The sequence below is a fragment of the Ruminococcus sp. AM42-11 genome, assembly GCF_003480145.1.
GTDB lineage: Bacteria > Bacillota > Clostridia > Lachnospirales > Lachnospiraceae > Blautia_A > Blautia_A faecis.
Genome location: NZ_QUIO01000014.1, coordinates 1 through 57,671, shown reverse-complemented (window position 1 = coordinate 57,671; position 57,671 = coordinate 1). Strand labels below are relative to the sequence as shown.

Annotated in this window: 56 protein-coding genes, 1 tRNA gene and 2 riboswitches (1 of these 59 running past the window's edge); of the genes, 10 read left to right on the top strand and 47 right to left on the bottom strand. The window is 43.6% G+C overall.

Going from position 1 to position 57,671, the window contains the following annotated elements:
- From polA to ftsH, 3 genes are all read right to left on the bottom strand, one after another.
- Positions 1-152, bottom strand: the start of a protein-coding gene (gene polA / locus DW904_RS09995; RefSeq protein WP_118580024.1) for a DNA polymerase I. 2,488 nt of this gene lie to the left of the window's left edge; only the first 152 of its 2,640 coding nucleotides appear in the window; it begins with the start codon at positions 150-152; the stop codon falls past the left edge of the window.
- A gap of 23 nt (positions 153-175) precedes the next feature.
- Positions 176-514 (bottom strand): zf-HC2 domain-containing protein, encoded by a 339-nt coding sequence (locus tag DW904_RS09990; protein WP_118580021.1) that lies wholly within the window; start codon positions 512-514, stop codon positions 176-178.
- A gap of 230 nt (positions 515-744) precedes the next feature.
- On the bottom strand, positions 745-2,604 hold the full coding sequence (gene ftsH / locus DW904_RS09985; RefSeq protein ID WP_118580018.1) for an ATP-dependent zinc metalloprotease FtsH: 1,860 nt from the start codon (positions 2,602-2,604) through the stop codon (positions 745-747).
- Between the two features lie 148 nt (positions 2,605-2,752).
- On the opposite strand from ftsH, the gene DW904_RS09980 reads away from it, so the two are divergent.
- A tRNA-Leu gene (locus DW904_RS09980) sits at positions 2,753-2,835 on the top strand.
- 286 nt (positions 2,836-3,121) lie between these two features.
- Here the strand turns inward: DW904_RS09980 and DW904_RS09975 are convergent.
- The 4 genes from DW904_RS09975 to DW904_RS09960 form a co-directional block, all read right to left on the bottom strand.
- Complete coding sequence (locus tag DW904_RS09975; RefSeq protein ID WP_118580015.1) at positions 3,122-4,408, bottom strand: diaminopimelate decarboxylase; 1,287 nt, start codon at positions 4,406-4,408, stop codon at positions 3,122-3,124.
- An 88-nt stretch (positions 4,409-4,496) separates the two neighbouring features.
- Positions 4,497-5,930, bottom strand: a complete 1,434-nt coding sequence (pyk, locus tag DW904_RS09970; RefSeq protein WP_118580012.1) for a pyruvate kinase — start codon at positions 5,928-5,930, stop codon at positions 4,497-4,499.
- 98 nt (positions 5,931-6,028) lie between these two features.
- Positions 6,029-6,886, bottom strand: a complete 858-nt coding sequence (locus DW904_RS09965) for a hypothetical protein (protein WP_118580009.1) — start codon at positions 6,884-6,886, stop codon at positions 6,029-6,031.
- Between the two features lie 13 nt (positions 6,887-6,899).
- Complete coding sequence (locus DW904_RS09960) at positions 6,900-7,841, bottom strand: magnesium transporter CorA family protein (protein ID WP_118580119.1); 942 nt, start codon at positions 7,839-7,841, stop codon at positions 6,900-6,902.
- A 214-nt stretch (positions 7,842-8,055) separates the two neighbouring features.
- Here DW904_RS09960 and aroC point away from each other — a divergent pair, with 214 nt between their 5' ends.
- The 3 genes from aroC (at position 8,056) to DW904_RS09945 (ending at position 12,765) form a co-directional block, all read left to right on the top strand.
- Positions 8,056-9,147 carry a chorismate synthase gene (gene aroC / locus DW904_RS09955; RefSeq protein WP_118580116.1) on the top strand — a complete coding sequence of 364 codons (1,092 nt, stop codon included), beginning with the start codon at positions 8,056-8,058 and terminating at the stop codon, positions 9,145-9,147.
- A gap of 101 nt (positions 9,148-9,248) precedes the next feature.
- Complete coding sequence (locus tag DW904_RS09950; RefSeq protein ID WP_202187705.1) at positions 9,249-11,438, top strand: nitrogenase component 1; 2,190 nt, start codon at positions 9,249-9,251, stop codon at positions 11,436-11,438.
- Positions 11,404-12,765: a nitrogenase component 1 gene (locus DW904_RS09945; RefSeq protein ID WP_118580003.1), complete on the top strand. Its 1,362-nt coding sequence runs from the start codon at positions 11,404-11,406 to the stop codon at positions 12,763-12,765. The genes DW904_RS09950 and DW904_RS09945 overlap by 35 nt, the downstream gene beginning before the upstream one ends.
- A 66-nt stretch (positions 12,766-12,831) precedes the next feature.
- Here DW904_RS09945 and DW904_RS09940 read toward each other — a convergent pair whose 3' ends face one another.
- From DW904_RS09940 to DW904_RS09860, 18 genes are all read right to left on the bottom strand, one after another.
- Positions 12,832-13,788 carry an ABC transporter ATP-binding protein gene (locus DW904_RS09940; RefSeq protein WP_118580000.1) on the bottom strand — a complete coding sequence of 319 codons (957 nt, stop codon included), beginning with the start codon at positions 13,786-13,788 and terminating at the stop codon, positions 12,832-12,834.
- Positions 13,778-14,572 (bottom strand): ABC transporter ATP-binding protein, encoded by a 795-nt coding sequence (locus DW904_RS09935; RefSeq protein ID WP_118579997.1) that lies wholly within the window; start codon positions 14,570-14,572, stop codon positions 13,778-13,780. Before DW904_RS09935 ends, DW904_RS09940 begins: the two co-directional genes overlap by 11 nt.
- Before the next feature lie 2 nt (positions 14,573-14,574).
- Complete coding sequence (locus DW904_RS09930; protein WP_243110365.1) at positions 14,575-15,909, bottom strand: ABC transporter substrate-binding protein; 1,335 nt, start codon at positions 15,907-15,909, stop codon at positions 14,575-14,577.
- 11 nt (positions 15,910-15,920) lie between these two features.
- The gene (locus DW904_RS23830; RefSeq protein WP_243110364.1) at positions 15,921-16,103 is read right to left on the bottom strand and encodes a hypothetical protein; all 183 of its coding nucleotides are present in this window, start codon (positions 16,101-16,103) and stop codon (positions 15,921-15,923) included.
- A 69-nt stretch (positions 16,104-16,172) separates the two neighbouring features.
- Positions 16,173-16,994: a nickel transporter permease gene (nikC, locus tag DW904_RS09925; protein ID WP_118579994.1), complete on the bottom strand. Its 822-nt coding sequence runs from the start codon at positions 16,992-16,994 to the stop codon at positions 16,173-16,175.
- Positions 16,984-17,931 carry a nickel ABC transporter permease gene (nikB, locus tag DW904_RS09920; protein ID WP_118579991.1) on the bottom strand — a complete coding sequence of 316 codons (948 nt, stop codon included), beginning with the start codon at positions 17,929-17,931 and terminating at the stop codon, positions 16,984-16,986. The genes nikC and nikB overlap by 11 nt, the downstream gene beginning before the upstream one ends.
- Before the next feature lie 4 nt (positions 17,932-17,935).
- Positions 17,936-18,661, bottom strand: coding sequence for a class I SAM-dependent methyltransferase (locus DW904_RS09915; RefSeq protein ID WP_118579988.1), 726 nt, complete (start codon positions 18,659-18,661; stop codon positions 17,936-17,938).
- 145 nt (positions 18,662-18,806) lie between these two features.
- Positions 18,807-19,005, bottom strand: a riboswitch (cobalamin riboswitch).
- Positions 19,006-19,067: 62 nt separating this feature from the next.
- Entirely contained in the window at positions 19,068-20,156 is a 1,089-nt protein-coding gene (locus DW904_RS09910; protein ID WP_118579985.1) for a lactonase family protein, read from the bottom strand.
- A gap of 223 nt (positions 20,157-20,379) precedes the next feature.
- Entirely contained in the window at positions 20,380-21,651 is a 1,272-nt protein-coding gene (gene hemL / locus DW904_RS09905) for a glutamate-1-semialdehyde 2,1-aminomutase (protein WP_118579982.1), read from the bottom strand.
- Entirely contained in the window at positions 21,651-22,634 is a 984-nt protein-coding gene (gene hemB, locus DW904_RS09900) for a porphobilinogen synthase (protein ID WP_118579979.1), read from the bottom strand. Before hemB ends, hemL begins: the two co-directional genes overlap by 1 nt.
- The gene (gene cobA, locus DW904_RS25435; RefSeq protein ID WP_118579976.1) at positions 22,625-25,063 is read right to left on the bottom strand and encodes a uroporphyrinogen-III C-methyltransferase; all 2,439 of its coding nucleotides are present in this window, start codon (positions 25,061-25,063) and stop codon (positions 22,625-22,627) included. The genes hemB and cobA overlap by 10 nt, the downstream gene beginning before the upstream one ends.
- Positions 25,056-25,541, bottom strand: coding sequence for a bifunctional precorrin-2 dehydrogenase/sirohydrochlorin ferrochelatase (locus tag DW904_RS09890; RefSeq protein ID WP_118579973.1), 486 nt, complete (start codon positions 25,539-25,541; stop codon positions 25,056-25,058). Before DW904_RS09890 ends, cobA begins: the two co-directional genes overlap by 8 nt.
- Positions 25,531-26,760, bottom strand: coding sequence for a glutamyl-tRNA reductase (gene hemA / locus DW904_RS09885; protein ID WP_118579970.1), 1,230 nt, complete (start codon positions 26,758-26,760; stop codon positions 25,531-25,533). The genes DW904_RS09890 and hemA overlap by 11 nt, the downstream gene beginning before the upstream one ends.
- A gap of 167 nt (positions 26,761-26,927) precedes the next feature.
- A complete protein-coding gene (locus DW904_RS09880; RefSeq protein WP_118579967.1) occupies positions 26,928-27,284 on the bottom strand; it encodes a CGGC domain-containing protein in 357 nt (118 codons plus the stop codon).
- Positions 27,281-28,069, bottom strand: coding sequence for a sirohydrochlorin cobaltochelatase (locus tag DW904_RS09875; protein ID WP_118579964.1), 789 nt, complete (start codon positions 28,067-28,069; stop codon positions 27,281-27,283). Before DW904_RS09875 ends, DW904_RS09880 begins: the two co-directional genes overlap by 4 nt.
- 22 nt (positions 28,070-28,091) lie before the next feature.
- A complete protein-coding gene (locus DW904_RS09870) occupies positions 28,092-28,865 on the bottom strand; it encodes an ABC transporter ATP-binding protein (protein ID WP_118579961.1) in 774 nt (257 codons plus the stop codon).
- Positions 28,862-29,947: an iron ABC transporter permease gene (locus DW904_RS09865; RefSeq protein WP_173716563.1), complete on the bottom strand. Its 1,086-nt coding sequence runs from the start codon at positions 29,945-29,947 to the stop codon at positions 28,862-28,864. Before DW904_RS09865 ends, DW904_RS09870 begins: the two co-directional genes overlap by 4 nt.
- Before the next feature lies 1 nt (position 29,948).
- On the bottom strand, positions 29,949-30,941 hold the full coding sequence (locus DW904_RS09860) for an ABC transporter substrate-binding protein (RefSeq protein ID WP_118579958.1): 993 nt from the start codon (positions 30,939-30,941) through the stop codon (positions 29,949-29,951).
- A 117-nt stretch (positions 30,942-31,058) separates the two neighbouring features.
- Positions 31,059-31,256, bottom strand: a riboswitch (cobalamin riboswitch).
- A gap of 218 nt (positions 31,257-31,474) precedes the next feature.
- On the opposite strand from DW904_RS09860, the gene DW904_RS09855 reads away from it, so the two are divergent.
- Complete coding sequence (locus DW904_RS09855) at positions 31,475-32,245, top strand: inositol monophosphatase family protein (RefSeq protein ID WP_118579955.1); 771 nt, start codon at positions 31,475-31,477, stop codon at positions 32,243-32,245.
- Positions 32,246-32,470: 225 nt separating this feature from the next.
- On the opposite strand, the gene DW904_RS09850 is transcribed toward DW904_RS09855, so the two are convergent.
- Genes DW904_RS09850 through DW904_RS09845 form a run of 3 tightly spaced genes read right to left on the bottom strand, consistent with a single transcriptional unit; the run spans position 32,471 to position 34,042 of the window.
- Positions 32,471-33,112, bottom strand: a complete 642-nt coding sequence (locus tag DW904_RS09850) for a TIGR04100 family radical SAM protein (protein WP_202187704.1) — start codon at positions 33,110-33,112, stop codon at positions 32,471-32,473.
- A gap of 58 nt (positions 33,113-33,170) precedes the next feature.
- Entirely contained in the window at positions 33,171-33,335 is a 165-nt protein-coding gene (locus tag DW904_RS23815) for a hypothetical protein (RefSeq protein ID WP_243110363.1), read from the bottom strand.
- Positions 33,314-34,042: a bifunctional hydroxymethylpyrimidine kinase/phosphomethylpyrimidine kinase gene (locus tag DW904_RS09845; protein ID WP_243110362.1), complete on the bottom strand. Its 729-nt coding sequence runs from the start codon at positions 34,040-34,042 to the stop codon at positions 33,314-33,316. The genes DW904_RS23815 and DW904_RS09845 overlap by 22 nt, the downstream gene beginning before the upstream one ends.
- A 109-nt stretch (positions 34,043-34,151) precedes the next feature.
- Between DW904_RS09845 and DW904_RS09840 the strand changes: the two genes are divergently transcribed.
- Positions 34,152-35,480 (top strand): PLP-dependent aminotransferase family protein, encoded by a 1,329-nt coding sequence (locus DW904_RS09840; protein ID WP_118579952.1) that lies wholly within the window; start codon positions 34,152-34,154, stop codon positions 35,478-35,480.
- A gap of 149 nt (positions 35,481-35,629) precedes the next feature.
- On the opposite strand, the gene DW904_RS09835 is transcribed toward DW904_RS09840, so the two are convergent.
- The 5 genes from DW904_RS09835 to DW904_RS25425 are packed head-to-tail and all read right to left on the bottom strand — an operon-like array spanning position 35,630 to position 39,054.
- Positions 35,630-36,271 (bottom strand): precorrin-8X methylmutase, encoded by a 642-nt coding sequence (locus DW904_RS09835; protein WP_118579949.1) that lies wholly within the window; start codon positions 36,269-36,271, stop codon positions 35,630-35,632.
- A complete protein-coding gene (locus DW904_RS09830; RefSeq protein ID WP_118579946.1) occupies positions 36,268-37,782 on the bottom strand; it encodes a cobyric acid synthase in 1,515 nt (504 codons plus the stop codon). The genes DW904_RS09835 and DW904_RS09830 overlap by 4 nt, the downstream gene beginning before the upstream one ends.
- 15 nt (positions 37,783-37,797) lie before the next feature.
- On the bottom strand, positions 37,798-38,862 hold the full coding sequence (locus tag DW904_RS09825) for a histidinol-phosphate transaminase (RefSeq protein WP_118579943.1): 1,065 nt from the start codon (positions 38,860-38,862) through the stop codon (positions 37,798-37,800).
- Between the two features lie 29 nt (positions 38,863-38,891).
- Positions 38,892-38,942 (bottom strand): hypothetical protein, encoded by a 51-nt coding sequence (locus tag DW904_RS25430; RefSeq protein WP_347562100.1) that lies wholly within the window; start codon positions 38,940-38,942, stop codon positions 38,892-38,894.
- Positions 38,920-39,054 (bottom strand): DUF6783 domain-containing protein, encoded by a 135-nt coding sequence (locus tag DW904_RS25425; RefSeq protein ID WP_347562099.1) that lies wholly within the window; start codon positions 39,052-39,054, stop codon positions 38,920-38,922. The genes DW904_RS25430 and DW904_RS25425 overlap by 23 nt, the downstream gene beginning before the upstream one ends.
- Here DW904_RS25425 and DW904_RS25420 point away from each other — a divergent pair.
- Positions 39,019-39,105 (top strand): DUF6783 domain-containing protein, encoded by an 87-nt coding sequence (locus tag DW904_RS25420; protein WP_347562098.1) that lies wholly within the window; start codon positions 39,019-39,021, stop codon positions 39,103-39,105. The two genes, DW904_RS25425 and DW904_RS25420, sit on opposite strands and share 36 nt — an antisense overlap.
- Before the next feature lie 47 nt (positions 39,106-39,152).
- Here DW904_RS25420 and cbiB read toward each other — a convergent pair whose 3' ends face one another.
- From cbiB to DW904_RS09775, 9 genes are all read right to left on the bottom strand, one after another.
- Positions 39,153-40,118, bottom strand: a complete 966-nt coding sequence (cbiB, locus tag DW904_RS09820) for an adenosylcobinamide-phosphate synthase CbiB (protein ID WP_118579940.1) — start codon at positions 40,116-40,118, stop codon at positions 39,153-39,155.
- Positions 40,115-41,617: a cobyrinate a,c-diamide synthase gene (locus DW904_RS09815; RefSeq protein ID WP_118579937.1), complete on the bottom strand. Its 1,503-nt coding sequence runs from the start codon at positions 41,615-41,617 to the stop codon at positions 40,115-40,117. The genes cbiB and DW904_RS09815 overlap by 4 nt, the downstream gene beginning before the upstream one ends.
- A gap of 64 nt (positions 41,618-41,681) precedes the next feature.
- Positions 41,682-43,727 (bottom strand): precorrin-6A reductase, encoded by a 2,046-nt coding sequence (gene cobK / locus DW904_RS09810; protein ID WP_118579934.1) that lies wholly within the window; start codon positions 43,725-43,727, stop codon positions 41,682-41,684.
- Positions 43,720-44,460 carry a precorrin-3B C(17)-methyltransferase gene (gene cobJ / locus DW904_RS09805; RefSeq protein ID WP_118579931.1) on the bottom strand — a complete coding sequence of 247 codons (741 nt, stop codon included), beginning with the start codon at positions 44,458-44,460 and terminating at the stop codon, positions 43,720-43,722. Before cobJ ends, cobK begins: the two co-directional genes overlap by 8 nt.
- Positions 44,453-45,544, bottom strand: a complete 1,092-nt coding sequence (locus DW904_RS09800; protein ID WP_118580110.1) for a cobalt-precorrin 5A hydrolase — start codon at positions 45,542-45,544, stop codon at positions 44,453-44,455. Before DW904_RS09800 ends, cobJ begins: the two co-directional genes overlap by 8 nt.
- Positions 45,545-45,605: 61 nt before the next feature.
- Positions 45,606-46,364, bottom strand: coding sequence for a precorrin-4 C(11)-methyltransferase (cobM, locus tag DW904_RS09795; protein ID WP_118579928.1), 759 nt, complete (start codon positions 46,362-46,364; stop codon positions 45,606-45,608).
- A 107-nt stretch (positions 46,365-46,471) separates the two neighbouring features.
- Positions 46,472-47,062 (bottom strand): precorrin-2 C(20)-methyltransferase, encoded by a 591-nt coding sequence (locus DW904_RS09790; protein WP_347562097.1) that lies wholly within the window; start codon positions 47,060-47,062, stop codon positions 46,472-46,474.
- A gap of 234 nt (positions 47,063-47,296) precedes the next feature.
- On the bottom strand, positions 47,297-48,472 hold the full coding sequence (gene cbiD, locus DW904_RS09785; protein WP_118579925.1) for a cobalt-precorrin-5B (C(1))-methyltransferase CbiD: 1,176 nt from the start codon (positions 48,470-48,472) through the stop codon (positions 47,297-47,299).
- A gap of 331 nt (positions 48,473-48,803) precedes the next feature.
- The gene (locus tag DW904_RS09775) at positions 48,804-50,147 is read right to left on the bottom strand and encodes an MATE family efflux transporter (RefSeq protein ID WP_202187703.1); all 1,344 of its coding nucleotides are present in this window, start codon (positions 50,145-50,147) and stop codon (positions 48,804-48,806) included.
- A gap of 193 nt (positions 50,148-50,340) precedes the next feature.
- Between DW904_RS09775 and DW904_RS09770 the strand changes: the two genes are divergently transcribed.
- Positions 50,341-51,231: an RluA family pseudouridine synthase gene (locus DW904_RS09770; RefSeq protein WP_243110361.1), complete on the top strand. Its 891-nt coding sequence runs from the start codon at positions 50,341-50,343 to the stop codon at positions 51,229-51,231.
- An 83-nt stretch (positions 51,232-51,314) separates the two neighbouring features.
- Here DW904_RS09770 and DW904_RS09765 read toward each other — a convergent pair whose 3' ends face one another.
- From DW904_RS09765 to coaBC, 3 genes are all read right to left on the bottom strand, one after another.
- The gene (locus DW904_RS09765; protein WP_118579916.1) at positions 51,315-52,088 is read right to left on the bottom strand and encodes a type III pantothenate kinase; all 774 of its coding nucleotides are present in this window, start codon (positions 52,086-52,088) and stop codon (positions 51,315-51,317) included.
- A 93-nt stretch (positions 52,089-52,181) separates the two neighbouring features.
- On the bottom strand, positions 52,182-52,832 hold the full coding sequence (locus DW904_RS09760) for an ECF transporter S component (protein WP_118579913.1): 651 nt from the start codon (positions 52,830-52,832) through the stop codon (positions 52,182-52,184).
- 227 nt (positions 52,833-53,059) lie between these two features.
- Positions 53,060-54,259, bottom strand: a complete 1,200-nt coding sequence (gene coaBC / locus DW904_RS09755; RefSeq protein ID WP_118579910.1) for a bifunctional phosphopantothenoylcysteine decarboxylase/phosphopantothenate--cysteine ligase CoaBC — start codon at positions 54,257-54,259, stop codon at positions 53,060-53,062.
- A 395-nt stretch (positions 54,260-54,654) separates the two neighbouring features.
- Between coaBC and DW904_RS09750 the strand changes: the two genes are divergently transcribed.
- Entirely contained in the window at positions 54,655-55,140 is a 486-nt protein-coding gene (locus tag DW904_RS09750) for a class I SAM-dependent methyltransferase (RefSeq protein WP_347562095.1), read from the top strand.
- 124 nt (positions 55,141-55,264) lie between these two features.
- On the opposite strand, the gene DW904_RS09745 is transcribed toward DW904_RS09750, so the two are convergent.
- Positions 55,265-56,065: a peptidylprolyl isomerase gene (locus DW904_RS09745; protein ID WP_118579907.1), complete on the bottom strand. Its 801-nt coding sequence runs from the start codon at positions 56,063-56,065 to the stop codon at positions 55,265-55,267.
- 166 nt (positions 56,066-56,231) lie between these two features.
- On the opposite strand from DW904_RS09745, the gene DW904_RS09740 reads away from it, so the two are divergent.
- Positions 56,232-56,711, top strand: a complete 480-nt coding sequence (locus DW904_RS09740) for an S-ribosylhomocysteine lyase (protein ID WP_118579904.1) — start codon at positions 56,232-56,234, stop codon at positions 56,709-56,711.
- 151 nt (positions 56,712-56,862) lie between these two features.
- Here DW904_RS09740 and DW904_RS24510 read toward each other — a convergent pair whose 3' ends face one another.
- Positions 56,863-57,360: an SH3 domain-containing protein gene (locus DW904_RS24510; RefSeq protein WP_118579901.1), complete on the bottom strand. Its 498-nt coding sequence runs from the start codon at positions 57,358-57,360 to the stop codon at positions 56,863-56,865.
- Positions 57,361-57,671 lie beyond the last annotated feature (311 nt).

The following is a 57,671-nucleotide window of genomic DNA, read 5'->3' as shown; positions in this document are numbered from 1 at the left end:
GGTTTCTCTTCTCCCAGCACTTTAAACAGGATATTTAAAAAGCCATAAACAGCACCTGTATGCAGACCTTCTGAATTAGTCAGATCCGGAAGTCCGTAAAATGCCCTGTTTAAAATACTGTGACCATCTATCAGTAAAATTTTCTCACACATATAAGCCTCCTGTACCGTGTTTCCTATAATACCTGCATAATAATATAAATCAAAAATCCACCCAGTCCGGCAATCAACGCACAGAATCCCATTCCACTCAGCGCGCGGCGGAATCTCATCTTCAGTATATAATGCTTGGATTTACGAATATCTTCTTCCAGAAGCTCCCGAAGATCCAATGAGGAATCTCTGCTCTCCTCATCCAGCTGCTGCATGGCAGCATGAACAATAAAATAAGTTTCCAACTCGTCGTAACAGGACGGACAATTCTCCACATGTTCCAGAAAATCCTCCAGTTCATCTACAGATAAATCATGCTCAATGTATCGGTTTACCATACTCTCTGCTGTCTGACAATTCATGGAAACACTCCTCCCTTTTGCAGCCCATATTTGTTATTATATCCGAATCTCCCTCAAAACACAAGAGACAGCAGATGTTTGACCGGATACTCTTTAAACAGACAAGGGAAATAACCAAAATCTGTTTAAAGAGCATCTAATCTTTTTCTGCTGTCCCTTATTTTATATATCCGGCAATGCGGTTCTCTTTATTGCCACAAAATCCAGTCAAATAATACAAAAATGCTTTTTTACTCTGCACTGGCCGTAAGAGACTTCGACGGATCATTTAAAATCTTCATAAATTCCTCGCCTGTGATTGTTTCATGCTCATACAGATATTTCGCCAGTTCATGAAGCTTCTCAATATTATCCTCAAGAATCTTATAGGCCTTCTCATGCTGTCTTCGTACCAGCTCTACTACCTTTTTGTCCAGAAGTGTCTGTGTTTCAAAGGAGCAGCTAAGACTTGAATCACCGCCCAGATACTGATTGCTCATACTTTCCATCGCAACCATATCGAACTCATCGCTCATGCCATAGCGTGAAATCATGCCTCTGGCAATCTTGGTAGCCTGCTCGATATCATTCGACGCGCCAGTTGTAACACTGTGGAAAATCAGTTCTTCAGCAGCACGTCCCCCAGTAAATGTAGCAATCTTATTCTCCAGTTCTTCCTTTGACATCAGGAAGTGCTCTTGCTCATCCACCTGCATGGTGTATCCAAGAGCGCCTGAGGTACGGGGAATAATGGTAATCTTGTGAACCGGAGCAGAATCCGTCTGTTTCGCCGCCACAAGTGCATGTCCCACCTCATGATAGGATACGATCAGTTTTTCCTTATTGGAAAGCACCCGGTTTTTCTTCTGATAACCAGCGATAACTACCTCAATACTCTCCTCAAAGTCAGCCTGGGTAGCAAACTTCCTGCCGTCACGGACAGCACGAAGAGCTGCCTCATTTACAACATTGGCAAGCTCTGCACCGGAAGCGCCGGCTGCTGCCTTGGCAATTTCATCGAAACGGACACTGTCTGCGATTTTGATCTTTCTGGCATGGACTTTCAGGATTTCCTCACGTCCTTTCAGATCCGGAAGTTCTACCGGAATACGTCTGTCAAAACGTCCCGGACGCAGGAGGGCCGGGTCCAGGGAATCCGGACGGTTGGTAGCAGCCAGGATCACAACTCCCTTGGAGCCGTCAAATCCATCCATCTCTGTAAGCAGCTGGTTTAATGTCTGCTCACGTTCATCGTTTCCACCTGTGAAGCTTCCGCTGTCACGTTTCTTACCAATGGTATCAATCTCATCAATAAATACAATACAAGGTGCCTTCTCATTTGCCTGCTTAAACAGATCACGAACCTTGGCAGCACCCATACCCACAAACATTTCCACAAATTCCGAACCGGAAATAGAGAAAAACGGTACTTCTGCTTCTCCTGCAACTGCCTTGGCGAGCAATGTCTTACCTGTACCCGGAGGTCCTACAAGAAGGGCGCCCTTGGGCATGGATGCTCCAATCTCCGTGTATTTCTGTGGATTGTGAAGATAATCTACAATTTCCGTAAGAAGCTCTTTCGCCTCGTCCTCACCTGCCACATCTGTAAATTTAATTCCTGTAGAAGACTTCACATATACTTTGGCATTGCTTTTTCCAAAGGACATTGCTCCGCCAGGGCCTCCGCCCATAGAGCTCATCATCTTTTTACTCAGCCATCTCCCAAGGAAAACAAAGATTACGATTGGAATCACATATCCGATCACCAGACTGAGAAAGATGGACTGCTTCTGAGGCTCCACTGCTTCCATACTGGTTCCGGCTTCATAAAGGCGGCTTACAAGGTCTGGATCATCCATACGTACAGTCTTGCACACCACGTCCTCGCCGTTCTTTCTGACTACATAATAGATATAATCGTCCTGCACCTCTGCCTTGGATACATTTCCACGCTCTACATTGCTGAGAAATGTACTATAGTCGGTCTTCTCCACAGAGCGTTCCTGCATGGCAGGAATGGCAAATATGTTCAGGAAAAGGATCACCCCAACCGCTATCAGTGCAAAAATGTACAATGGCCGGTTCTCTGGTTTTTTATGGTCAATATTCATTGGCATTTCCTCCATTTTCTGTCAACTGTTAAATACTTTAGCATTTCCATGTATGAATATCAATATTCTGCCTCAAAAATTTATAAACTTTTCATAATTTCATCTTTACTTTATTTTTATAATGTGCTATTATATCAATTGTTCAACCGCCGGCATGTCGGAATGGCAGACGAGGCAGACTCAAAATCTGTTGTAGGCAACTACGTGTGGGTTCAAGTCCCACTGCCGGCACTTTTTAATATTTCATAAGTTATATAAATCCCGTCAATTGCTTGATTTTACGGGATTTTTTGTTGCTCAGGATTTAAACAAATGTCAAGTGTTGTCAAAAATTTGCCCTGCATTTGCCTCGTGGGTTCATACTTTTGACCATCAATCCCCAACTGTTCCAAAGAAATTCTTTCTATATAGTAAAAATAGTAAAAGAGGATCCGCCAGCATCTCAGCGGTTCCTCTTTTCATTTACACAGTCTGCAAGCCAAACGCATCAAACTGTTTTTATCTTACTCATAAGTAATTACGCCCGGTCTTCATCCTCCAACATTTTCTCAAAAATCGGGAAGCAGTCGAAAGTTGCAAAGTAATCTCTTGAAGTCTCGGCGCGACGGATCATATCGAAGCTTCCATCTTCGTGAAGAAGGATCTCCGCAGATTTCAATTTGCCATTGTAATTATATCCCATGGAAAAACCATGTGCGCCAGTATCATGAATCACCAGATAATCTCCCATATCAATCTTCGGAAGATAACGATCAATTGCAAACTTATCATTATTCTCGCAAAGAGATCCTGTGATATCATACAGGTGATCGCAAACCTGATCCTCTTTTCCAAGAACAGTAATATGATGATAAGCACCGTACATAGCTGGCCTCATAAGGTTTACTGCGCAGGAATCCACACCGATATACTCTTTGTGAGTGTGCTTCTCATGAATCGCTTTTGTTACCAGGCAGCCATAAGGTCCCATCATGAAGCGTCCAAGTTCTGTATAAATAGCTACATCTCCCATTCCTTCCGGAACCAGAACTTCTTCATATACCTTGCGTACACCCTCTCCAATTGCACGAATATCGTTTGGAGTCTGCTCCGGGCGATAAGGAATACCAATACCACCGGAAAGATTGATGAATTTAATATGCGCCCCAGTCTCCTTCTGAAGCTTCACAGCAAGTTCAAACATAACCTTCGCAAGCATCGGGTAGTAATCATTCGTCACTGTATTGCTGGCAAGAAATGCATGAATTCCAAACTCCCTGGCGCCCTTACTCTTCAGGATACGGAATGCATCAAAAATCTGCTCCGTAGTCATGCCATATTTTGCATCCCCGGGATTATCCATAATATCGTTGCTGATTTTGAACACTCCGCCAGGATTATAACGGCAGCTGATAATCTCCGGAATCTTTCCAACAGCTTTCTCTACACTCTCAATATGAGTGATGTCATCAAGATTGATAATTCCACCAATCTCATCTGCATATTTAAACTCTTTATCCGGAGTGTCGTTGGAGGAAAACATAATGTCTCCCTTCTTACACCCGATAGCTTTGGAAAGCATCAGTTCTGTCATGGATGAGCAGTCACATCCGCAGCCATATTCCTGCAGAATCTTGATCAGGAATGGATTCGGGGTTGCCTTTACTGCAAAAAACTCCTTAAAGCCTTTGTTCCATGCAAAAGCTTCCTTCAAAGCCTGTGCATTCTCCCGGATTCCTTTCTCATCATAAAGATGAAATGGGGTAGGATATTTTCCGGCAATTTCCTGTACCTTCTCCAGTGTTACAAAAGGTGTCTTTTTCATAATAGTTTCTCCTCGTTTGTAAAATACAGCACTCGCTGCTCTTAAAAAGTAATTTTTCTGTTGTCACAAGTCAGAGCCTGTGACAGCTTTATTTGGCTTCAATCACATGCAGCATATTTGTTACAGCACCTTCCCGGGTCATATTGGTAGCAGGATCTCCAACCGTAAATACGATCAGGTCTCCTTTCTTTGCAAGCCGCTTTCTGCGGACAACGCTCATGGCCTGGGAAATAATATGCTCTGTGGAATCCTTCTCGTATCCTTTCAACGGTGTAACGCCCCATACAAGCTGAAGTCTATGCAGAATCGTATCATTGGGAGTAACAGCATAAATAGGAGCTTCCGGCCGGAAATTGGAAATCAGTCTGGCTGTTCTTCCTCCAAAGGTAGGAGTCACAATGGCCTTGGCCTTCAGATCTCTTGCAGTCTGCACTGCTGCCAGTCCCACAGCGCTGGACACTCTGCTCTCACCACACATATTGCGGTTATGGGTATAATCCTCATAATTCAGGTGAGGCTCTGTGGTCTGTGCAATCTCCACCATCATCTTCAGTGCTTCCAGCGGATATTTACCAGCTGCAGTCTCACCGGAAAGCATAATAGCATCTGTACCGTCGTAAATAGCATTGGCAACGTCTGCCACCTCTGCTCTTGTAGGACGTGGATTGCGAATCATGGAATCCAACATCTGGGTAGCAGTAATAACCGGAACATAGTTCTCATTGCACTTGCGGATGATCATTTTCTGGATATAAGGAACCTCACTAGGAGGAATCTCCACACCAAGATCACCTCTGGCAACCATAATACCATCTGCAGCCTTGATGATCTCATCAATATTTTCAACACCTTCGGCATTCTCGATTTTGGCAATGATTCCAATATCATGTCCGCCATTTTCATCCAAAAGCTGACGGATTTCTTTAATCGCTTTTGCATCACGGACAAAAGAAGCTGCAATATAGTCAAACTCCTGTGTAATTCCAAACAGAATATCATCTTTATCCTGCTCTGTAATTCCCGGAAGCTTCACATTCACATAAGGAACATTGATTCCTTTGCGCTCTCCAAGCTCGCCGCCGTTTAAGACACGGCAGACAATATCCCCATTCTTAATATTCTCAATCTCCAGTTCGATCAGACCATCATCAATCAGGATTTTACCGCCTTTTTTCACATCTTTGTAAAGATTTTCATATGTGATGGCGACTCTGGTCTCATCTCCCTCTATATCACCGGTAGTAAGTGTAAATTCGCTTCCAGCCTCCAATGTAATCTTCTTATGATCCTTAAGAAGCTTGGTACGGATCTCCGGTCCCTTTGTATCAAGAAGCAGGGCAACCGGAATATTCAGTTCTTCCCGTAGGTTTTTGACCATGTCTACTCTTCCCCTGTGTTCTTCATGAGAACCATGGGAAAAATTAAAACGTGCAATATCCATTCCGGCACGCATCATAGCTCTTAAAGTATTTTTCTTACTGGATGCTGGTCCCATAGTACAGATAATTTTTGTTCTCTTCATAAGCAGTCTTTCCCTCTGTCTTTTCAGTCATTTGCTGGCTGCTGCCCACATCGTTCACAGCAGCCATGCGATGTTACCGGTTAACAATTACATTAATTTCATTTCACATGTGTATGTGTAAAAAGATGATCCTGGCAATACTCATAATTTCCATTGCATCTGGAACAAAAACGAAATTCCAGATTAGGATCATCAAGCTCAGTACGTCCGCAAATCGCGCATTTGTGCTTGGTCACACTGCCGCTGCCTGATTTCATACGTCCCTGGGGTTCCATTGCTCTGCGGAATTCATTTCTTCTGTGGATCTCCTTCGGGTTATACCGGCTGAAATCCTTTGTTCCAAAGTAAAAAATAATGAAATTCAACAGTGAAGCCACAATCGGGATCACCAGATACCATGCACCTGCCATAACGTACTGAATCATTTCATATACAACAATCACCACATAAAAAATTGCCATCCACTTCATCTTCACCGGAATGATAAACATAAGCAGAACCTGCATATCCGGATAACACATTGCATATGCAAGGAATGTGGACAGACTGATATAATAAGTAGAAAATACGTTTCCTACCAGAACATTTCCTCCGAGAAGGAAATACAGAATAAACGCTCCCAAAATTGTAAATATCACGCCCGAAAGAATATACAACGTATATTTAAAAGTTCCAATCGTCCGCTCCAGAGAAGTTCCAATTGGATAATAAAAGAACAGAACTGCAATTGCAAACCATAATACTCCGGAAGTGCTCGGTGGATACAGTACCCAGGTTACCAGTCTCCATACCTGTCCCCGCAGAATATACGCTGGTTCCAGGCTCAGCCAGTTCAGTATGCCTGGATTCACGATCATCAGTGCATAACCGATCACATAGCATACAATCATGTAAATTGTGAGATTGGGAATACCAAATCTTCCAAATTTTCGTTCCAGCTTATCAATAAATTTCATGTAATCCTCCTACTCAGAAAAATTTCTTCTTGGACAGAATCACAGCTGCCACAATACTCACCAGTATGGACAGCAATATCACCACTAAAAATCCCCATTTGTCAGCAGAAAACGGCATTCCCGAAGGGCTCAGGTTCATTCCATATGCACTGAACACAATAGTGGGAATACTCATTACAATCGTGATAACGGACAAAACCTTCATAACCACATTCAGGTTATTGGAAATAACCGAGGCAAAAGTACCCATCATGCTGCTTAAGATACCGCTGTATATATTGGCCATCTCGATTGCCTGTTTATTCTCAATGATAACATCTTCCAGAAGATCCGTATCCTCTGGGTACTGCTTAATGCTCTCTACCTTCAGAAGCTTCTCCAGTACTACCTCGTTCGACCGAAGAGATGTAGTAAAATAAACCAGGGATTTCTCCAGTTCCAACAGTTCCATCAGTTCCTGATTACGGGTGGACATGTGGAGCTTCTCCTCCACCTGTTCACTTTTCTTATCTATAATACGCAGATAATGCAGGTACATAGTGGCATTGCGGTACAGGATCTGCAAAATGAATCTGGTTTTCATATAGGTAAAAAAGTTACGTACCCTTCCCTCCATAAATCTGGTGAGTACCTGAGTATCTTCCAGACATACCGTAAAGATCATCTTCTTGGTAACGATAATACCAAGGGGAATAGTGCCATACCAGTCTTTGTCATTGCGTTCCTCGATCATAGGAACATCTACAAGGATCAGAGTGTAATTATCTTCTACCTCGATACGGGAACGTTCCTCCTCATCCAGAGGTGCCCGAAGATCATCTACTTCTATCCCGAACCTTTCGGACATTTCAAAGATCTCAGTGGCAGTGGGATTGGTCATCGCAATCCAGCAATCCTCCTGTGGTTCCTGGATCTGATGGATCGCACCCTCTATCGTCTTAAAAATCCTTACCACAAACTGCACTCCTTCCATCTCTTGTTTCTCAAAAAATACATTTTCCATTATAATTTGTACAGGAAATTTTGTCAATTCTAATAGATTCGGTTTACAAATTTTTTGCATTTCGCTATAATGTCTTTAAAGACACATTTATACTTTAATTCGATACAGTTAAGCTGCTAAAAAACATATTGAGCACCATGATCAGCAGCAGAAAGGATTTATGCCTATGAGTCAGTCAACATTTGGAAAAAAATTCACGGTTACTACCTGGGGAGAATCCCATGGAAAAGCGCTTGGAGCTGTAGTGGATGGTGTTCCCGCAGGTCTTTTCCTTACAGAAACAGATATACAGGCTTATCTTGACCGGAGAAAACCCGGACAAAGCCGCTATACTACTGCCCGTAATGAAGGTGACGAAGTAGAAATCCTCTCCGGAGTGTTTGAAGGACAGACCACCGGAACCCCGATCTCCATGATCGTACGCAATAAAGATCAGCGTTCCCATGATTATGGAAATATTGCAAATACATACCGGCCGGGACATGCTGATTTTGGCTTTGACAGCAAATATGGTATCCGGGACTACAGAGGCGGCGGACGTTCCTCCGGACGTGAAACCATCGGCAGAGTTGCTGCAGGTGCTATTGCAGCAAAAATCTTGAAGGAGCTTGGCATCACTCTGCAGGCTTATACCAGCTCCATCGGACCTGTTTCCTGTCAGACCTACCACCCAGAGGTAATCAAAGAAAACTCCTTCTATATGCCGGATATGGTTGCTGCCAAAAATGCGATCAAATATCTAGAGAGCTGTATGCGAAAGAATGACAGTGCAGGTGGTGTCATTGAGTGTCGTATAAACGGTGTTCCTGCCGGAATCGGAGATCCTGTTTTCGGTAAGCTTGATGCAGCCTTTGCTCAGGCACTGATGTCTATTGGAGCCGTAAAGGCAGTAGAGATTGGTGACGGTGCCAAGGTTTCCACTATGAGGGGTTCCGAGAATAACGATGGCTTCCATATGGAAAACGGCAGAATCGTAAAAAACACCAATCATTCCGGTGGAATTTTAGGCGGGATCAGCGACGGCAGTGAAATCCTTCTCCGCGCCCACGTTAAGCCAACTCCATCTATCGCACAGCCACAGCAGACAGTTACTACAACCGGAGAAGATATCTCTATTGAGATCAAAGGCCGCCATGATCCGGTAATCGTCCCCCGTGCCGTTGTAGTAGTAGAATCCATGGCCGCCATCACACTGGTAGATGCTATGTTTTCTAATATGAGCGCACGGATGGATTATGTGAAGGATTTTTATCTGTAGATTACGAAAAAAACGTCGTTAAAAATTTTTCCAGCAAGTAATAACAGTCTCCAATGCCATTATCAAAGGTAATTTGGAATTTCATAATGAGGAGGACCAATATGCAAATTGCAGTTTATGGAAAGGGAGGGATTGGGAAATCCACAATAAGTGCGAATCTGACCGCAGCCTTAGCAGTCTGCAACAGTAAAGTACTTCAAATAGGATGTGATCCCAAGCACGACTCAACCCGTCTTCTACACCATGGGCAAAAAATCACAACTATCCTCGATTATCTTCTAAACACTCCTGAAGATGAACAAAACCTGGCAGATGTATTAATACCAGGTTTTCTTGACACTGGTTGCATAGAAGCAGGCGGTCCCAGACCAGGAATGGGCTGTGCAGGCCGGGGAATTCTGACTGCATTTGATTTTTTAAACAAATACCACGCCATAGAAAAATATGACCAGGTCATATATGATGTATTAGGAGATGTTGTCTGTGGCGGTTTTGCGGTTCCTGTCCGCAAACAATATGCCGATGCAGTAGTTCTTGTAACAAGTGGGGAATCTATGTCTATTTATGCTGCAAATAACATTCTGTGCGGAATAAAGAATCTTAATCCCCAGGGCAGACAGATTGCCGGGATCATCTATAACAGCCGCGGAGTCGGTGATGATCGCAAATATGTAGAAGACTTTACCAATGCTGTCAATCTTCCAATTCTTGCAGAAATTCCCAGAAGTAATCTTTTTACCCAGGCAGAAAAAGAAGCAATGACTCTGGTTGAAAAATCCCCCAAAAGTGCCGAAGCTAATATTTTTCTGGAGCTTGCACAAAAATTACAAACGCAGCCTGTTCTTTATGCCGCTGCCCCTTTATCTGAAGAGCAGATGGAGCTTTTTATGCGTGGGGAAAGACTATCCCACACTACCACTACAATTTCCAAACATACATCTGCTCCCGTGATTCCTGCTGTTCCCGCACAGCCTTCTGCCACGAAAAAGAGAGCTTTATCTGATCCTTTTAGCAGAGTTCCGCTATATGGCTGTGCTTATCGTGGTGCTATCGATCTGGCGGTTCATATCAAAGATGCCGCAATTCTCGGACATGCTCCCAAAAGCTGCACCTGGTATGCCATTAACGGTTTTACCAGCTACGGACGAAGAGGATTGTATGAACGCGGAATCCTTTACCCGGCCTTTGTTCCAAGACAGTTTGAGAATACTGATATCACCATAAACGAAGCCGTATACGGTGGTGTAGAACAGACACGGCGTAAAGCTTTTCAAATGGTGAAACGCGGAATCCGCAATATTATCACTGTCACTTCCTGTATTCCAGGCATGAGTGGCGATGACCTGGTTCCACTTCAAAAAGAATTAAAAAGTCTTGGTGTCGATATGTATATTATTCATACTGACGGAATCGAAGCCGGTGACTATAACGAAGGAATGGCACTTTGCTACAAAACGCTTGCTCTTCAAGCTGTTGATCCGAACGTAAAGCCAGAACCTGATTGCATCAATCTTGTCTATGAACATACAATTTCTTCTCAGACAGATCGTACTTTTATGAATCTGCAGGAAATATTTAAAAGAATAGGAATCCGAATCAACTGTCGCTTTATCTGCGCAGAATCAATGAAGAACATCCATAATTTTTTAAAAGCGCCTTATTCGATCATGGCACGCTATGATAAACTAGGACATGAACTGCAAAAAATATTTGAAGAAAAATATGGTTGCCGTTTTCTTTGCAACGAGCTTCCCAGGGGATTTTCCCAAACAGCCTCCTGGCTTCGCAAAATAGGAAAACTTTATGGAAAAGAAAAAGAAACAGAACAGGTAATTTTAGAAAACCGCATTCAATACACCCAAACTATTAACAACCTCAAACTTTTGTATAAAGGGAAAAAAGTAATTTTATTCTTAAAGAACAATAGCATTGATTGGATTCTTGAATTGGCTCATGATCTGGATTTGGATGTATTGGATTCTATCCTTATCGGAAGTAAAGAAGACAGCGTTGCAGATTGGAAGCATCAATTCTCAGCGGACTGGGAAAATGCACAAAATACATTATTTACTTCTATTGCAAAACAAAAGCCAGATCTTATTATCCTGAATGATTTTATGGGACAGGCTTTCATACCTGATGAAATCTGCACCGTAAATCTTGCACGGGATATCAGCACAGGTTTCTTTACTGGAACAGATTGTGCTGCAAAATGGATCCGTTTATTTGAAAACACTTTGGAAGGACGATGGAAAAATGACAAATCATTATTTGAGAAACGCTGTCCCTGATCACATTGCGGGTGTTATCTCTGCATGCGAAGGGATCCAAAACAACCTGGTTCTCCTAAATGGTCCTATTGGCTGTAAAACCTACTATACCTTTAGTGGTGTTGATTCTTTGATTCGAAGATCCAATCTATGGACTCTTGGTGATGAGCTTCGACTGGAAGATGCTATGGATGACCGGTTGCTTCGCAGCCAGTTTTGCATCGGCAGTCCTCGCATACCAGCTACCAATCTCCGCTATTCTGATTATATTTTCGGGACCGCCGAACAACTTCATCGCGCATTAAACGATCTGTTTTCAGAAAGAAGTTATGACTTATTCACAGTAATCCAGACTCCCGGTACTTCTCTCCTCGGCGAAGCACTGGAGCCGGAACTGGATGCCATCAGCAAAGAATTTGGAATTCCACACCTTTTTATCGAATCCCCTGGCTTATCAGAAAATTCTATGATCGGATACGACGAAGCAACCGTTCGCCTGATGGAATTGTTATGTGATAAACCTTGCACCAATAAAAAAGCCTCCAAAATTCCATCTATTAACCTTTTTGGTTTTGATGCACATGAGAAATTCCCGGAAGGCGGTTTAAAGGAAATCACCAAATTACTGAAGCTTTGCGGAATCTCTGTTCATGTAGCAGCTGGTATGAATTGTCCCATAACTGATTTTCGTACAATTGCTCAGGCAGACGCCAATATTATACTCTGCCCGGAGCGTTGTAAAAAAACAGCCGAATATCTCCGCAGCCATTTTCCCATACCAGTTTACGAGACCGGAGGAATGCCAATCGGTTTTGACCTCACCGAAGAATTTGTCCGGGGGATTTCCTCTTTGCTCGGAACAAATTGTGAACCTGCATTAGATTATATTGAAGAAAGCCGTTCGCGCGCTTTCTATTTCATTGCACATAATATGGGAAATAAAGGCTTCCCAAAGGATCTTCGCTATGCCGCGGAAGGCGAACCATCCGTTCTAAGAGGATATGTGGATTATCTTTCCGGTTATTTAGGCATTAAGCCCAAAGTCATCCATCCACTTTATTTACAATGCCACACGGAAAATCTGATTCAGGAAAAGCTTCATGAGCTTCATTGTGAAGACGCACTGGAACAGGATATTGCCTCTGTAAATAATGTTATCCTTCTTGCTGGTGCAAACACAATCGTAGAATTGAACACTTACAGCGACAACATTTTTGGCATTGAAACTGCCAATCCAGGTTCCGGATATATCCATGTCATTCCCAAAACTTACATTGGATGTACAGGTGCTCTATATCTTCTGGAACAAATCTTAAATGGTACAAAACTGCTTCGAGCATGGAATTAACTTTATTCCACCTCAAAAAAGCTGCCTGGCATCTACCAGACAGCTTTTGCTGCTCAGAGCAGTATTTTATTTCATAAATTGAAAACAGGCAACCTTATGTCCTGGCTCAATCTCCTGCAAAAGAGGCAGTTCTTCTTTACATTTCTCCCTGCACCAGTTGCAGCGCCCGGCAAAAGCACAGCCCTTTTGCACTTCAAGAGGACTTGGAGGCTCTCCCTTTGCAGCTGCAATTTCCTCATTCTGATCGCAATATACATCAAAAACAGAACCAAGCAGCATTTTCGTATATGGATGTACTGCTTTTGCAGCAAGCGTCTCACTCTCCAGAATTTCCACAATTCTTCCCAGATACATAACTGCGATTCTCTGACTTACACTCCTTACCAGTGCCAGGTCATGCCCAATAAACAGACAGCTGATCTGCTTTTCTTCCACCAGCTTTACCAGCAGCTTCGCAATCTGGTTCTGTATGGAAACATCCAGTGCACCTGTCGCTTCATCACAGATCAGTAGTTTAGGCTGAATAGAAATGGCCCTGGCAATAGCCACACGCTGCAGCTGACCACCCGAAAGCTCATGTGGATAACGATTCACAAAATCTTCCGGAAGACCTACTTCCAGAAGCAGTTTGCGCGCTTCCTTAAGACCATTTTCTTTACTGATCCCATCAAAGTTTCTCCTGGATTCCATAAGATAAGTGCCAACTTTCATTCTTGGACTGAATGAACTTAAAGGATCCTGGAAAACCATCTGAATGTTTCGGCGGAAACGTCTTTTTTCACTGCCCTTCAGGTTCATGTAAGCTTCCCCTTCCAGCAGTACTTCTCCACCCGAAACAGGTATGATACCAGCAATCATTCTCGCCACTGTACTTTTCCCGCATCCACTTTCACCCACAATCCCCAGGCATTCACCTTTTTTGAGGGAAAAACTAACATCACTTACTGCATATAATTTTTCTTTTTTCACTGGAAATGTCTTATTCAGATTTTTCACTTCCAGGAGAATCGTATCATTTTGCAAATCGTTTTCCCTCCAGCCTTGGCACTGCCGCCAGAAGTTTTTTGGTGTATTCGTGCTTCGGATGAAAGATCACATCATCTCTTTTTCCAAATTCCACCAGCTCACCCTTGCACATCACACCGATCTTATCTGAAATGTAAGAAGCAACTCCCATGTTATGTGTCACAAGAATAATTGCAGTTTCATACTGCTCCCGAAGCTTCTTCATTTCTCGTACCACTTCTGCCTGAATTGTCACATCCAATGCAGAAGTAGGCTCATCTGCAAGAAGAAGTCTTGGTCTTGCAGTCATTGACATTGCAATTCCAACACGCTGTTTCATCCCGCCGGAAAGCTCAAAAGGATAAGATACCATTACACGTTCCGGATCTGTCAGATGCATTTTTGCCAGCATTTCTTTTTCCAGTGACCGACAGTCAGCCTTTGCCATTTTCCTGTGCGCTAGAATAGATTCCCGATATTGAGACTCTACAATCCGTATGGGATCCAATGATGCTCCAACATCCTGAAAGATCATTGCAATTTCCGTTCCCCGGAGCTTTTGTAAAGACGTCTCATCTAATTCCAAAATATTTTTTCCCTGAAATAAGATTTTCCCCTCTGTCACTGTCCCGCCAGGAGGTAAAATTCCGAGAATAGCACGAATTAAAGTTGTTTTTCCACTTCCACTTTCACCTACGATACTGACGATTTCCTGCTCTCCTACAGAAAGAGAAACATGCTCTACTGCCGCTTCCTGCTCCTGATAGCGAATCGTACAGTTCTCAATATTCAGAATATCCATAATTATTCAGCTAATGTCCACTTGTTTGTTACAAGATAATAGTCAATTGGGAATACTGTTACATTCTCAAGTTTACTGTTTACAAGAGTCACGTTATCATTTGCATACATCCAGATTGCCGGGGCATCATCTGCCAGGATCTGCTGGGCTTCTACAAATGCGCTTACACGGTCCTCCTGAGTAAATGCAGCATCCAGTTTATCCAGAACAGACTGGAATTCATCACTGTGATATCCGCTGTAATTGTCACTTCCTCCATCAGACCAGCGGTTCATAAGATATTTCTGACCATCACCAGCATTTACAGTCTGCCAGTTTGGAGATACCAGCATATCGAAATCACCAGAAGCACGTTTGTCACTTACATTCTCCAGCATTTCAATCTGTACATCAACTCCGATCTGCTTCCACATATCCTGTAAAGTCTCACTTACTGCTGTTGAAGAACCATTGGCAATAGAAATTGTAAGGGACAGATTCTCTCCATCCTTATCCACAATTCCATCTCCGTCAGAATCGCTGTAGCCTGCTGCCTCAAGGCATTCTTTTGCCTTATCCAGATCATAAACCTGTCCGTTTACATCTTCAGAATCGTATCCTACAGATGGCGGGAATGCTGTGCTGATTGGAGAAGAATAACCATTTCCTGCTACCTGTGCTACAACATCACGATCTACTGCATAGGACAGTGCAAGACGAAGGTTCTTATCAGAAAGGGGATTTCCCTCGCGGCAGTTTAATTCGAAATCATTCTCTCTTGTTCCGGTTACTTTTACAATGTTGATATCGTCATTATTTTCCACACGATTAAGAGCTGTTGCATCCGGTCCCTGTGCAAGGTCAATATCTCCGGAAAGCATTGCATCTACCTTTGTATCACTTCCGATATTCTTTACAGTAATGCTCTTGATTTCCGGTGCTCCATCCCAGTAGTTCTCATTTGCCACAAGCTCAATCTTCTCTTCAGATACATACTCAGACACTGCATAAGGTCCTGTACAGATTGGCATAGTATCATAATTGCTTGTATCAGCTGTGGTGTCTACAATAACTGTCATCGGCTCTGTAAGCTGTGAAACAAAAGCACTGTATGCACCATCTGTAGTAAATACTACATTCTCTCCATCTACTTCGATGTTTGCAATTTTAAGATCTCCTCCACGAGAGTTATTATCAATAGATCTCTGGATAGAATCCTTTACGATCTCTGGTGTCAGCTCGGTACCATTGCTGAATTTTACTCCCTGGCGGATATGAAAACGATAAGTTGTATCATCAACCTGCTCCCACTCATCAGCTAACTGTCCTACAATTTCCATATTTTCATTTACAGTCACAAGAGTTTCTCCTACACCACAGCGTGTAAGATTCCATCCGCACCAGTCTGTTGCAGGATCCATGCCTCGATGTAGGTGAAAAGTGCCAGATTAATGTGACTGTCATTTTCGGCTGCAAATGTAGTAACACCGCTTCCTATTACGCTGCATGCCATAATTCCTGCAAACAATAAAGATACTAACCGTTTTCTCATTTTTTATTTCTCCTCCTGTTGTTAAACTATAATCTATGTTCAACTCTTTATTTTAAAGAGTAAACATTCTTAATTTTTTCTTTTCGGATTCATCAGATCCTGAATACTGTCTCCAAGTAAATTAAATATGATTACATTTATTAAAATAACAATACCAGGTGCCATAAGCATCCAGGGTGCCGAATACATATAGTCTTTTCCCTCAGACAGCATATATCCCCACTCCGGTGTAGGTGGCTGGGAACCAAGCCCCAGCAGGGAAAGACCTGCAATGGTCAAAAGTTTACTTCCAATATCCTGCGTAATATTTACTAACAGCGAAGGCATGACATTTGGAATAATATAACCTGTCATAATCCGGAAATTATTAGCGCCTCCCAGTCTTGCCTGCTCTATATATGTATTATTTTTTATGGAAAGCACTAATGACCGGCTAATTCTTGCATAATAAGTCCATCCTGTTATGGTCATTGCCAAAATCAGATTTGGAAGTCCTGTACCAAGAAAGCTTACAAGTGCAATTGTAAAAATGGAACCAGGAAAGGCCATCAGCATGTCAGATAAACGCATTAAAACAGCATCAAAAGCGCCTCCCCAGAATCCTGCTATTGTCCCGATAAGAATTCCTACAACGGAAATGATCGCTGTCACAACAAATGCGATCAAAAGTGATGTTTTTCCTCCGTAAAGAATTCTCGAAAATATATCCCTTCCCATCTGATCAGTTCCCATGAGATACTGTTTGCATGGCGCTTTCAGAAGGTCTGTATAGTGTGTTTCCAACGGATCATAAGGTGCAAATTTTCCCGCGAACAATGCAAATAATAAGAAAAGCACTGCAAATGCCATTATAATCACAAAACGAATCCATAATTTTTTCTTACTCTTCATGTTGCAGGGCTCCTCTTCTAATTCTTGGATCAAGCCACTGGTAAGATATATCTACCAAAAGATTCACCAGTACATAAATACATCCCATCCACATAACATATCCCTGGATCAGCTGGTAATCTCTGCCGGAAATCGCAGCCACTGCTGCGCTGCCGATTCCATTCCAGCTAAAGACCGTTTCAACGATCATTGTTCCACCAAGTAATCCTCCAAATGACATGCCGAGCATTGTCACTACAGTAAGCAGGGAATTTGGCAGCACATGAAAGAAAATTGTACGAAACCTTCCAATTCCCCTTGCTTGACAGCCATTTATATATTCCTCATTCATCTGCTCGACCATTACCGCCCTGATCCGTCTTATGTAGTACGCACTCATGCTTAACGAAAGTGTTACAGACGGCATGATCAGACTTTTAAAAGAATCTGATCCCCCCACAGGCAGCCAGTGCATCTTAACTGCAAAAAAATAGATCATCATCATACCAACCCAGAAGCTAGGCAGTGAAATTCCAATAAAAGACATAAACCGAATAATATAATCAGCCTTTTTATCCTTATATACTGCTGATAAAATTCCTAACGGAAAAGAAATTAATATCATCAGAATAAACGATGCAACTGCCAGTTTAACCGTATTGGGGAGTTTTCTTCCTAATACCTGGGAAACGGGCTGTGCATATTTTACCGACATTCCGAAATCGCCATGTAACGCACCCTTCAGCCAGTTCACATACTGCTCTCCAAAAGATTTGTCTAATCCGTATTTTTCTTCAATCTTTGCGATTACCTCCCGGTCATGACCTGCACCCATAGATTCTGCCAGCTGTTCAGCTGGATTTGACGGCAAAATATATGTAAGTCCAAAGGTCATCAGAGACAGCCCAAACAAAATAATCACAAGTGAAATCAGTCGTTTTATAATCTCTCTTTTCACTTTTTCAGCCTTTCTGTGCTACAATACAAAAACTCATCGGTAAAGGGCTGCCAGCTATTTCCACCTGTATTTTATGAAATCCTGTTTCTACAAGTTTATTAAAATCCCAGGCAGGTCGATCTACCTGACTCATTGGCAATTTCTTTGCAATTTCATCCATAATGGAAAAATCTACATTTTCTTTATTATGTCGCGCATGGCACCCTTGTTCTTCTTTTTCATGTCCCCGCTGAAACTCATCATAGGCTTTCTGATACTTATCACTAAAAAAACGGCGATAATAATTTCCATCTTCCAGAATTAGAATTCCATCTTTTTTTAGAACCCTGTACGCTTCCTCATAAGCTTTATCTGCATGCTCCAGGTTCCAGAATACATTTCTTGATACCACTGCGTCGAAGGAATTATCAGCAAATTCTAAGCTTTGCACATCCATCTGATGAAGTTCTGCTTTAAGTCCTTCTGTCTCCAGATTTCTTCTGACTTCTTCCAGCATTTTTGTGCTATAATCTACCGCAGTCACCTGAAATCCCATCGAAGCAAGCAAAGTGGTAAAAAAGCCAGCGCCACACCCATCATCTAATACATGGCATCCCGTTTTAAGAGAATTTTTGAAAATATTTTCCCATCTCTCTCCAGGTTCTGTTTTTCTTTCTTCCATACTGGCATCTGAAAATCCTCCAGCTCTCATATCCCAATATGACTGAATATTCTTTAACAATTCTGCCATTTGTGTTTATCCTTTCCAATAGCATAAACTTCTGCCAAATCAGGGAATTCTTGTAATAAAAGCGTGAAAAAGCCGCTGCTAACGCAGCGGCTTAATGACATAATAATCCTGTTATATAAAACCAACCCCTATACCGTGCCCCGCAGCAAAAGTTCTTCATTCTGGCCGGTATTCTGGCTCCAGTGTCATCATAATGCTTTCCCTTCCCGATAAAAATTCAGTGGTTTCGAAAGCTTACTCAACTGTTACAGCTACGGCATAGCACAGGATTTTCACCTGTTTCCCGTTTGACCTGCTAGAATTTATTTTAATTTCCACCAGGCACCAAAATGGTCGTTTTATTCAATTCTCAACACAACATCAAAAATGTATAATACAGCATTTCCTGTTTGTCAATCAGAATTTATCAGGCCTCTATATCCTCAATATCCTCTCCATCCGGTACCGGCCAGATATTGATACAGTTCGGGGTCTCGATCTTACGTGGTTTGCCCTTCATCATAATGATGTTCTTCTCGTAGTCAACCTTGAAGGTTGTAATGCTGTTGCTGGAGTGGTTGGCAACGGCAATGTGCTGATTATCCGGGAAAATAACAAGGTCTTTCGGATAATCACCACTTACAGGAAGAACAAATTTACGATCCAGAAGACCAGTCTCACCATCTACCTCAAACATACCTACTGTATTCTCACCTGCTGTAGTGCAGAATAAATGCTTGCCATCCGGTGCAAGAGCAAGACCTGATGCGGCATTATGAGATACGCTTCCGTCTTCCTTCTTCGCAAGGGTGGAAACACTTTGAAGCAGCTCAAACTCCGGAGTATCACCCTCTCCATTGTAGCTGTACACTTTAATCTCATTGCTCAGCTCAAACAGAACATATGCATAACGTCCATCTGCGCTGAAACGGATAATACGCGGTCCGCTCTCTCTCGGGCAGCGGACAATATCAACAAGCTCCAGCTTATCTGTGCGCTTATTGATCCGGTAAACCTTGATCTGGTCAATTCCATTATCTACTGCGCAGAGATATTTATTATCCGGAGTAGGACGTACACAGTTTACGTGAGGACGGAAGTTACGCTCTGCAACACTTCCAAGACCAGTGTGGAAAACACCGTCCATAACACTTCCAAGACGTCCATCCTTATGAGTGTGTACAACGGTTACCTTTCCATCGTGATAACCTGCTACGTAAAGATATTTGCCATCTACGTCTGTAGCAAGGAAACAACCTCTCATGCCATCAATATCCACGCTGTTGATACGTGCCAAATCGCCATTATGATCACGCTTGAATACTGCAACACCCTCATCCTCGATAGAATAAAGGTATTTTCCATTCTTGGATACTGCGGTATAAGACGCATTACTAACTTCCACTTCACTTCTCTCTGTGAGAGTACCTTCTTCCAGGTTCACGTCATAAACCTGAATTCCCTTGCTGGTTCCGTGAGTATAGGTTCCTACATAAGCCACATATTTCTTACCCATTTGTCTAGCCTCCTACAGTCTCTTTCTGGAAACCGTCCGTTCACGCTGTTCTTCCGATCTTTTTTACAGCGTAGCGGGTCACTGTGCAGCTCTGAATATTACTGCATTCTCTATATCAGTAAATCCTCTGCCACGGTTCATTTATTACAGCCGCATTTTATTACAGCAACTCGTATTCTGGTTTCTTTTATGTAATTGTGTCTAAATTATACCACACACATTTTCAAAGAACAAGCTTTACTGCATCCAGAGTTTCCATAATAATTTCATCTGTATGAGCCGCTGACAGGAACATGGCTTCAAACTGGGACGGAGCCATATGAATTCCCATATTCAGCATTTTTTTGAAATATTCTGCAAATGCCACTGTGTCAGAAGATTTTGCAGAAACATAATCTACAACAGGCTGTCCCGTAAAGAACAGGCTTCCAAGAGAGCCCACATAATTCATCTGGTAATTCAGACCTTTTTCTTTCACGATTTTTCCCATTCCACCGTAAAGAAGCTCTCCCTTTTTCTCCAGTTCCGTGTAAATTTCCTGATGGTCATACAAATATTTCAGCTGGGTAAGCCCGGCAGCCATAGCTACCGGATTTCCGCTTAAAGTACCTGCCTGATATACTTTTCCTGCCGGAGCAACCAATTCCATCACATCTCTTCTTCCGCCATATGCACCTACCGGCATTCCGGCACCAATGATTTTTCCATAAGTAACCAGATCCGGTGTTACACCAAAATACTGTGCTGCGCCGCCAAATGCAAGTCGGAATCCGGTAATCACCTCATCAAAAATAAGAAGGGCATGGTATTGGTCGCAAAGAGCGCGAAGTCCCTGCAGAAATCCTTCCCTTGGCGGAACTACACCCATGTTGGCTCCAACTGCTTCCACGATCACTGCTGCCACCTGGCCATCTGCCTGCTGAAAAAGAGTCTCCACACTGCCAAGATCATTGTAAACTGCCAGCATAGTATCCTCTGTACAGCCTTTTGGAACACCGGCACTGTCCGGCACACCACTTGTCATCACACCGGAACCTGCGCTTACCAGCATGGCATCACTGTGTCCATGATAGCAGCCTGCAAATTTGATGATTTTATTTTTCCCCGTATAACCTCTTGCAACACGGATTGCACTCATAACAGCTTCTGTACCAGAATTGACCATTCGGATCATATCCACATGCGGGATTCTGTCACAGATAAATTCAGCCATTTCCACTTCGATCTCTGTAGCGCATCCAAAGCTCAGACCTTTTTCACAGGCCTTCAGAACATTTTCCCGTATTGCAGGAAAATTGTGTCCCAGGATCATTGGTCCCCAGGAATCTATGTAATCAATATAGCGGTTGCCATCTACATCATAAATATAGCAACCTTCTGCACGTTCAATAAATCTCGGTGCTTCTCCAATAGCGCCATATGCACGCACCGGACTGTTTACACCGCCAGGGATTCTTTTTACCGCTCTCTCAAAAAGCTTCTCAGACTTTGTCATTATCCGATTCTCCCTTCCTCCATCATTTTTGCAATTTCTTCTGCAAAATAAGTGATATAAATCTGGGCACCTGCACGATAAGCTCCCACAGCCATTTCTCCAATGATCCGCTCTTCGTCGATCCAGCCCATCTTCGCTGCTGCCTTCACCATGGCATACTCACCGCTTACACTATAGGCCGCTACCGGAACATTCACAGCCTTGGAGATCTCAGATACCATATCAAGATAGGACATGGCAGGCTTCACCATAATAATATCAGCGCCTTCTTCAATATCCATAAGAGCTTCTTTCATTCCCTCTCTTCTGTTGTGGAAATCCATCTGATAGCTCTTGCGGTCTCCAAAAGCAGGAGCACTTCCAGCTGCATCACGGAATGGGCCATAGAACGCAGAAGCGTATTTTACTGCATAAGACATGATTGGAATATTGGTATAACCGCCCAGATCCAGTTCTTTACGAATGGCAGCCACACGTCCGTCCATCATATCGGAAGGCGCGATCATATCAGAGCCAGCCTGTGCATGAGACAGAGCTGTTTTTGCCAGAAGCTCCAGTGTCTTGTCGTTGTCAACATCATGGCCGCAAAGAACGCCGCAGTGACCGTGGGAGGTGTATTCACACATGCACACATCTGTCACATAATACATCTCTGGAAATCTGCTCTTTGCTTCCCGAAGTGCCTTCTGTACAATACCATCCTGAGCGTAAGCGCCGCTTCCGACTTCATCCTTATGAGCCGGGATTCCAAAAAGCATAATGCTGTTTACCCCTGCTTTTTCCAACTGCTCCAGCTTATAGGGAAGACGATCCAGGCTGTAACGGTACTGCCCTTCCATGGAAGGGATCTCTTCCTGGATTCCATTTCCTTCCATTACAAACAGCGGATAGATAAGAGAAGATTTGTCCATTCTGGTCTCTCTCACCATTTTTCGCAAATTCGCACCGCCCCTTAATCTTCTAGGTCTCTTAATCAGTTCCATTTTTCTTCACTCCTCTTCAGTGTCTCAACCAGTTCGATCAGACTGTCGATGGTTGCTTTTTCTGACATATATGTCTGCATTCCATAAGAATCCGCCGCTGCACGAGTCTGTTTTCCAATACATGCAGCACGAACCCTGGAATAATCAAGTCCTTTGGTGCTCTCCACAAAGCCTTTCACTGTGGAAGCACTGGTAAATACAGCCAGGTCAATGGTGCCCTCTTCAAATTCTTTCTTCTCATTAATAAGAGGACTGCTTACATATCCGGTCTCATAAGTCGGAACATCATCCACCTGTGCACCTGTTTTTTTCAGTTCTTCTGCCAGCTCCCTGTTTCCAAGGGAGGCTCTTGGAATCAGAATCTTTTCTGTTCCATTTAAAAGAGCGCCAAGCTCTTTTCCAAGGGTATTTCCATCATAAACAGAAGGCATGAAATCCGGATAGATTCCTCTTTCCAGAAACTTCTTCTTTGTGCCCTCACCGATCACCGCGATTTTTGCATTTCCAAGAGAACGCAGGTCGATCTTCTTTTTCTCCATTTGCCTAAAGAAAACTTCCACGCCTGCAGGACTTGTAAATACCAGCCAGTCATAGCTGCGGATATGAGAAAAGGCCTGGTACAGTCTGCTCTGATCCTCCAGAGGGATAATACTGATGGATGGAAGTTCCAGTACTTCTGCACCTTTCTCCCGAAGAAGGGCCGCAGTTCTGGAAATATTCTCCTTTGGCCGGGTGACAAGAATCTTCCAGCCTGCCAGAGGTAATTTCTCATACCAGGCAAAATCATCTGCCAGAGTGCAGACCTTTCCTACTACAATAATGGCCGGTGTCTGGATTTTCGCCTGATCAGAGGCTGTCTTTAATGTAGCGACAGTTGCCACGACTCTTTGCTGACCAGCCGTAGTACCCTTGGATAAAACAGCAGCCGGCATATCCGGATCCATTCCAGCTTTCATAAGGCCACTGCAGATATCCTCCATGGCAGTGATTCCCATGAGAAAAACAAGAGTTCCTTTCGTATGTACCAGCGCCTCAAAATCAATGTCGTACTCCATTCCCTTGCGCTTATGTCCGGTGATAACATGAACAGACGAACAGAAATCCCGATGTGTCACAGGAATTCCGTTATATGCAGGTACGGAAATCGGGGAAGTCACACCAGGAACTACTTCATAAGGAATGCCCTCCTTTGTGAGAAGCTCCAGTTCCTCTCCTCCTCGTCCAAAAAGGAAAGGATCGCCGCCTTTCAGTCGTACTACCCGGTTGCCCTTTTTTGCCTCATCAGCAAGAACCTGGTTAATCTTCTCCTGGGACATAGTATGGTGACCGGCACGTTTTCCCACATTGATCAGTTTTGCAGAAGCAGGAATTCTGGTCAGGATTCCCTGTCCTACCAGGCTGTCATAAACAACCACATCTGCCTGTTCCAGAACCTGGGCACCTTTCATTGTAAAAAGCCCCACATCTCCAGGACCAGCTCCCACCAGCCAGACTTTTCCCGGTTCTTTTTTGTTGTCTTCCTGCAAGCCAGACTCTTTGTATTCCACTTTGCAGCGCTCCTGCAGTTCTTTTGCAAGAGAAGTTCCCAGTTTTTCTGCATCTGAAGGATTTCCTGTTTTATATCCTTTCAGATAATGTCCAGTCTTTTCTTCATAGTAAAGACCGGTAAGTTTCAACTGACCATCTTTGATTTCTCCATAGGCAGCTACCGGAGAGGTACATCCGCCATTTAAATATTTTACAAAGGCTCTCTCTGCTGTTGCAGCCTGATGGGCCTGCAGATCATCATACCCTTTCAGAAACTCATAATCCAGACCATCAATTCCCTGAACTGCAAGAATTCCCTGTCCCGCTGCCGGAATCATTTCTTCTGTATCAAAATACCTGCTGATCCTGTTTTCAAGCCCCAGACGTTTCAAACCGGCGGCTGCAAGAACTAACGCAGAATATTCTCCACTATCCAGCTTTTCCAGTCTGGTCTGAAGATTTCCACGAATACTTTTCACCTGCATATCCGGGTAAATTTCTTTCAGCTGCAGCTTTCTGCGAAGGCTGGAACAACCGATAGGCTTCAAAGGATCCAGAACATCACAGCCTTTTGGGAGAACCAGCACATCTCTTACGTCTTCCCTTTTTGAAAAAGCAAGTATGGGGAGCTTCTCCGGGACTTCCATAGGCATATCCTTCAGGCTATGAACAGAAAGCTGACTTCTGCCCTCTAAAAGCGCCCGATCCAGTTCCTTTACAAAAAGGCCTTTTCCTCCAATCTTATCCAGAGTACGGTCCAGTATTTTGTCTCCTGTAGTCTTCATGGTCAGGATTTCCACATCCATTTGCGGATGCCTGCATACAATATAGTCCTTCACCATCTGGCTTTGCAGTACGGCAAGCTTGCTTTCCCTGCTTCCGATCACAACTTTTTTATTCATAACTATCCTCATCTTTTTCCAGTTCTTCCAGAAGTGCCTGCATTTTTTCTCTTACTGCCTTAGCCTTTTTGTGATTGACACCGCTGGCCGTGATTCCCACTACAATATCATCCTTCAGACAAATTCCGGGAAAGTAAAAATCGCACAAATTCTTATCACTTGCAACATTTACATAAATTCCCTCTTCTTTACAGGTACGGTAAATTTCCTCATTTAGCTCACTGTTATTCGTAACAGCCAGCACCATATAAGCCATAGAGAAATCCGATTTTTTCACAGGACGGGGCTGGATCTGAATTTTTCCCAGCTTGCCCAGTTCCCAGAGATCTGCTGTCATCTTCGGCGCAATTACTGTAATATTCCTGGTAAATAATAATAATGCTTTCACTCTTCTTGTGGCAATGGTTCCCCCACCCACTACCACAATGTTCTTATCCGATAGATCCACATACAGTGGGAAATAGCGCTTATTTTTCATATGTTTTCTCCAATCCTGCTACACATTCCAGAAATGCTTTCTCATTCACACTGTCTCTCAATGCAAACAGCATTTTATTTATAACCTTCCCCATTGCAGTATCCACTGCATTTATCAACTTCTCTTTTTCCTGCTCATCCATCTGTGTGTTTTTCAATGGCTTCATGATCCGCAGGTTAAAGTCATTCACTGCATTCTCTTTGATTTCCTGAATTCTTGGTATCAGTTCCTTACCATCTAACCATTTAAAAAATTCATCCATCTGATCTCTCACGATCAGTCCTGCCGCCTCAAGATTTTCCTGAAGCTCAGCCGGAGTTTCTTCCATGCGGAAGCTATCCATATCAAACAAGGTTATCCCTTCGAATTTTCCAACCTCCGGTTCAATATCCCTTGGAACTGCCAGATCAATGAGAACAATACTTTTTTCCAGTTCCAGATTTTCAAACAGTTCCTCACGCAAAGTAAAATTCGGACTTGCCGTAGCACTGACTACAAGATCACACTTAGGCAGATAGTCCATTCTTTCGCCATAATTAATTCGTTTACATCCAAATGGAATATTCACCATTCCGCTGCGATACTGACGCACGGTTACAGTCACATCTGCACCGGCTTCCATAAGAGCCTGGGCTGCAACCTTTCCCATTTCCCCATTTCCGATCACCATGCAGACCTTATCCTGTACGCAATAGCCCTGTCTGTCAAGCATTTCTATCGCCTGATGGATCACAGACGGATTTCCATGAGAAAATGGCACCTCAGTTTTAATCTTTTTTCCTGCTGTTACAGCCATTCGGAAAAGCACTTCAAGGGCTCCATCTGTTGTAAAATGCTCTCTGGCAATTCCCAGTGCATCTTTTACCTGAGTAAGAATCTGATCTTCTCCAAGTATCTGGGATTTCAGACCTGATGCAAGGTAAAACAGATGTTCCACAGCAGCATGGCCTTCACGCTTTGTAAAATATATCTCGTACTGATCATCATTAATGTTTTTCAGTTTACAAAGCTCTTTGTATAAAGAAAGCTCTGCCGTATCATCTACACTTGCCCATACCTCCAGGCGATTGCATGTAGAAAGAATAATACAGCCGTCTATTCCCGGCTGTTCCTTTAATTTTTCCATAGCCTCCCCTGCATTTTTTCTGGTAAATGCAAACAAGGCTCGTATATCTACGGGAGCCATACTATGGTCTATTCCAATCATAGAAATACTCATCTTATGTAATTCTCCTTAAATATCATTTTCTGCCACCGCTCATTTTACTAATTCCTGCGTATATTGTCAATAAAGCCAGGCAAAACACAGCAATAAAAAAGCTTCCAGACAGACTATTTTCCACAATCTGCCTGGAAGTTTCCCCTATACGATTTCTCTATCCTGTTTCAGGATTCTCTGTGAGTTCCTCTTACCACCTGGATTCCCTTGGATTCTATCATCTCACAGATTTTGGCAATTCTTGGGCACTCACTTTTCTCCCTGTCCAGACGACAGGCTCCCACATGCATCACCTTGATTTCCTCGCTGACCAGCCTGTCTATTTTTTCCAGAATTCCTTCATCCACATCCGGTTCTTTGGGATTTGCACTTTTGCATCCATTACAGGTCATCATTGCTCCCAGAAGTGTATCCGGAGAATATCCTTCAAAAAAGTCACTGCGATTCTGAAAGGCTTTCAGGCACCCCACTCTGGCACAGACATTATTGGAATGAAGGCAGGTCAGTGTTCCAATTTTAATCATACCGCTTCCCTCGCATGTTCCACAAAGAGTTTTCGAATACTTTCATATTCCCCCAGTCCCTTCAGAACTGTCTGCACTTCATAGCCAGCTTTGCTGATGATATTTTTCCAGGAGTCTTCTTCCTCTCCTGCCATGTCATTTTTCGCATGGTCACCGGCAACGATCATAAACGGTGCGATTACCACTTTTTTTGCCCCGCATTTTCCAAGCTGTTTCATGACCTGGTCAATTTCAGGATAACCTTCCACAGTTCCTACGATCACATTTTCATATCCCATATCCTCGAACCTGTAATCCAGTGCGGCATAAACGGCATTTGCGTAGTGCTCGGTTCCATGCCCCATAAGCACAAGTGCCGTCTCCTTATCTTTAATTACAGAAAACTCATCTGCAACCGCTTTCACCACGTACTCATTATCTTCTTCTGTTGTAAGCAGAGGAGCTCCGAATTTCACAGACTGAAAATGATCTGCATACGCCAGAACATCCTTTTTCATAAGATCATTTTCCACACCGTTCATTACATGAGTAGGCTGAATGATCACCTCTGTAATTCCATCCTTTTTCATACGCTCCATTGCTTCTGTCACATTGTCATAGTGAATATGATCTCTCTTTTCAATTCTGGCGAGAATCATTTTGCTGGTCCATGCGCGATAAATTTTACAATCTGTAAAAGCAGCTCCAATTTCTTTTTCAATCGCATCAATAGTCACTGCTCTGGTATCTTCATGACTGGTACCAAAGCTGACTACAAGGATCCCTTTTTTTGCTGTATCGCTCATTCAGATTTCCTCCACTTTTCCTTTATTTTTTCACATGCAAAGGATGGTATGTAACATTCAGCATGCCGTATTCATCCTTTTTTACAGTTGCATCTACTTCATACAACATATGTATAAAATCTTCTGTAATGACTTCTTCCGGAGTTCCGCAAGCCACCAGACGACCGTTCTTCATGGCATAGATCCGGTCGCAATATGCTGCTGCAATATTCAGATCATGCAAAGCACCGATTACGGTAATCCCGAGACTTTTTACAATATCCAGAAGCTGAAGCTGGTATTTGATGTCAAGATGGTTGGTAGGCTCATCCAGGATCAGACAGTCAGTTTTTTGCGCCAGAGCTCTTGCCAGAATGATTCGCTGCTGCTCACCGCCAGACAGACTGGAAAAAACACGGTGCCGATAGGGAAGCATTCCCACTTTTTCCAGACACTCTTCCACGATCTTATAATCCTCGGCATTATCCCGTTCCATGGTTTTCTTATGAGGAGCCCTTCCCATCATTACAATTTCCTGTACGGAAAATTCAAAATTATAGTAGTTGTGCTGGGACACCACTGCCAGTGCTTTTGCAGAATCCTTTACCTTATATTCGTTCAGCGGTTTTCCATCCAACATGATCACACCGGTATCTGGCTTCAGTACACGGTAAATACATTTCAGCAATGTACTTTTTCCACTTCCGTTTGGTCCTATAATTCCTACAAATTCCTTTTCCTTTATGGCTGCGTCAATTCCCTTAAGAATCTCATTTCCGCCAAGCTCCACATGGATATCAGAAGCTGTCAGTTTCATGATTTCTCACCTCCGAATCCATAAGATCTGCGTACCAGCAGATAAATAAAGCAAGGTGCTCCGATCATGGATACCAGGATTCCGATTGGGACTTCACTCTTGGGAATAATGATCCTGGAAGCAACATCTGCCCAGATCAGGAAAATGGAACCGCTAAGTGCTGACAGTGGAAGCATTTTCTTGTGATCGGTTCCAAAGAACATTCGTACCACATGAGGAATAATGAGTCCTACAAATCCAATGATACCTGCGGAATATACCACAAAACCGATCAACAGTGCTGTCACTACAAGATACACCTGACGATATCTGTGCAGGTCAGTTCCTAATGTGATGGATACCTCATCTCCAAGCAGCATCATATTGAGAATACGGCTCTGGGTGCAGAAAAACAGGGTTGCTATAAAAACGCAGGGAATAATCACAGCCAGATTTTCCCATTTCGCACCTGCCAGACTTCCCATCAGCCAGAAAGTAACTGTCTGGATTCCATCTCTGTCGCCCGCAATATAGACAACAAAGTTTGAAAATGCACTGCACACACTTCCAAGTGCTGTACCTGCAAGCAGAAGTCGGACTGAATTTGCCCGGCCTCCTATATTTGCAGTGATCTGTACCAGTACAGAAATAAGGAAGGCTCCGATAAATGCGCAGATTCCAATAGAGTTGGAGCCAAATACGGCTCCAACTCCAAGAAAGATTGCCACTGTTGCACCAAGAGATGCACCAGAGGAAATACCCAGAATATACGGATCTGCAATCGGATTTTTCACAATGGCCTGCATTACCACACCTGCAACTGCCAGACCCATGCCAACGGCTGTTGCAAGAAGAATACGGGGAAGGCGGATAAACCACACAATATCAGACATGGCTCCTACACCATAAACCTCCGGATCCCCGATTCCAAATACTTTATACAAAATTACACTATACACATCTTTCACAGAAAGATCTACAGAACCAATGGTAACTGCAGTCAGAATGGATATCACCAGAAGCACAGTCAGTAATATCACCGCCAGCACATAGATCGGCTTTCCATGAAAAATTCCATTTTTAAAATCCGGTTTTCTTTTCATTTTATTCGTACAGATCCGGATATAATGCTTTTGCAAATGTCATAATTCCATCATAGGTTCTGACACCGCTGCAGTATACCTCGTTCAGATTTACAGAGAATACTTTGTTGTTCTTAACTGCAGAAAGGCTTGCATATGCAGGGTTATCTGTAATATCAGCGATTGCCTCATCAGCTGTCATAAATCCATCATAGTTGATCATGAATAATACATCCGGATCAGCTGCGATCAGATCCTCTGCACCAACGTTTTCAGAGTTCTCTGCACCAAGCTTCAGCTCTGCACCAAGTGTCTCCGGAATATTTCCGCCAAGTGTCTCTGTTCCATATACACGGAAGGAATCTCCCTCATCCTCAAGAACTGCTACGGATAACGGGTCTGTTCCTTCTACATGCTCTTTTACTTTATCAATCTCACCCTTCATCTGATCAACGATTTCCTCTGCCTTGTCTTCGCAATCAAAGATCTTGCCAAGGTTCAGGATATCTTCATATTCGTCTTCAATTGTACGTGGGAACTCAGAAGCCGGTCCCTTTGCAGCACTGTTCAGGGACATGTATGTATTTACATCTCTCTCCTGCCAGAAGCTTATATCCGAAAGCCAGTCATCACTGAAAGAAGAATACCATGCCGCAATAAAATCAGGCTCCATTGCAACAACTTCCTCTTTGGATGGCTTGGTATCCATATACTGAATCTTGTCAAATTCATCTTTTAAATCCTCACGCACATCACCGTCCAGACCGTAAGCAGCTACGATCTTATCACCGAGACCAAGTGCCAGAAGCTCTTCGATATTGGAGTTTGCATATGCAAATACTTTCTCCGGAGCTTTCTCAAAAGTCATTTCAACCGGTTCGTTCTCATAATTGTAGGTTGTGATTGTTACGGGATAATGGCTGTCTCCATCCTCCGCAAATACAGTTGTTCCCATTCCCAGGCTGAGAATTCCTGCCAGACATAACATTCCTGCTGCTGTTTTCATGTTTTTCATGCTTTTTCTCCTTATTTTTTCTTTTGTTTTTTTGTTTTTAAAAGAAAAAAGTCCGCTTCCATGAAAAAGCGGGCATCACAAAAAAACATGATACGAAAGACAGCACTTTACACGGAAGTTTCTTTCTATGAACCAAGCAGGTTTCCTGGCTTACAGCTTAAATCCCCATTCCCTTCTCACATAAAAATGCAATGGATATGAATGTGGCATAACTGAATACAGTGACCGGATCGTTCAGGATTCTCACCTGATTCCCTCTTCTGAAAACAGTACAAATTTTATATATTTTTCAGCACTTGGCACATTTATTCTTTTAAGCAGAATTATTATAACTTACCCCTTAAATAAAGTAAAGATATTTCTTTAACAATGTTTTTGACACAGCCAAAAAATATCTTAGTAACCCTGTCGCAAAGCACTTTGTTTTTTACTGCTTAATTTTTCATTTGCCCTTTCTTTCCGTTTATGGTAAATTTTCTCTAGGCCACACAAATTATTGAAATTTTTTGACATACGTTAGGAGGTATACTGATATGAATAAAGAAAACCAAGCCAGAATCATAGAGCTGGTCAAGCAGGCCAAGCCCTTGATCCTCCAGGAAATGACTCACGAAAAGGTTACCGAAAAAGGGGCTGCCGATTACGTTACCAACGTAGATGTTGCCGTACAAAATTACCTGAAGGAAGCTCTTGGAAAAGAATTTCCGGACATTGCACTGATTGCTGAGGAGAAAGAGAACCTTGGACTGGATTCCTGGAAATCTTACTGGATTCTGGATCCCATTGACGGAACCACCAATTTAATCCGGGATTATCATTTAAGCGCAGTTTCTCTGGGACTTTATGAAAACAGGGAAATCACTTTCGGAGTGGTCTATAATCCCTTTACAGAGGAACTCTTCTACGGTGCCAAAGGGGAAGGTGCCTATCTGAACGGAACTCCTATCCATGTGTCCGACCAGCCGGAATTCAAAGATGCTGTGGTGTCTTTCGGCTCCTCTCCTTATGAAAAAGACAGGGCAAAGAAACTGTTCCCGATATTTTACAATATTTTTATGAACTGTGCAGATTTCAGGCGCACCGGCTCTGCTGCCCTCGACCTTTGCTATGTAGCCTGCGGCAGGCAGCACGCTTATCTGGAACAAAATCTGAAGCCCTGGGATTACAGCGGGGCTACCGTTATTTTAAGAGAAGCTGGCGGTACCATCACGGACTGGGAAAATAAAGAGCCGCCTTATCTTGAGAATTCGGATATACTGGCCTGTGTACCCCAGTTCCGGGAAATTTTGCGACGCCTAATATAAAACAGGTCTGGCATGTAAAGCGGACATTCCAGGTCCGCTTCGCTACTTGCTTATCTGCGTTCAAATGCTTTGCAAATGCAGAAAAATAACCTACAGATATCAAAAGACACCAATGCAGATTTTTCCATTTTTCATAAAATCTCATAGATAAATCCAGCGCACATTTGAAAGTGTCTCCAACTGATTTTATGATGCATCTGCATTGATGTCTTTTTTTCCTCAATTTTATTCCGCCGTATACTCCCGTACTCTCAGCGGAATTCCAAGCTTCTCTGCCACTTTACGGCTTTTCTCAACGTTTTCTTCCTCGATACAGTCTACAACCGTGAATTTCACATTTTCTGTATATTTTTTGCAATCCTGCGCAAATTTCAGCATGGCATCAAAGGCTTTCTCGCCGTAAGCCGGGCGTACCACTTCGTTGTAGGACTTGGCATCTGGCATATTTAAACTGATGGAAACAATATCAACTGCCTGACAGACCTCTTTCGCTATAGAGCGCTTATTGATCAGATTTCCAAGACCGTTGGTGTTCAGACGAAGCTTGATTCCCGGACAGGGCTTCCCATCGCGGTCCAAATGTGCCGGATATTTGCTTCTCATATACTCACTGACGGCGATCAGCTTATCCAGCGCCATGGTAGGCTCTCCATAGCCACAGAAAACCGCTTCCTTGTATCCTGAAAAATCAAAAGCATCAATTGCTTTATAAATCTCCTCCATTGTTGGTTCCTTGTCAAACCATAAAGTTTTTGCCTCACCTACCGAATCTCCATTGTTGCGGATGCAAAAGGTACAGTTGCAAGGGCATTTATTTGTCAGATTGAAATACACCTCATCATTATAACAATATACGATATCTGCCATTATTACACTCTCCTTTTCTTTCCTACTTATGCCAGCTGAAACGGTTCTCCAATTTTCTTCATAAATCCTTACACAATTCCCCAAGATATGCCTCGAAGCAGACTCCGGCATTCCGGTCTGTGCCTTCCTGTACCGTCTGGGCAATTGCCTTGGAAAGAAAATTCACAGCCAGCTCTACACAGCTCATCATGGACATCTCTTTCACCAGACCGGCACTAAGCACCGAGCAAACAGGTCTCCTGTTCCAGAATAACTGCCGCCTATTTTTGGGGCAAAGCACCAGAATAAATGACCATTTTCTACTACCAGATTTCCCATCTGATGTACACACAATTCGGTCTGAGACTCCACACCAGTAATTACAGCTGCCTGTAAGCCATATTCTTTTTTCAGCTGCTCCCCAATCTTTCCGATCTGTTCCAGCCTTTTCCTTCCATCCAGTTCCAAAAGGCTGGCATATCTTTTTTCCATCCCTTCTTTCCCATATAAAAGAAGCAGCGCTTCCGTAAGATTGGGCGTAATCACATGGGCGTTTCCCACCAGCTGAAGCATCTTTTCCCGCAGACCTTCTGTATAAATTCCATAAGCACTGCCATTATCTCCCATAACCGGATCCACCAGTACCATGGTCTTCTCTTTCCGGAACCTTCTGAGAAAATCCAGGATCTTATCAGCCTGCTCCTCGTCAGCCAGAAATCCTGTATAGATTCCATCCGGGGAAAATCCCCGTTTCTCCCATTCATCCATGATCTGTTCCATGTGCTCTGTATAATTGTCACAGTAATAGGAAGGATAACCAGTCTGGTTGCTGAGTACTGCTGTTGGCAGCGGTACCGCCTGCACGCCCATCACCGAGATCACCGGAATTGCCGCTGTCAGGGAACATTTTCCAAGCCCTGACAGATCCTGAATTACCGCTATTTTTTTCAAATATATCACTCCTGATTTTTATTGTAAATTTTTCGTTTATATTATAAAATATCACCTAAGTGTATGTACAGAAATATCCAAATTCAACTTTTTTAGAGGGGACAGTTTTATGTTAAACATTGAAAAGAATCAAAACCGCACTACGCATCTTTATATGGAAGTTTACGAATACTACCGGAAACTGATCCTGGATGGGAAAATGACACCCGGAAGCAAAATGCCTTCTCTCCGCAAGTGTTCCCAGGAGCTGAAGCTTTCCCGCACTACTATTGAAACTGCCTATCTTCAGCTTGCCGCAGACGGCTACATTATGGCAAAAGCCCAAAGCGGCTATTATGTCACAGAGATTGCCTCCCACCAGCATAAAAACAACCAGCCGGGTACTCATAAAGAAACTCATTACCGCTATGACCTGGCATCTTCAGGTGTGGATAAAGAAAGCTTTCGTTTTGACCTGTGGAGCCGTTACATGAAAAGCGCCCTCCGGCAGAATGAACGCATGCTGACCTACGGCGAACCCCAGGGGGAAGCGGATTTCCGGGAAACTTTGTCAGATTACATCCGTGAGAGGCGGAACATTCTTTGTTCACCGGATGATATTGTAGTAGGCGCCAGTTTCCAAAGCCTGCTGCAGATTCTCTGTCCTCTTATCCATGAAGTATATCCGGAATTTCACTGGGTATCCTTTCCAACCCCTTCTTTCGTTCACGGAAGCACAGTTTTCGGGGACTATGGATATGAGATCTGTTACCGTAACAAAGACTGTGATGTGGTCTATGTTTCTCCTGCACACATGACAAAGTGGGGCGAAATCATGCCGGTAAAGCGCCGTCTGGAGCTTTTGAAATATGCAAATGAACGCCATCATCTGGTAATCGAAGATGATTTCGAAAACGAATTTGTCTATTTCCAGAAGCCTACCCCTTCCCTTTTCGGACTTTCCGGAGGACAGGGCGTAGTTTACATTGGTTCATTTTCCAGATTGCTGCTGCCTTCTATCCGTATCAGCTTTATGATCCTGCCTCCTGAGCTTCTCAATGCTTATAAAAAGAAAGCCGGATTTTATAACCAGACTGCTTCCAAGGCAGAACAGATTGCCCTGTGTCAATTTATCCGGGACGGTCATCTTGCTGCACAGACCAGAAGGCTGAAACGACTTTATTCCTCCAAATTAAAGCAGCTTCGCAGCTCAGTCCGTCAGGTATTTGGCACTGGCTGTCAGATTCAGGTGGGCGCAGCCGGTACCAGTCTGGCTCTTACTTTGCCTTATGAAAAAAGCGGGGATGAATTAAAAAAACAGGCCTCTGAAAAAAGCCTGCATTTACAAATTTTAAAAGAAAGTGAGAAAGATGTGACGGTACTTATGTCCTGCTCTTCCATGCCAGTACAGGATTTCGTCCCGGCCTGCGAACTGCTGAAGTCTGTAGTTTTGGACTAAACGGATATGTCGCCTATTCGGCGACGTCACCATATATGAAAGTCAGCTGTTCCGCGCCTATGGCGCTCCCACAGCTGCCGTCCGGGACTTTTATAGTAAAAGCAGCGTATACTTTGCCATTTACCACAGACAGAGTATACGCCGTTTTTTTATCCCCGATTGTTGTCAATCATATACAGCAAGGCATTACAGATGCACGCTGCGATATTTGATCCACCCTTACGCCCGCGGGCTACAATGTACGGTACCTCTGTATGCATGATCAGTTCCTTGGACTGCACCACATTCACAAACCCCACAGGCACACCGATGATCAACTCCGGATCCAGCTTTTTATCCTCGATCAGCTCATAAAGGCGAACCAGTGCTGTAGGTGCATTTCCAATGGCAAAGATCAGCTTTTTATCCAACCCGGCCGCCTTGTCCATGCTGGCTGTGGCACGGGTGGAACCATTTTCTTTCGCAATCTTCGCCACATCCTCATCTGACATAAAACAGTAAACCTCACCGCCATACCTTGCAAGGGCGCGTTTATTGATTCCTGCTTTTGCCATCTGGGTGTCGGTTACAATACAGGCGCCATCTTTAATTGCCTGAATCGCTTTTTCCACTGCGTTTTCGGAAAAGCAAAGATTTTTCGCGTAATCAAAATCAGCGCTTGTATGAATACATCTCTTTACCACCAGCTCTGTTCCCGGGATCAGAGGGGTATCACCAAGCTCCTCTGTGATGATCTCAAAGCTTCTTTTCTCTATGTCCATTGGTTTTACATTTTCCAGTTCTACCTTCATATTTGTACCCCCTCTTCCAGGATTTCATATATCTTCTTCATATCCAGATGTTTCCGGAGCTCTGCTGCCAGGATATCATACTGGGTTTCCTTAAACGCCTGGAAATCCATACCAGTCATTCCAGATACATCCAGACCTTTCTTTTCTCCAATGATCTGTACGATTGCCTCAGCTACTGCCTCTTTATCAAAAACACCATGTACATAGGTTCCACATACATTGTCAAGATAAGCACCATCCGACTTTCTCTCTCCGGTTACGCTATCCTGAATATTTGTAGATGGCTTTGCATCTCCTTTCAGGGCAGTCTCACCCATATGGATCTCATATCCTTCCAGAGCAGTATCACTAAGCTTTGCAAACGCACCAGTCAGCTGGCCGAAAGAGCCTTCCACTCTGGTTCTGGTCTTTTTCTCAGCAAAAACGGTATCCATTGGAAGAAGGCCCATACCTTTGATCGTTCCGCCAGCTTCCACTCCATGAGGATCGCTTAAAGTCTCGCCCATCATCTGATAGCCACCGCAGATTCCAAAGATCAGCTTTCCTTTTGCAGCCTCCTTCAGGATCAACGCTTCCAGGCCATTTTCTCTCATCCACAGAAGATCTTCCATTGTATTTTTGGTTCCCGGCAGAATGATCATATCCGGATTGCCAAGCTCTGATGGATTTTTTACATAGCGAAGGGAAACTCCCTGAATACTCTCCAGCGGATTAAAATCTGTGAAATTAGAAATTCTGGGCACTCGGATCACCGCAATGTCAATCATGTCTACTGTCCGTTTTGTCTCAAAACGTTCCGTCAGGCTGTCCTCATCCTCCACCTGAATATTCAGATAAGGAGCTACGCCTACAACCGGAATGCCGCTTCTCTCCTCCAGCATTTCCACCCCAGGATCCAGAATGGTTTTGTCTCCACGGAATTTATTGATGATCAGACCTTTTACCATCTCCTTTTCATCTTCTTCCAGAAGCATGACAGTTCCGATCAGCTGGGCAAAAACACCGCCACGGTCAATATCTCCCACCAGAAGAACCGGAGCCTTTGCCATTTTCGCCATACCCATATTTACGATATCATCACTTTTCAGATTGATTTCCGCCGGACTTCCGGCTCCCTCTATAACAATAATATCATTTTCTGCTGCAAGAGCATTGTAAGCCTTCATAATATCCGGCACCAGTTTTTTCTTATATTTGAAATAATCCCTGGCGCTCATATTTCCCAAAACCTCACCGTTTACGATTACCTGGGAGCCTACATCGTTTGTAGGCTTTAAAAGAACAGGATTCATCAGAACAGAAGGAGCAATTCCGGCTGCTTCTGCCTGCATCACCTGGGCACGTCCCATTTCCAGACCTTCTTTTGTGATAAAAGAATTCAACGCCATATTCTGGGACTTAAAAGGTGCCACACGGTACCCGTCCTGTTTAAAAATTCTGCAAAGGCCTGCTGCCAGAAGGCTTTTTCCGGCATTGGACATTGTCCCCTGCACCATGATTGCTTTTGCCAAAATGTGTTCCTCCTTTTATAAAATCACATTTTCAACTTTGGTTCTATCTATTTCTTTCAATGCCCTGACAAGCTGCTGATTTTCTTCATGTTTCTTCACCGCCACCCTGTAATATCCTTTGGAAAGCCCGGTATAATTACTGCAATCGCGGATCAGGATCTTCTTCTGCTCCAGCTTCTCATACAAATCCGCCGGACCTGTAAAAAACACGTAATTCGCCTGAGAAGGATAAACCGGATAGCCAAGTGCCGCCAGTTCTTCTTTCAGATATGCCCGTTCCTGAAAGGTCACCTGTCTTCCCTTTTCTACATATTCTCTTTCCTGCAAAGCCGCCAGACCAGCCGCCTGTGCCATGGAAGAGACATTCCAGGGCTGACATACACCTTCCATTTTCCTCAGAAGTCCTTTATTTCCGCAAAGGCCATAGCCAAGTCTCACGCCTGCCATAGCATAGCGCTTTGTAAAAGCTTTCAGAAGAAACAGATTGTCATAGGTTTCCAGATATTCTTTTAGCGTATATTTTTCTGGTGATGGAACGAAATCCAGGAAGCATTCGTCCACAGCCATAAGAATATCAAGCTCCTGACAACGCTTCAGAATTTTTTCCAGCAACGGTTTTTCCACCAGAAGCCCGGTTGGATTATTGGGATTACACAGGAAAATAATGTCAATCTCTTTTGTCAATGCCTGTAAGAAGTCTTCCTCCAGCACAAACCCCTTTTTCCCATTCAGGGGAAAAAACTCTACCTGGCAATCCACACTATATAATGCCTGCTGGTATTCTGCAAAAGTCGGAGCCGGCACCAGAGCCCGTCTTGGATTCACCGCCCGGCAAAGGGAAAAGATCACTTCTGCAGCACCGTTTCCGCAGATTACCTGATCCGGCTTCGTATTCTCATATTCTGCAATGGCTTTTTTTAAGGGAGTGCAGCCTACCTGGGGGTAGTCGTTTATATGCTCCAGACTTTTAATGATTGCTTTTTTGATTCCCTCTGGGGTACCAAGAGGATTGCAGTTTGCTGAAAAGTCAATGCACCCCTGATGATGATACACATCACCGCCATGTATGTGTTTTTCCATTGTTGTCTCCATTCAAGTAATTGCACGATCTAAAGCGTGTTTGAAAAAGGCTTTCTGCTAGAGCGTGTTTGAAAAATCATTCCCGCAATCTGCACGCCCCCACTTTGCGGGAGATTTCACCCGAATTCGGTTGCCGTAGCCCGCTACGGCAACCTCATCCGAGCGAAATCTCCCGCAAATTGTGACGCACATCTTGCAGAAAGCCTTTTTCAAACACGCTCTAGATGTGCATCACAATTTTAAAACATACTTTAATCTTTTATTTGTTGCTGTTTTTTCAGCAAAATCCGCTATAACACAGTTTTCAGAAGAACACTCAGCCCGAAAAATAAAATTGCTCCCACAATACAGGTTGCATAAAGCAGTTTATTCGCTCTTGGAATATCCTCGATTTCAACCGGGCGGATCGGATCCCCGATCGTCGGTTTTTCATATAGCTTACCAAAATAATAAGCATTTCCTGCCAGCTGAACATCCAGTGCTCCTGCCATAGCCGCTTCTGTCTGGGCAGAATTGGGGCTTGCATGATTGCGGCGGTCTCTTCTGTATATTTTCACTGCATTTTTGGTATCCATTCCAACAAATACTGTGGACAATGCCATCAGCCAGCCGGAAATTCTGGCTGGAATATAATTCGCCACATCGTCAAGTCTGGCTGCACATCTTCCAAAATACAGATATTTATCGTTTTTATATCCAAGCATAGAATCCATAGTGTTGATGCCCTTGTACAAAAACATCAGGGGAATTCCACCGATTGCCATATAAAGCATAGGGGCAATAATTCCGTCAGAGGAATTTTCCGCAACCGTTTCCACAGCTGCCTTCGTCACTCCGATTTCTGAAAGTGCCTGTGTATCACGTCCCACAATCATGGAAACGGCATAACGCGCTTCCTCAATGGTTCCGTTTTTCAGGCGGTCATATACTTTCATACTTTCCACTTTCAATGATTTTGTTGCAAGCAGCTGTCCGCACCAGAAAGTCTCCAGTGCAAAGCCCAGCCAGAAATTCCATTTATAAAGCAGATGGATTACAACGTAAGGAATAAAAAAGGTAATAAAACAGACAAGAACAACTTCCAGAATACCTCCTGCCCGCTCACCCTTATCTGTTTTCGGAAACACCTTTCGTATTCCTTTTTCCAGTATGCTGATCAGATTTCCTATAAGACATACCGGATGATATAGCCATCTTGGATCTCCCATAAGCAGGTCAAGAATAAAACCTGCGGGAAGAGTTAATAATCGTATCATTTTTGTAACTCCTTATACTCCAGACACTTTTTTAAAAATGCCTGCGGGATTTTCGGATTTGCGTAATAATATAAATGAGGAAAACCAGCTAACAAATGATCAGAGCCGTGCATGCAGTCCCACCCGCGTTTGCTTTCCGGTTTGGAAGCATGAAATGCAGTTCCACAATTATCCGAATCAAAATAATGAAATTCATGGGCAGGACTTACTCCAAGATCTGACTCCCCAAGAATCGCTGTTTCCTGTTTTCCATGGGAAGTCCCCTGATTCTGCTTCAAAGTAATATAACCAAACCGGGTCAGTCTGGGTGTGCGCCATACCTTACCCAAAATAACACCTGCCATTTCATAGAATTTCCCATCCATTCCCTCCATGCTTTCGTGGAGATACATGAAGCCACCGCATTCTGCAAGACAGGGCATTCCATCCTTTATGGCTGTCGCAATTTCCTGCCTCATAGAAAGATTCTTCTCCAATGCTTTTCCATTTAATTCCGGATATCCACCATAGAGAAGAAGTCCGTCCAGATTTTCTGGTAAATGTCCGTCATGTACAGGCGAAAAGGCCACCAACTCGGCACCCATGGAACGAAGAAGATCCAGATTGTCTTCATAAAAGAAGCAGAATGCCTCATCTTTCGCAAGACCGATCCGAAGCTTCCCTGGGCTTTTCCAGGTATACACCTGACTCATTTCAGTCAATGCATCCACTTCTCTTTTCACCTTTTCAGCTATTGCACTGGTTCCAGCTGGCTGACATAGGGATCTCTCATCTGTCTTTTCCAGCAACGGATATTCCAACACTGGTGCCTCATTGGCCAGTTTCAATATCTCTTCAATTTCCAGACTGTTCTCCAGCACTTCTGCCAGCTTCAAAAGCCTTCCCTTTAATTCCGGAATTTCTTCCGGAAGAACCAAGCCCAGATGTCTGCTTTCTATCACACAGTCCTCTACCTTTGGCACATAGCCCAGCACTTTAATACCAAGCTCTTCTTCTATCAGCTTTTTCATTCGGGGATAAAGCATGGGCGACATCTGGTTAAAAATCACGCCCTTTATATGGCTGTCCCTTTTATACTCCATAAATCCTTTTATGTAAGCAGCAAGTGAAACACTCATTCCTTTGCTGTTCACGATCAGAATTACAGGTGTGTCCGTTACCCTGGCCAGATCATAGGCACTTGCTCTGGTGGTAATTCCTGCCACTCCATCGTAAAATCCCATGACCCCTTCCATCACTGCTATTTCACAATCAGCACTGTTTTTTGCAAGAAGGTATCTGGTAATCTCCTCTCCTGTAAAAAAAGTGTCCAGATTTCGGGATTTTGTACCAATTACCTGGGTATGGAACATGGGATCAATATAATCCGGTCCGCATTTAAAGGAGACTGTCTTTATTCCTCTGTTTACCAGTACCTGCAGCAGACCACAGGTGAGAAGTGTTTTCCCGCTTCCGCTGGCTCCTGCTGCAAGCAAGATCCTGGGTATTCTTTTTTTCATGATAGTCCTCCTCTTCTTTCCGCGCCAACAGCCTTTTTCTGCACTCTTAAGAAAACCACATCTGTCATATCTGCGCCCGGGGGCTCTGGCAGGTGATAATATAAATAGGATTCTCTCCCATCATTAGATGGTATCTTCCAATCTCTTTTGATCTGGAGGCTGTAAGCTGCACTGCTTCCTGATCTGCGAAATCGTATTCTTTCAATATCTCCAGTGCCTCACTGATAGTCTCCAGCGTAATGCAGTTGATCACGATCCGCACATCTCGGTTCTTTTCTAAAAGCAGGGCAACGATTTCTTTCAGATTTCCTGATGAACCACCGATAAACGCATGAGTAGGAACCGGCAGTTTTTTTAGTGCTTCCGGTGCCTCGCCCTTAATAATTTCCAGATTATCCGCTGCAAACCGCTGTTTGTTTTCGTAAAGAAGAGCCACCGCGTCATCCTTTTTCTCAACAGCGAAAACCTGTCCCTGATCTGCGCGAAGAGCCATTTCCACAGAAACAGAACCTGTTCCGGCACCTACATCATAACAGATGGAATCTTCCTGAAGACGAAGCTTGGAAAGGGAAACACATCTCACCTCTTCTTTTGTCATAGGTGCTTTTCCACGGATAAATTTCTCATCTGGAATTCCATGAGTGGAAAATGCCGGTCTGGCTTTTTCATTGTAAGCACAGACAACGCTCAATGCCTGACCCGCATAGGAAGTCAGTTCACTGGCGTTCGCCTGGAATATTTTTTCATCTGGATAGGAAAGATTTTCTCCAACATAGAGAACCACATCTCCCATCTCATATTCCACAAGTTTCTGTGCAAGTTCCGCAACTGCACTTCCTGTTCCCAGAATGGAAAAAACCTTCTGATTCTGCTTGATCATGGAAACCAAATTGCAATTTTTGCCGTGGGTGCTGGTGATCTTCGCATCATCCCAGGATAAACCGATCTGGGACATAAAATAAACCACAGAAGAAATTCCGCAGATAATCTCAATGGAGACACAGCCATTCTCTTTTTCACTGTGCTCCTGCCCTTCAAAATCATCTGCTAAAACACCCTCTGGTTTCCTTCCATTCAACACATCCAGCAGCTTCTTCGCTCCGCTGTAGAATCCCACATCCCCGGACAAAGCTATCACAATATTCTCATATTCCGGATGGCTCTTAATATAAGCTCCAATCACATCACTGCGGTATTCATACACCACCTGCTGTCCCGGCTCCCGGATGGAATCTGCCATACGCCTGGCCCCAATGATCAGATCAGCTCTTTGAACTGCCCTTTTTCCCTGAATTGTAAGGGTTTTCTCACTTCCCATCCCAATTCCCAGAAGTGTAACGTGAGGTTTCAGGGTGAGTCCAAAGTGTTCCGCGAGCATATGTTTACATTCTGCCACAGAAAGGCCCTCTTCCTGCAGCGGTCTTCCAATTATAACAGGAATCACATCGCACATAAGTGCAGCATCAATTTTCTCCTGGAAACCACCTGCTTTTCCTGTATCCTTTGTCACAAGATATTTGCAGTCATACTGACGAAGCATGGCTGCGTTTAATTCCATGGAAAAGGGTCCCTGCATACCGATCAGATGCTTGCCCTCAAAGCCGTAACCTTTGCAGGTTTCCATCACAGATGGCAAAGACAGAACACGGGCATAAATGCGTTCTCCTGCATCAGATAAAGCTGTAAATTTTCCAAGCTCCTTGCTGCCTGTGGTAAGCAGGATATTTCCTTTTGTACCTTCCAGAAATTCCACTGCTGCCTCTGTATTCTCCACATAAACAGCCTTATCCTGATAAGCACCGGCCTCTCTTAATACTCGCTGGTAAGAAAAACCTGTATTTTGGCAGGCAGCACGAATGTTCTCCGTTACCTCGGCAGCATACGGATGGGTAGCATCCAGCACCAGTCCGGGACTGAGTTTTTTCAGAAGCTTTTCCATCTCCGTCCCATTCAGGCGGCCAGCGTGGATTTTCAGATATTCGTCCTCTTTTAATGATTTGCTTCCGTAATCGGTAGCGACACATGCAAGCACACTTACTTTATTTTTTGCCAGAAAGCTGCAGATTTCATAGCCTTCTGTGGTGCCTGCAAAAACAACAACATCAGACATTTTTATATCCTCTTGGTGTTACCATTTTTCCATCAATATTTCTGGTCTGTGAATTTCCGATAAATACAGTGGTAAACATATCTACCTGTGTTTCTTTCAATTCAGCCAGAGTCATAACCCTGGCAGTTTCACCCTCGCGGTTAATGTTCTGCACGGTACCGCATACTGTTTCCGGAGATTTGTGTTGAAGCATAAGTTCGCAGGCTTTTTTCAGATAATCGTGTCTCTTGTGACTGGACGGATTGTAAAGAACAATCACAAAATCAGCTTCCGAAGCCAGAAGAAGACGCTTCTCGATCTTTTCCCATGGTGTGAGCAGATCACTGAGACTGATCAGACAGAAATCATGGATCAATGGAGCACCAAGCACTGCTGCTCCTCCGGTTGCTGCTGTAACACCTGCAACTACTTCCAGCTCCACCTCCGGATAGTTTGCGCCGATTTCATATATAAGACCAGCCATTCCGTAAACTCCCGCATCACCACTGCAGATCATGGAAACTGTCTGGTTTTTCATAGCCTCATCAAAAGCCATTACACAGCGGTCTACTTCCTTTCTCATAGGTGTAGTGAGAAAAGATTTTCCCGGAAAATGGTCTTTTACAAGATCAATATAAACAGTGTATCCAACGATCACATCACTTTTTTCAAGAGCTGTAGCTGCAGCTCCTGTCATTCCTTCATAAGAACCTGGTCCGATTCCTACCACATAGATTTTCTTTTCTTTACTCAAAACGTATCCTCCAATCTCCAAGGACAAGAGCCGTTGTCACGCCCTCTGCGCCCCGTTTTCTCTGTATAAAATGAATGCCAGTATGATTCTCTGCGGCTTTCACCGCGCTTCGTTCACACACATTATCCACACCTACTGTCTTACTCACAAAAGAGGATGAGGTGAATTCACCCTGCACAGACAGAAGTTCCTCACTGGAAAATGTTTTGAAAGGAACTCCCAGCTTTTCTGAAAGAGCCAGAAGCCCGGGTTCTTCTTTTTTTACATCAATGCTTGCAAGAGCTGCAACTGCCTCCGGATAAATGTCATTTTCTTTCAGGCAGCTGAATGCTGCTTTTTCCACGGCTTCTGATTCTTTATTTTTCCGGCAACCCATTCCAAGCGCAGCAGCTGGTGGAACTACATGCGTCGTTGAGGCAAAGGGATGACAGCTTTTATGTACGGTCACGGCAATCCCCACCTCTGGAAGTGGTGTGCCATCCACAGTTTCATACTGTATTTCAGAAAGTGATATGCCAGTTTTTTGACACCAGATCAGTCCCTCTGGCAGTTCTCCCTCCCAGGGAAATTCGCTGTAGAATCCCACCTTCTCACCTGCCAGCAGCGCGGCAGAAACCTCTTTCGCCTCTTTCATTCGAAAAATGTGACAGTTATTTTTCTTTGCAAACACATCCACAGCAAATTTTCCCTCAAGGTCTGTGGCAGTTGTGACTACAGGGATTGCCTGTAAAATGTCTGCAGCCAGACAGGCAAGTTCATTTGCCCCGCCAAGATGTCCAGACAGCAGGGATATCACAAATTTGCCCAATTCATCTACTACCAGCACAGCCGGGTCTTTCTTTTTGCTTTGTATAAAGGGAGCAATGCTGCGCACTGCGATTCCGGCTGCTCCAATGAAAATGATACTGTCTGCATTTTCGAACTGTTCTCCCGTCCATTTCCCGCAGCTTCCCTTTATAGAATCTGGAATGTATTTGCTCTTTGTGAAAAGAGAAACTATATTTCCTTCTTTTTCCAGTCCCTTTTTTAGTTTCTCTCCTGTCTGCTGCCCTGTCAGGGTGTAGCATATCATGGAAATTTTCATCCGTTTTCCTTTCATCTGGAACAGGCTCTAACCTAAGCTGCCATATCAAATAACCTTATTCTTATTTCGTTGCTTCACGGAACTCTGTTGTAAATCCTGGATCGTATAACTTGGAACGGTCATAATGAGCGGCATTTACGCAGTCTCCAATGATCATAAGTGCAGTCTTCGTAATATGATTCTCCTTCGCAGTCTGCGCCAGGGTTCCTACTGTGCACACAAATTTCTTCTCATCCTCCCAGGTTGCCTTATACACAATCGCAGCAGGAGTATCTGCCGTATAACCGCCTTCGATCAGTCTTCTGCTCAGTTCTTCCAGCATTCCTGTACTGAGAAAAACAACCATAGTTGCCTGATGAGCGGCAAAGGACTGAATGCTTTCCTTTGGCGGAACCGGAGTTCTGCCTTCCATACGGGTGATGATCACGCTCTGGGAAATATCCGGCAGCGTATATTCCAGATTTAAAGCACTTGCCGCACCGCAGAATGCGCTGACACCAGGACAGTAATCATAGGCAATTCCCTTCTCATCCAGCACATCCATCTGCTCACGGATGGCACCATAAATACAGGGATCACCTGTGTGAAGTCTTACTGTTGTCTTGCCTGCCGCTTCTGCCTTTTCCATAACAGAAAGCACCTCTTCCAGTGTCATCTTTGCGCTGTTATAAATGGTACAAATATCCTTTGTGTACTCTAAAAGTTTGGGATTTACCAGAGATCCTGCATAAATAACTACGTCTGCTTCTTCCAGATATTTCTTTCCTCTTACGGTGATCAGATCCGGTGCTCCGGAACCTGCTCCTACGAAATGAATCATGGCTTTCTCTCCTTTTTCACTATAATTTTTATTGTGCGGCAAAGTTTTATAATTCTTACTTTAATAAATTTTCACTTTGCCTACATTGGTTTTTTATTTACATTATCTTATTTTTCCTTCACAATGATCAACGAATAATAACCTGCATCATCTGGAATTTCTTCCACACTTCTATAAATTTTCTCATCTGGCATTCCGCAATTTTCAATCATCTCGGCCTTATTACCAGATGCTTTGATCTGTGCTTTTACTTCCTGCATTTTTTTGCCGGTTTTCATCAAAACTTTCGTTCCGGGAAGCTTCAATGCTTCTTCTATCTGATAGGAGGCAGGGATTACATGAAGCTGCTGGGATTTTTCCACCAGTCCTTCATTAAATCTGGCACTGACTGCACAAAAGGATGTAATGCCGCTGACAATTTCTGTGGCATATCCCAGCTGTTCCACACGTTTGTGTACATAAATATATGTAGAATATACGGTCGGGTCTCCCAGGGTGAGAAATACTACATTTTTTCCTTTCTCAAGCCATTCTGCAATTATTTTTGCTCCTTCATCATGAACACGTTTCAGTTCTTCTCTGTCTTTGATCATGGGCATTGGCAGGGAAATCATCTGTTTGCTGTCAATTTCCGGGTACGCTCCTTTCATGATCCTGTATGCCACAGATTCTATTGGCTTTTCCCCTGGAAAAGCCAGTATATCTGCTTCCTTTGTAAGTCTTAAGGCCTTTAAAGTGATCAGCTCCGGATCCCCTGGCCAACTCCTACGCCATATAATTTTCCTGTCATAGATCTCTCTTTCTGAAATAGTTTTTAAGCATAACTACTCTGTTTTTATTTTTTGCTCTCATAAACTGAACATATCTTTATTCGTAAAAATGCCCTGCAACATACTGTCCATGCCTGCAATCTGCACACTCTATCATCCCGCTTACATTTGAAGTTTAAGCATTTCATCCTGCTTTTGAATTTCCTGAATCAGTTCACCGGCATCTCTTGTTTTTCCCAGATATCCATATACATTGTTAAAAACAACCGCACCAAGCTTAATTTGTTCATAGGAACGGTGATCCAGATAAAACTGGATCTTCTCCATAATTTCTTTCATTACAGGCTCTAAAAGGCCTTTTTCGTGCAAAATATCAAGGGCATCATCTGTGGTATTGCAATTCAGGATATCTCTTGCAGTATCTCCATCCGCTCCCACTCTGAGGGCATTGGCTGCAAGCACTTCCATACGGGCATCTGCACTGTGGGAATGGGTGTTCATAATTCCTGCTGCTACCTTTACAAACTTGCCAATATGGGCGACAAACAGGATTCCTTTCACTCCCATATCCACAGCCATATCAATGGTTTCTCCCACATAATTGCTGCACTTAATATTTCGTTCAAAAGGTAAGGTCATGTGCTCACGCAGATAATCTGCCCCATAGTTTCCCGGAGTCACAAGAAGGTACTTCTCGCCCTGGGTAAAGTGCTGCTTCATTTCCACATGAATGCTTTCTACAAGAGCTTTTTCACTCATAGGCTCCACAATTCCGGAGGTTCCAAGAATGGAAATTCCCCCTGTGATTCCCAGCCTGGGATTAAAGGTCTTCTTGCCGATCTCTACACCTTCCGGAACAGAAATCACAACCTTCAGCCCTCCCTCATAGTCATGGGAAACTGCAGCTTCTTCTGCTTCTCGAAGGATCATGGCACGAGGAACAGGATTGATCGCCGCTTCTCCTACTTTCTGGGAGAGCCCGGGTCTTGTAACTCTGCCTACGCCCACTCCGCCATCTATGACGATTCCGGCAGTATCCGTCTTCCACACTGTAGCATACACAAGAATGCCATTTGTTGTGTCTGGATCATCTCCGGCATCTTTTTTCACTGCACAGGTAACCTGATTTTCACTGATCTGAATATCATGCAGTTCCAGGTCAAGGAGGATTCCCTTGGGAGTCATAAGCGGTACAGATGTTAACTTTTCTTTTCCCAGAAGCATCAGGCAGGCGCCCTTGCAAGCTGCTGCCGCGCAGGAACCTGTAGTATAGCCAAAACGCATTTTCTTCTGTCCGCGAATCACATAATAATCTTCCAATCCTGTCTTATGTTCCATGTTTCTTGCCTCCAAAGCTATGAGGAACCCGCTATGCGGGTTTCCGGGATTGTGACGGCAATCTTCACGTCCGCCCCATCTATTACGTAAATAAAAGAAGCCCTGTCCTGACAACAAAGCTTCTTTCCTATCAGTCTTATCCCGGTTGCCGCAGGAAATCCTGTTTCTGAAAAAGCAACCAGTATCTGACTGTACAGTAACGGACTTGTGCAGGAATTACACCTGGCTTCCTGATCATGCTTTTCCCTGTTTTTATCCGTTACATTATATAATTTTGCCATTTAAAAGTCAATAAAAGGGGATCGCTTTCCTTATCTTTTGCAGTTACCTTTTACACAACTTTATGTTCCATCCATTTTCCACTCTTAAACCGCAGACCAAACACGATCGCACGTACCGTCCAGTCTGTGAACATTCCGATCCAGACAGCCATCGGTCCCATGCCACATACCCGGATCAGATAAACGCACAGGCAAAAGCGGAAGGTCCACATAGTAATGCAGGAAGTAATCATGGAAAACTTCACATCTCCTGCCGCACGCATGCCGTAAGCCGGAATAAACGCAAACATCCATACGATTGGTTTCACAATGGTGATCCAGAACATCATATCAAGACACATTTCAGCGCTTTTAGCTTCCATTCCACCAATCATGGTAATCGGCCGTGCAAGGACATATACCACTGCACAGCAGGCGATGAGAAAGACTTCGGAAAAGATCATCAGTTTCTTCATATAATAAACTGCCTCGTCTTTTTTTCCGGCTCCAAGGCTCTGTCCCACTACTGTCATAAGTCCGATTCCAACACCAATTACAGCTGTTCCATTTAACATCTCCAGCATATTGGTCATAGCCTGGGCTGCAATTGCAGTGGTTCCAAGCGTAGAGACTGTAGACTGGATTGCCAGCTTTCCAAGCTGGAACATGCTGTTCTCTATACCAGAAGGAATACCAAGAGCAAGAATCCTGCCAATCATTTTTCCATCTGGACGGATTTTCAGATAATCACGTACCACAATTGGCTGCCTGTCTTTTCTAAGCTGATAAAGCACTACCACTGCACAAAAAATTCTGGATACCAGTGTAGAAATGGCGGCTCCGGAAACTCCCATATGAAATACCCAGATCAGGATTCCATTTCCCACAATATTCATCACATTGGAAATAATGGAGATTACCATCGGTCCTCTGGTGTTTTCCTGTGCACGGAAAATGGATGCTCCGGCATCATAAAGCGCAATAAAAGGATAGGACAGCACAGTATAAAAGAAATATACCATGGAATTCTTCATAACATCCGCGTCTACTTTTCCGAAAATAAAGCTAAGAAGCGGTGCACGGAAAGCAAGTCCAAGCACAACGATGAAAACAGAAATAGCCGTTATAATAAAAAGTGCCTGCCTGGCTGATTTGTTCGCCATCTCGTGATTCTTCTGGCCAAGATACTGGGTACAGATAATGGTACCTCCTGCTGCCAGTGCAGAAAAGGCCTGAATGATCAATACATTGATGGAGTCCACAAGAGAAACGGCGGAAATGGCCGCAGAACCTACATTGCTGACCATCATAGTATCTACCGTACCCATCAAGGCATTTAACAGCTGTTCCATAATAATAGGAACAAGAAGCGCCCGGAGCATTTTGTTTGTAAAAAGATGTTGCTGTTGTTTCATATGTTTCCTCTTTTTCCTTAAATGCATAAATAGTTCCTGTCGCATGGATGTATATCTCATAAAACTGCTTCAGATACTTCCATACAAATATTTTCTGTGCTATTATACACCTTGAGCGAAAAAATTACAGTATTTAATTACGCACAATCCTTATGTTTCAACATAATTTTAATACAATTTTAGGAGGAACACCTTGGACAGAATTCTTACATACACTATAAAGCCAGAGCAGGAAGGAATGCAGCTTCTTGATTTTCTCAGGAGCAAGGGCTTTTCCCGGGGAATTTTATCTTCCATGAAGGCAGATAAAAATGCGATTCAGCTAAATGGTGAACGAGGATTTGGGAAATCAATTCTTCAGGCCGGGGATTCTCTTCACATACATATTCCGGAAGCGGACAACACTGAGAATATCCTGCCTGTGAAAATGGATCTTTCTATTCTATATGAAGATGAAGATATTTTAGTCATAAATAAGGCGGCAGACATGCCTGTGCACCCTTCCATTGGAAATTATGATAATACACTGGCGAATGGAGTTACCTGGTATTTCAAAGAAAAAGGACAGCATTTCGTCTACCGCTGCATCAACCGTCTGGACAGAGACACCACAGGAGCCCTGATCCTGGCGAAAAATCCTTATAGTGCAGCAGTTCTCTCTGCCCAGATGAAACAGCGTCAGATCCGGCGTACCTATCTGGCAATTGTACAGGGAATCGCACCAGAGCAAGGAACTATTGATGCGCCTATCGGGCGCGCAGCAGATTCCACCATCGAAAGACAGGTGGATTTCGCAAATGGGGAAAGTGCGGTCACACACTATGAGCGATTAGCCACCTATCATTCCTACTCTCTCATCGAGCTCCATCTGGAAACCGGACGCACTCATCAGATCCGTGTGCATATGAAGTACATTGGACATCCGCTGCCAGGAGACTTTCTCTACAATCCAGATTACAGAATTATAAAAAGACAGCCCCTGCACTCCTTTCAGCTGGAATTTGCTCACCCTGTTACAGGAGAAAACATGTGTATTACTGCCCCTGTCCCAGAAGATTTTGCAGATGCCTTTCATCGTTCCTAACGGTAACCGAATTCGGGCAAAAACAGGTCAGAACCTCATAACCGTGAAGTTCTGACCTGTCTCATTTTTCACTCTCAGAAAGCTTATAATTCTTTTCTGTTCTTCTCATATATAATGAGCAAACCTTTTAACAAAAGATCCTCATCCAACAAAATCTCCCGCTTGCAATGTGGGATAATCTTACGTGCAAGACCACCAGTTGCAACAACTGTAATTTTCTGACCAAGCTCTTCTTCAATTCTGTCAACAATTCCGTCAAGGGCTGCTGCATTGCTGTAAATCACACCGCTTTTCATGCATTCAATGGTATTTTTTCCAATGATGCGCTTCGGTGCTTCAATACTGATTCCGCTAAGCTGAGAAGCACGGGCTGTAAGGGCATCCAGGGACACTCCCATTCCGGGAAAAATCATGCCTCCCACATAATGCTTCTTCTCATCTACCACGCTTACCGTACTTGCAGTTCCCATATCAATAATTGCCAGTGGAAGAGAATATTCATGAATTCCTGCAACTGCATTTGCTACAAGATCTGCTCCAAGCTGTCCGGGATTATCCATCAGGATATTCAGTCCTGTTTTTACACCTGGTCCCAATACCATAGGTTCTTTTTTCAGAACCTTTTCAGCTGCAAGCTTCACGGCATTGGTAATCTGCGGTACTACAGAGGAAATAATGCAGCCTTCAATATCAATCCGCTTAATATGATATAAATCCAAAACTGTCTTCAGATCAACTGCGTATTCCAGTTCTGTTTTTGTACGGACAGTGGAAAGTCTCTCAATGAAATAGGTTTGCTTTGAATCAATGCAGCCAACCACAATATTTGTATTTCCAATATCAATTGCTAAAATCATTTTTTCCTCCATGGTTTCTCTATCATCAGCCAGACTGCTTTCAGCCGCAATCAGCGGACCTTTTCAGAAACAATCTGGCTGTTTTCAATTTTCTTAAACTTCTGCTGTTTTTACCACTTTCTCAGATTTCTTCTCTGTTCCCGGAAGAAGCCTTGCCTTGTAAAGGGCTGCACCTACAGCACCTGTGATAACGGTAGCGGAAAGCATTTCACATACTGCGTTGATTCCTACAAATGTACAGATGAACAGAATCACGTTTTTTCCACCCATAAGTCCCTGTACATACTCGGTATTTCCGAAAAGGCCAACTAATAACCCCATAAAAAACAGAGTATTTAAAAATGCGGAAAGAAATCCTGTTACAGCGCAGGAAAGATAAATATTTTTTGATTTTCTGCGGACTCCCTGGAAAATATATCCAAGAAGAAGTCCGTCAACCAGTCTTGGAATAAATCTCTGAACAAACGCCAGGAATGGATTGATTCCGAATAAGGTAACACCCATAAGGCTGGTACCGCCAATGCCGATACACTGTCCAAAGCTGGTAAGTCCGAATACGGCTCCCGCAATGGCTCCGCCTACAGGTCCCATTGTAATTGCGCTGATGGCAACCGGAATAATATTAAAGGTGATTGCAAGAGGCCCGATATTCAGGTAGCCAAGAGGTGTGTAAGCCATAAGAAGCAGAATTGCGATCATAAGGCCCAGTAAGGTGATTTGAGATGTTGTAAATTTTTTGTTCATGTTGTCCTCCTTGTTATCGTTCCCTATATTAGAGCCTGTTCAGACCCAGGGATACAATACGGTATGGAACAGCGGGCATGTTTTTTGGTATTTACCCGCCACTCTGAAAAATGTGTTATCCTCTGTCCAGATTTATAAAATACAATCTGCGAATATAACACCAGTGCCACTGCCTGCGGCTTCGCAAAAGATTTATAAATGCTGCCAGAATGACAGCCTGTAAATAACTATCTGCGAACTCTCTCAAGCAGTATTTTATCCAGGATCTTACCGGCTGCATCCTCCTTGCTCATTAGCGGGAGTGATACTTCCTCATCCTGTGTAATCAGAGTCAGAACATTGGTGTCCCCCTGGAATCCGGCGCCTGCCATTTTTACATTGTTGGCGGCTACCATATCCAGATTTTTCCTGGTAAGTTTGACTCTGGAATTACCAATCATATTCTCTGTTTCCATGGAAAATCCACAGAGAAACTGTCCATCCGGTTTGTGCTCTCCAAGATATTTCAGAATATCATCTGTTCTCTCAAGGGCAATGGACATGTCATCGTCTTTCTTTTTAATTTTTTCATCGCTCACACTGGCCGGACGATAGTCTGCCACTGCTGCTGCTTTAATGATAATATCCTGTTCCTGACTGACAGAGGTTACAGCCTCATACATATCTCTGGCTGTTACCACTGGAACCACTCTCACAAATGGTGGCGGTGCAAGTGCAGTACGTCCACTTACCAGTGTGACATCTGCTCCGCGCAGCATAGCCATTTTTGCAATGGCATAGCCCATCTTGCCGGAAGAATGGTTGGTAATATAACGGACAGGATCAATTGCCTCCTGGGTAGGACCGGCGGTAACCAGCACCTTCAGCCCTTTCATATCCTTCTCACAGGCACACTCTCTCAAAATATAGTTTAAAAGAGTCTCAGGCTCCGGCATTTTTCCCGCTCCGGTATCGCCGCATGCAAGATAGCCTACAGCAGGATCGATTACTTCGTATCCATAATGCTCCAAGGTTTTTAGATTATCCTGGACAATGGGGTTCTCGAACATATTGGTGTTCATTGCAGGAGAAATAAATTTCTTGCATCTGCATGCCATAATGGTGGTTGTAAGCATATCGTCTGCAATTCCATGAGCCAGCTTGCCTATCACATTAGCACTTGCCGGTGCGATCATCACAACGTCAGCCTTTTTCGCAATGGACACATGCTCTACCTGGAACTGAAAATTCCGGTCAAAGGTATCCACAAGGCATTTATTCCCGGTAAGTGTCTCAAAAGTAATGGGATTAATAAAATTAGTGGCATTTCTGGTCATTAGCACATGAACGTCTGCCTGCTGCTTCTTCAGCGTACTTGCAAGATATGCAATCTTATATGCTGCAATACTTCCAGTAACTCCCAGAAGAACTGTCTTTCCCTCTAACATTATCTTCCCTCATCTCTCTTTGAAATCTTTTGGACAAAATTCATCTGTTATTTTATACCTTTTGTCCGTACCGCTTATTATAATGCAAAGAGACGTATGAATGCAATGTATTTTTTATATGTTCGGCTTTTCATACATAATTTACCTTTATATGCATCTTTTCTTTGTTTTTTTATCTGTTATAATAACCTTAGACTTTTAACAGCTATTCCAGAGCATGTTTGAAAATCCTTCCCGCAACCTGCATGCCCCACTTTGCGGGAAATTTTGCCATCTGTTTTCGACTTTCATTATAAGGATACTACAAAAGAAAGGAACCATTATGAACTACCAGATCACACAGTGGTGCGCCCACTTTATCTCAGAGCATGTAAAAGAAGGAGACCTTTGCATTGATGCCACCATGGGAAACGGAAATGACACTCTGCTTCTTTCCCGTCTTTGTGGGGAAAAGGCATGTACTCGCTTTCGATATTCAGGAAATAGCACTTGCCAATACCAGAGAGCGGCTCGAAAAAGAAAATGCCCCCCACAATTATGAACTATTTCTGGATTCCCACGTAAATATGGGAAAATACGCAGAGCCTGTGAGTGTAAGCTGCATTGTATTCAATTTCGGCTATCTGCCGAAGGGCGATCATACTCTTGCCACAAGGGCAGAATCCAGTATTCAGGCACTTACCGTATCCCTGTCCCTTTTGAAAAAGGGCGGGATCCTGATGCTGTGTATCTACAGCGGCGGAGATTCCGGGTTTGAGGAACGGGATGCACTGCTGGAATGGCTGAAGGTACTGGATTCCAGGAAATTTCTGGTTATCAAAACAGAATATTACAACCGTCCTAATCATCCGCCTATGCCCGTACTTGTAGTCAAACTGTAACTTGTATACAAAAAGCAACAACTTTTTTCCATATATTTACTCAAAAACACCCCTTAGACAGACTGTAATTATTTGTGTCTGCCAAAGGGGTATTTTATCTTCGGTATTCTTAAACTGTACTTTGTCAGTCAATAACGGTAACGCTTGTCATCACCGGCTGCTCATCTGCTGAAATAGTTCCATTGTTATCTGTAGGCTTTGCATCCTTGCAGATCTGGTCAACAATGTCCATGCCTTCTGTCACATGTCCGAAAGCGGCATACTGTCCATCCAGATAGGTACTGTCGGACTGCACGATAAAGAACTGGGAGCTTGCACTGTCCGGATCTGAGGATCTTGCCATGGAGATCACACCTCTCTCATGGGAAATATCGTTCTTTACACCATTCTCAGAAAACTCGCCCTTAATAGTCTCATCAGAGCCTCCTCTTCCGGTTCCTTCCGGATCTCCGCCCTGGATCATAAATCCATCAATAATACGGTGGAAAGTAAGTCCGTCATAGAAATGCTCCTGTGCCAGTTTCACAAAGTTGGTTACACTGATAGGTGCTGTGTCCGCATCCAGTTCCACCTTAATGGTACCGTAGTCCTTCACCTCAATCTCTGCATGATGAAGACCGGTAAGAGGCTCTGAAGTATCCAGAACAGTGCTGGTATCGTCTGCTGTCTCATCTGTACCTTCTCCATCCCCGGAACCGTCTGTAAAGCCGGAAACTTCTTCCTCCGTTCCTTCTGGCTGGTCAGCACTTTCCTCTGTACTTTCCTCTTTTGTTTCTTCAGTGTCTTTATTTTCTTCTGTATTCTCCTTAGTATCTGCTTCTGTGCTCTTGCTTTCCTCTTTCGTATCATCTGAACCACAGCCTGCCAGCATTCCTGCGGAAAGAGCTGCCACCATCAGCATTGCCAGAATTTTTCTTTTTTTCATGATTTTATGCCTCCAATTCTTGATGCCATCTTTTTCTATTATAACGAAAATCACGTAAAAAACAATTGTTTTCACAGATTGTTCAATTTCTTTTTCTTTGTCTTGCCACAGCTTGTATTGTCTGCTAAAATCAAGAAAGAATTTATCAGAAAGCGAGGTCTTTTTTATGGAAAAGATTACCAGTTTCACAATAGATCACATCAAACTTCAGCCAGGCGTTTACGTTTCCCGCAAGGATCCGGTTGGAAATAGTGTGATCACCACTTTTGACATTCGTATGACTTCCCCAAATGAGGAGCCTGTTATGAACACAGCAGAGCTTCACACCATTGAGCATCTTGCTGCTACTTTTCTTCGCAACCACAAGGAATTCGGACCGAAGATGATCTACTGGGGACCAATGGGCTGCCGTACCGGCAATTATCTGCTGCTGAACGGAGATTATGAATCTAAGGATATTGTTCCGCTTATGGTTGAAACCTTTGAGTTTATCCGTGATTTCCAGGGCGAGGTTCCTGGTGCTTCCCCGAAAGACTGTGGAAATTATCTGGATATGAACCTTGGAATGGCGAAATATCTGGCTAAGAAGTTCCTGGATGAAGTGCTGTATGACATCAAGCCAGACAGACTGGTTTATCCGGAATAATTTGATTTGATATATTCAGAAATCTCCCTCTTACCATTTCATGGCAGGAGGGAATTTCTTTAGTACTCAAAAAACGCTATGCAAACGATAATATCATCCATTTACATAGCGTCTTTCATCTCATCATTTCATCGCTTAAATTTCCAGCCTGTCAGCCTGCGACAGCCTCATCAGCTGCAGCATCTGCACTTCCTTCTGTAGCTGCCTGATCAGCAGTTCCATCTGCGGCTGCACCGTCAGCTGCCACTGCACTTACATAATCACCGGACACATAAGCAGTCTGTCCCTCATAGGAAACCTCAATCCAGCCATTGTCGCATACACCTGTACTTGTAAGCTGTGTACCGCTTGTTACACCTGCGATCCAGGTAGCATCTGCACTTGCATCTGCACGAAGGTTAATATCTGCATTCGCAACATATGTACCATCCTGCTTGGTTACATTCACACCGCTTGCAGTCTGCTCTACAACTGGTTCTGGAGTAGGAGTAACTTCTGGTGTAGGAGTCACCTCAGGGGTTGGTGTTGGAATAGGGGTCGGGGTTGCCTGTATAACTGTAACGCTTGCTCCTGCACCTTCCTCAAATCCACATCCAGGGATGCAAAGTGCTGCGCCCAGAAGCAAAACGGCTAATGCTGCTTTTTTCATAATATAGTTCCTCCTTTACAAAGCAATGGTGCTTTGAATTGATTCATCTTCTTTTCATATAATATTACAAAAACAGACTCATTTCGCGAATCGTTACAATTAATATACAGTATTATTACAAATTATGCAACCCCTAAGTGTATCTTTGCAATAAAGCATATTTGAAATAAAGCGTTCTTAGTTAACAACCACCGGCTCAACTCAACATCATAAACTTAAGAAAAAAATGGAAAGGAATCTGTTCGCAGGTTCCTTTCATTGTGTTAAAATATAGGCAGGGGTGTATATGATTAAATCTTATAAAACAAGAT

Coding starts and splice junctions, on each gene's coding strand:
- DW904_RS09880 (WP_118579967.1), bottom strand. CDS start 27,284: ATGATTAAAATTGGAACACTGACCTGCCTTCATTCCAATAATGTCTGT.
- DW904_RS09910 (WP_118579985.1), bottom strand. CDS start 20,156: ATGGGTAAGAAATATGTGGCTTATGTAGGAACCTATACTCACGGAACC.
- DW904_RS09860 (WP_118579958.1), bottom strand. CDS start 30,941: ATGAAAAACATGAAAACAGCAGCAGGAATGTTATGTCTGGCAGGAATT.
- DW904_RS09815 (WP_118579937.1), bottom strand. CDS start 41,617: ATGAAAAAAAGAATACCCAGGATCTTGCTTGCAGCAGGAGCCAGCGGA.
- DW904_RS23830 (WP_243110364.1), bottom strand. CDS start 16,103: ATGAGAAAACGGTTAGTATCTTTATTGTTTGCAGGAATTATGGCATGC.
- DW904_RS09825 (WP_118579943.1), bottom strand. CDS start 38,862: ATGGAAAAACACATACATGGCGGTGATGTGTATCATCATCAGGGGTGC.
- nikC (WP_118579994.1), bottom strand. CDS start 16,994: ATGAAGAGTAAGAAAAAATTATGGATTCGTTTTGTGATTATAATGGCA.
- DW904_RS09840 (WP_118579952.1), top strand. CDS start 34,152: ATGTTAAACATTGAAAAGAATCAAAACCGCACTACGCATCTTTATATG.
- DW904_RS09775 (WP_202187703.1), bottom strand. CDS start 50,147: ATGAAACAACAGCAACATCTTTTTACAAACAAAATGCTCCGGGCGCTT.
- coaBC (WP_118579910.1), bottom strand. CDS start 54,259: ATGTTAGAGGGAAAGACAGTTCTTCTGGGAGTTACTGGAAGTATTGCA.
- DW904_RS09750 (WP_347562095.1), top strand. CDS start 54,655: ATGCCACCATGGGAAACGGAAATGACACTCTGCTTCTTTCCCGTCTTT.
- cbiD (WP_118579925.1), bottom strand. CDS start 48,472: ATGGAACATAAGACAGGATTGGAAGATTATTATGTGATTCGCGGACAG.
- DW904_RS09850 (WP_202187704.1), bottom strand. CDS start 33,112: ATGGCAGATATCGTATATTGTTATAATGATGAGGTGTATTTCAATCTG.
- ftsH (WP_118580018.1), bottom strand. CDS start 2,604: ATGAATATTGACCATAAAAAACCAGAGAACCGGCCATTGTACATTTTT.
- cobM (WP_118579928.1), bottom strand. CDS start 46,364: ATGATTCATTTCGTAGGAGCAGGTTCCGGAGCACCGGATCTGATCACC.
- DW904_RS09740 (WP_118579904.1), top strand. CDS start 56,232: ATGGAAAAGATTACCAGTTTCACAATAGATCACATCAAACTTCAGCCA.
- cobK (WP_118579934.1), bottom strand. CDS start 43,727: ATGTCTGATGTTGTTGTTTTTGCAGGCACCACAGAAGGCTATGAAATC.
- cbiB (WP_118579940.1), bottom strand. CDS start 40,118: ATGATACGATTATTAACTCTTCCCGCAGGTTTTATTCTTGACCTGCTT.
- DW904_RS25425 (WP_347562099.1), bottom strand. CDS start 39,054: ATGTGCGTCACAATTTGCGGGAGATTTCGCTCGGATGAGGTTGCCGTA.
- DW904_RS09990 (WP_118580021.1), bottom strand. CDS start 514: ATGAATTGTCAGACAGCAGAGAGTATGGTAAACCGATACATTGAGCAT.
- pyk (WP_118580012.1), bottom strand. CDS start 5,930: ATGAAGAGAACAAAAATTATCTGTACTATGGGACCAGCATCCAGTAAG.
- DW904_RS09875 (WP_118579964.1), bottom strand. CDS start 28,069: ATGAGCGATACAGCAAAAAAAGGGATCCTTGTAGTCAGCTTTGGTACC.
- cobA (WP_118579976.1), bottom strand. CDS start 25,063: ATGAATAAAAAAGTTGTGATCGGAAGCAGGGAAAGCAAGCTTGCCGTA.
- hemB (WP_118579979.1), bottom strand. CDS start 22,634: ATGGAACTGATTAAGAGACCTAGAAGATTAAGGGGCGGTGCGAATTTG.
- hemL (WP_118579982.1), bottom strand. CDS start 21,651: ATGACAAAGTCTGAGAAGCTTTTTGAGAGAGCGGTAAAAAGAATCCCT.
- DW904_RS09975 (WP_118580015.1), bottom strand. CDS start 4,408: ATGAAAAAGACACCTTTTGTAACACTGGAGAAGGTACAGGAAATTGCC.
- DW904_RS09945 (WP_118580003.1), top strand. CDS start 11,404: ATGACAAATCATTATTTGAGAAACGCTGTCCCTGATCACATTGCGGGT.
- DW904_RS09855 (WP_118579955.1), top strand. CDS start 31,475: ATGAATAAAGAAAACCAAGCCAGAATCATAGAGCTGGTCAAGCAGGCC.
- DW904_RS09765 (WP_118579916.1), bottom strand. CDS start 52,088: ATGATTTTAGCAATTGATATTGGAAATACAAATATTGTGGTTGGCTGC.
- DW904_RS09870 (WP_118579961.1), bottom strand. CDS start 28,865: ATGAAACTGACAGCTTCTGATATCCATGTGGAGCTTGGCGGAAATGAG.
- DW904_RS09835 (WP_118579949.1), bottom strand. CDS start 36,271: ATGAAGGTAGAACTGGAAAATGTAAAACCAATGGACATAGAGAAAAGA.
- DW904_RS09950 (WP_202187705.1), top strand. CDS start 9,249: ATGCAAATTGCAGTTTATGGAAAGGGAGGGATTGGGAAATCCACAATA.
- DW904_RS09800 (WP_118580110.1), bottom strand. CDS start 45,544: ATGAAAATTTCCATGATATGCTACACCCTGACAGGGCAGCAGACAGGA.
- DW904_RS09935 (WP_118579997.1), bottom strand. CDS start 14,572: ATGGATATTCTGAATATTGAGAACTGTACGATTCGCTATCAGGAGCAG.
- DW904_RS09760 (WP_118579913.1), bottom strand. CDS start 52,832: ATGAACAAAAAATTTACAACATCTCAAATCACCTTACTGGGCCTTATG.
- DW904_RS09915 (WP_118579988.1), bottom strand. CDS start 18,661: ATGGCAGAATTGTTAAAGAATATTCAGTCATATTGGGATATGAGAGCT.
- DW904_RS09965 (WP_118580009.1), bottom strand. CDS start 6,886: ATGAAATTTATTGATAAGCTGGAACGAAAATTTGGAAGATTTGGTATT.
- DW904_RS09745 (WP_118579907.1), bottom strand. CDS start 56,065: ATGAAAAAAAGAAAAATTCTGGCAATGCTGATGGTGGCAGCTCTTTCC.
- DW904_RS09865 (WP_173716563.1), bottom strand. CDS start 29,947: ATGAAAAGAAAACCGGATTTTAAAAATGGAATTTTTCATGGAAAGCCG.
- hemA (WP_118579970.1), bottom strand. CDS start 26,760: ATGAGTATTTCTATGATTGGAATAGACCATAGTATGGCTCCCGTAGAT.
- DW904_RS24510 (WP_118579901.1), bottom strand. CDS start 57,360: ATGAAAAAAGCAGCATTAGCCGTTTTGCTTCTGGGCGCAGCACTTTGC.
- aroC (WP_118580116.1), top strand. CDS start 8,056: ATGAGTCAGTCAACATTTGGAAAAAAATTCACGGTTACTACCTGGGGA.
- DW904_RS09890 (WP_118579973.1), bottom strand. CDS start 25,541: ATGAAAAATAAGCGCTATTTCCCACTGTATGTGGATCTATCGGATAAG.